Here is a 51,395-nt window from a genome sequence, read left to right as displayed (position 1 = left end):
GTCCGGCTGCTCCTTGTTCCGCGGGGCGTATCACGCCCCCTGCCCGCCCACATAATGCCTTGGCCCCAAAGGGTTCAACCGCAGGCCGCTGTTGTTTTGTGTCTTGAGCGGCCAGAACCAGGAAAACCCGTTGAAATGCTATCGCTTCTGTTTTGCCTGTTGCGTTATCCGCCTTTGTTCGCATCCACCTCGCCGAACGTGCTCCCGCTTGTCGAGAATTCGCTTCAAGTCAGCCCACGCTTGGCGCCATACCTTTGTATTTCTGAAAGCGATCAGGCCGGCTTCAACTACAGCCTGATGCTCTTCCTCTGTCCAATCGCTCATCGCGTAGCTGTCCGGCAAAGACCGCAGGTCATCTAGCCGAACCAGCAGAGAACCTGTGTGCCTCTTCTCAAGTTCTTCTATGGTTAAAGGCTCTACAGTGTTGAGGTGTCCGATATTCAAAAGCATTCAATTCCTCACGCCTCCACAACAATCGCGGAGACGCCGCCGTCCACATCGCGGCAGGCGGCCAGCAGCCGCGGCATCAGATGCGACATCACGTAATTCGCATGGAACCGGCTCGGCGCCTTCAGCACCAGCCTGCCCCCTGCCCGGCCCGCGCGCTCCAGCCCCTGCACCCAGGAGGCATAGTTCGCCGGGTCCTCCGCATGCAGCACCGCCTTCGCCAGGCTCCACTCATGGCCGTCCGACACATCCGGGGGTGGCGGCACCGCGCCCGGGCGCAGCGGCACCACATTGGGCGCAAGCTCATCCGCCCCCTGCATCCGGTGCGCAAAGTCCGGCCCCACCGCGTCCCAGCGCTCCTGCGTGTCGGCCAGCAGCCGCTCCAGATCGATGCCGTATTCGGTGACCCGCCCGCGCGCGCCCTGGCGTTTGACCACCAGCCAGCCCCAGCCGCGCAGCTTGGCCATCTCGCGCTTAACCGTGCGCTCATCCACGTCCCACAGCCTGGCAATCTCGCGCTGCCCCACCGCCAGCTCGTCGCGCTGCCAGTTGTAGCGGGCGGTCATCAGTGTCATGAAACGCAGAACCAGCTTCTGCGCCCCCTTGCCCTGGCCAAGCGCATAAGCCCCCATCGCCGTGAGGATGTCGTATTTCAGCGCAGAGGCGTTGCGCCCCGCAGGCCGTTTGGCAAGCATTGCTGCCCCCGTTTCTCCCTCCCTGCCCTCCTGGGCCGGGATATGCTGCCTCAAGTGCTCCCGGGCCGTTTGCCGGGAAATGCGCTGGCCGGTTCTGCTCCGAACTCAACGCTATTCGTTTGTTGTACCTGATTTGCGTCCGGAATTCCGATTCTGTCAAGCGCCGGCGGGAATTGAATTCAGCCCCAATCCCTTTTTCGAAAGAAAAATTGGTATCAATGGTATAGGGGGACATCCTGTGTGACCCCTATTTGCGCCGAAATGTCCCCCAATCTGCTGTGTCCCTCGCCAGGGTGTCCCCCTAAATCTGGGAGGCAAACACCAGAAAAACCCAATGAAACGAATCGTTTGGCGTTAGCCGCCCGAATCGCCCCTGCCCTTGTTTCACTGGGCCTTTTGCAGATGTGTCCCCGCGGGGACAGGACGCTCTTTCCAACCATATTTGCTTTTGCGTTTTTTGCAAATTCGGCGTAAATGGATATTGAGGCTGAATTAGCGTCCTGCAGAAATGGACGCTTTCAAAAAACAACACCGTGTGAGGCTAAGGAGCAGCGATGTTTACGCACGAAGACCTGTCCAGGATGCAGGCCCAATCCCTCAAGATGCAAAGCTGGATCCGCCAGCAGACCTTCTCCCCCGAAATGGAAAAGACCCTGCGCCGGTTCTCCTCCTGGGAAGTGGCGGAGCTGATCTTCCGCGTCAACCAGTCGACCCTGCGGGGACGGCTCGCTACTGACCCCTCCCTGCCCCAGGGCCATGTCGAGGAGGACGGCCGCCAGCGCTGGTATTCGCTGGAGGAGATCAACGAGCTGCGCCGCCGCATCAAGATCAACCGCAAATCGCTGCTGCCCAAGCGCCCCGCGGGGAAACGGGCGCTGCGGGTGGCGATCTCCAACTTCAAGGGGGGCGCCGGCAAATCCACCGTGGCCCTGCATTTCGCCCATGCCGCGGCGCTGGACGGCTACCGGGTGCTCTGTGTGGACTTCGACCCGCAGGCCACCCTGTCGCATTCCATGGGCCTCAGCGACGTCACCGAGGATTACACCGTCTGGGGCATCATGGCCCGCGACCTGGTGCGCGAGACCACGCGGATGAACGCCTCGCTGCAGGGCGCCGAGTCCGGCACCGCCCTGCCCCAGCGCCAGCTGCCCGAGGCGATCACCGGCATGGGGCTGCAGGACCTGCGGGTCAGCGATTTTGTGAAACCCACCAGCTGGCCCACCATCGACATCATCCCCTCCTGCGCCAATGCGGCCTTTGTGGAATTCGCCTCCGCCCAGTACCGGCACCTGAATCCGGAATGGTCGTTCTTCGCCGCGGTCTCCCGCTACCTCGACCAGCTCCCGGCCGAGGATTACGACCTGATGATCTTCGACTGCCCGCCCGCCATCGGCTATCAGTCGATGAACGCGGTCTTTGCTGCCGACATGCTCTATATCCCCTCCGGCCCCGGATACTGGGAATATGACTCCACCACTTCCTTTGTCGGCCAGCTGTCCGAGGCGCTGGAGGATTTGTCCGCATTTAACGGTGTTGTCCCCGCGGGGACATTTGCGTTGCCCAAGGTTTTCCAGGACGTCCGCTTCCTGCTGACCCGTTACGAAAGCGGTAACGATTTGCACCGTGCGATGCGTTCGGCATTTATGAAGGTTTTTGAGGGTAGAATGACCGAGCACCCGATCGAGATGACCCGCGCAGTCGAACAATCGGGCCGCTTCCTGAGTTCCATCTACGAAATCGATTACCGGGATATGACACGCGAAACCTGGCGGCGTGCGCGGGCGTCGTTTGATCAGGCCTATGACGAGTTCAAGGCCTACGCGCTGGAAGCCTGGGAAAAACTGGAGGATGAGGCATGAGCAAACGCAGAGTCTTCGACATCGACTTCCCGACTGAACCAAACACCCCCTCTGAACCAAAATCCGTCCCCGTGGAGACCGCCGTCCAGAAGCCGGACCAGCGGATGCGCAAACCGTCTGAACCGCGCCGCGGGCCGATGGCCACCGCGATCTCCGAGAACGCCGATGCGTTGCGCAGCCGGGCGGAGGCAGAGCAGAAGATCCGTGCTGAAAACGACCGGCTGGCGCATGAGTTTGTGCGGCTGAAGAAACTGGGCCTGGTGGTCGACCGGATCCCGATTGGCATGATCAGCATGAAAAAGCTGATCCGCGACCGCAAGGAGGACCGCGATCCGGACCTGGAGGAGCTGAAGGCGTCGATCAAGGCGGTGGGGCTCTCGAACCCGATCCGGGTCGAGCCCAGGGAGAACGGCCAGTATGAGCTGATCCAGGGCTACCGCCGGATGAAGGCCTACTGGGAGCTGCTGAACGAAACCGGCGACAACAGCTATGCGCATATCCCCGCGGGGCTGGTTGCCAATGGCGACTCGCTGAAGACCCTGTACCGCCGGATGGTGGACGAGAACCTGGTGCGCCGTGACATCTCCTTTGCCGAAATGGCGCTGCTGGCGTTGCGCTATGCCGAGGATACGCAGACCGGTGCGGAGACCATCGAGGATGCGGTCAACGATCTTTACGCCTCTGCCGGCCGCCAGAAGCGGATCTATATCCGCCATTTCGCCCAGGTTCTGAAGGCGGTCGGGGATGATCTGAAGTTCGCCGAATCGATTCCCCGGGCGCTGGGGCTGGAGCTGAAGAAGCGGCTGGAGGCGGATGCGATGAACGCCCAGGTGTTGCGCGATATGCTGGCGCGGCTGCAGCCCGCAACCGAGGAGGCGGAGCTGGACGTGTTGCGGAGCTTTGCCGAAGGCAAGCGCAAGAACGCGCCCCGCAGCCCTGCCGCGCCGCGCCCCGGTGTTGCCAAGACCACCCTGCGCTGCACTGTCCCCGCGGGGACAGTCCGCTGCCAGGCCCGCGACGGCAAGATCGAAATGGCGATGGAGCGCGACTTCTCGGAGATCGACCGGCACAAGCTGGAAGGCGCCATCGCGGCGTTTTTTGCGGCCCTCGAAGAGGACAGCTGAGGCAACTGTCCCCGCGGGGACAGCAGTGCAAAACCAGGAAGGCCCGGCAGTGATGCCGGGCTTTTTTTGGTGTCTGGCGGCCACGCGGACAGGGTTTTCCGCAAGTGTCCCCGCGGGGACAGGCCGGGCTGACCGCGGGAAACGGGACAGGAACCGGTGTCTAATAAACGTGTTTGAGCCTGTTTTCCCCCGCTGTCCCCGCGGGGACAAAGCCCCGGATACGGCAGGGCGCGGACGGTGACGCCTGCTCTGCTGTACAGCCGAACCCGTTTGGCGGGTGGTATGCTCCCTGCAGCAACCCCCCGGTTCTCAGCCATTCCGCAGGCCGTGGCGCGTCATGCAGCGTGCCTGTCCCCGCGGGGACAGACAGTTGAAACCGGGCTGATCCGCAGAGAAATGCGGTTTGTCCCCGCGGGGACACCCAGGCAAAAAGCGGATGGTTCTGCCCGCCGCCAGCGGCTGGAAAGGCGAACTGTCCCCGCGGGGACAAGGCGGGAAACCGTCTTGTGGACCCCAGTGGCGAAACAAAAAAGACCCGGCTTGGGGCCGGGCCTTTGGTTGTTTACTGCGGCTGTCCCCGCGGGGACAGCTCTGGATTTTCTGGCGTGGCCGGGTGTTCAGTTCAAAACCTTGAATTCGATCCGCCGGTTCTTGGCCCGGTTCTGCGCCGTGTCGTTGGAGACCAGCGGCGCGGTCTCGCCATAACCGACCGCGACCAGCCGCTCTGCCGGGATGCCTTTCTGCTGCAGATACTGGTTCACTGCGGCGGCGCGTTTCTCGCTCAGCGTCATGTTCCAGGCGGCCTTGCCCTGGCTGTCGGTGTGGCCGCCAACCTCAACCACCATGCCGGGGCAGCGGCGGATGATGTCGGACAGGCTGTTGAGGAAGTCGCGGGAATTGGCATCAAGCCGCGCGGTGGAGGGGGCGAAGTTCACGCTGCGGCCCTGCGACAGGATTTCGAACCGCCCGGTGCAGGCCTCGCGGCTGAAATCGCCGCTCGCTTCCAGCGCGGCAGAGGCGCCTGCGGTGACTGTCCCCGCGGGGACAGAGGCGCTGCCCGCGCCGCCGCGCTCAAACATCAGGTCCATGCTGACCAGGCCGACGGGGGTGATGGTGACACCGGCGGCTTCCTCCAGCTTCTCGCGGCCGGGGTTCAGATTGAAATCCTCCAGCTTGAGGATCACCGGCTGCACGGTGGCCACGGCGACACGGGTGTCGTCCAGCAGGGTGACCGCAACAGGGATGGTCAGCCCGGCAGTGACCCCATGCAGGGACAGGGTCACAGGCAGGTCGATCTGCTTGCGCTGCACGGCAGCCAGACCGGCGATCAGGTCCGGGCTGATCTGCGCGGTGATCACCGCCTCGGGGTAGGTGAAGGTTTCAAAGAACAGGAACCGCATCCGCACATTGCGCAGGTCGATGGAGGTGTCGACGGAGTCGAGCGCGATGTGGATCTTGGCCTCGCCCGTCTCCGAGATGCTGCCGGAGAAGGCGGCAAAGCGGCTGGATTCCGCAATGCTGCCCTTTTTGATTGATATGAACCTGATGGCAGAGGATTCGGGGGTCAGCTGCCAGCCGCCCTCGAACGGGCCAGCGGCCATGGCGGGGCGAAGTGATAGGAGAAAAAGTGTTATTATTGAGAGGGTTATGCGAAACATGCGGCAGCCATCCGGGTTGCTGAAAGGGGACATTCCGGCACCAGGGCCGGGCAGGAAGCGATGCGCCCAGACTAACAGCAGTCTTGCTGCCGCGTGCAAGGGACGCGATAGTTTGGTAACCAAATACCGTTAAGAATGATACAGATGCCCGGCAGTGCAGGTGCTGCGGCGAGAAGTGGAGCAGACACGTGCAAGTTTTGATGATCCGGGTCCGGATGGTCCTGCTGGCGGCTGCGGCGTCCCTCTGGGGAAGCTGGGCCCTGGCCGGGGAACGGCTGGCGCTGGTGATCGGCAACTCGAACTATGGTGCCGTCTCAGCGCTGGACAACCCCGTGCGCGATGCCCGGCTGATCGCCGCGACGCTGGAGGGGCTGGGGTTTGATGTGACCCTGGCGGCGGACGCCAAGCAGATTGAAATGAAACGGGCGATTGCCCAGTTCGGCCGCAAGCTGCGCAACGCCGGAGAGGACGCCACGGGGCTGTTTTACTACGCCGGCCACGGGGTGCAGAGCTTTGGCAGCAATTACCTTTTGCCGGTGGATGTGGCGCTGTCGGATGCCGCCGATCTGGACCTGATGGCGATTGAGGCGCAGTCGGTCCTGCGGCAGATGGCGTCGGCCCGCAACCGCACCAACATCGTGATCCTGGACGCCTGCCGCAACAATCCGTTCGAGACCGTGGCCGACCTGAACGAGAGCGGCCTGGCGGAGATGAAGGCGCCGACCGGCACCTTCCTGGCCTATGCCACGGCACCGGGCGATGTGGCGCTGGACGGCGAGGGGGAGAACAGCCCCTTCACCGAGGCGCTGGCGCGCGAAATCACGGTGCCGGGGGCGCCGGTCGAACAGGTTTTCAAACAGGTGCGCCGGGCGGTTCTGGAACAGAGCGGCGGCAAGCAGACGCCCTGGGACACGTCCTCGCTGGTGAGCGATTTCATGTTTGCCGCGGCGGCCCCGGAGGCGGCGATGACCGCTGCAGAGCTTGAGGAAGCGCAGATCTGGGCCTCGATCCAGGCGTCGCGCGACGCGATGCAGATCATGCTGTACCTGCGCGGCTATGGCGATGGCACATACGCCGGTGAGGCGCGAGCGCTGCTGGCGGAGCTGATGCAGGAGGAGCTGCAGGCCGGCCGGCCCGCGGCAGAGGCCGCGCAGGCGCCCGCCCCGGTTCCGGACGCGGAGACAGCGATGTTCCAGGCGGCCCGGGGGGATGGCAGCAAGGCAGCTTATGAGGCCTATCTGATGGCCTACCCGGAGGGGCAGTTTGCGGAAATGGCCGCGGCGGAGGTTGCAGCGCTGGCGGCAGGTTCCGGACAGGATCCGGCGGCGGGCGGCGAGGCGCCTGCTGCGGCGCCTGAGGTGGCCGCGGAACAGGCGCCGGCGCCGGCGGCCGGCGAAGCCGGGCCGGTGACCTATGCCAGCCCCTTGCATGTCGGCGTCCCGGAGATTTCCGGACTGACGCTGGCTGAGGCGGTGGCGCGGGCGCCGCTGTTCCCGCCCATCGAAGGATTGCCGGACAGCTATTGGAAAGAGCAGACCTGCAGCAGCTGCCACCAATGGACCCGGGAGCGGCTGTGCACGCAGGGCAACACCTACCTGAGCCTCAACATGCAGCGGTCGCTGGGCAAGCAGCACCCCTTTGGCGGGGCGCTGAAACAGGTGCTGAAGAGCTGGGCCGCCGGCGGCTGCCAGTAATTTCCGGGGTCTGAACCGGCAGGGCAGGGGGCTCCCGCCCGTTCCGGCGCATTTGAAAATGCACCGTTCCGGTTGGGCGTGGCGCTGTGCTGCGCACAGCGCCGGGGCCGGACGGGCAAGCGGGGGGCGGGCGGAACCGGATTTTCATTTACTGAGAAGCGCTTAAGGGCAAGTTTACCCTTAAGGCGCCATTTCAATGATTACCCGCCGTCGGCCGCCTCAGGGGTGCACCGCGCGTGCCGCGCGGCTGCGGGCGCAGCCCTTGACCCGGACAACGGCGGGTGGCGCGCTGCGCGCCAGCGCAGCGCCGGGCCCAAGGCCGCCAAGGCCTGGCGGCGTCAGCCGCGGGCCTGCGGGCGCGGGAGTGCTGCCGGTGCGGGAAAACTCAGGGGGCGTGGGTGGTGATCAGGAAATAGACCCATTCCCCCTTGAAATCAGCATGTTCGGCGCGGGCTGCGGCCACTTGGGCGCGCAGGAAATCGAGGTAGGGTTCCGCGGGTTCGCTGAGCGGGCGGAGGCCGTCATAGAGCGGATGGGAAGCGGCGAAGGCGACGGCGATTTCCTGGCCATAGGGCGGTGCGACAGTGATTTGCAGGCCGGGGTCTCCGGCCGCCTTGGCGCCGACCCGCAGGGCGGTCTTGGGCGCGGCCTCCGCCAGCGGCACCAGCTCGTTTGGCGACAGGTGCAGCACCGCGCCGCCGGCGTCGAAGTAATCCACGTAGACAAAGGCCGGGTAGTCCGGGGCGGTGAGGTCGAAGAACAGCCGCTCACCGCCGGAATAGTCGAGCACCCGGGCGTGGGCGTCGCTGCCGACCAGCAGCGGATTGGTGATCTGGTCGGTGCTTTGCGGCAGGCCGACGTTCGAAATACCCGCCAGCGCGCCGCATTGCGGGCGGGGCAGCAGGCGCATCTGGTCCGATACTGTGATGTCAGTCCCCATCTGCGCCTGCAGGGCGGCCAGAACCGGGCTGCGCAGCCCGTCTTCGGGCAGGTGGCCGCGGACCTCCAGCGTGGCGGTTCCGGGGACAAAGGCAACCTGCAGGCGGGCGCAGGGGACGGCGGCGAGGATGCCGGAAACGCCATCGCGCAGGGGGTCGCCCTCAGCCGCTGCATCACCGGGCTGCATGAAGCTTTGGAAAGCGGCGAGGGAGACCGGGTCGATGTCGCCGGAGCCGCCCTGGAAGGCCAGCGCGGCCTTGATGCGGGGGGCGTCTGGAACGGCAGCCGGGGTCTGCTGAGGCGCGGGCGCCGCGCCCGGCAGGGGGACGGCCTGGGGCTGTGCCTGGGGGCCGGGCTGGCTGGCAGGGGCGGTTTGCGGCAGGGCGGCTGTGTCCGGTTGCGCCGCTGGTGCGGGTGTCAGCGGGGCTGCGGCGCTGGCGAGCCTGCCGGCCGGTGCCCGGGCCGGGGCGGCGGCGGAGGTCTTGGCCGCTGCGGGTTTAAGGCTGTCCGCGGCGGGGGCCGTGGGCTGCGCCCTGGACTGGGGGATGCTGCCTGCGGCGAGACCCTGGGTTTGGCCCTTGCTTTCAGAGGCTTGTTCGCTTTCTGCCGTTTGCGGTACGGCTTCGGACCTTGGGATGCGGTGGGCCTGCAGGTTGAGGCTGCTTTCGGGCGTTGGCTGCTGCGGCAGCGGGTCCGGGGTGAGCGAAATCAGTAGCGCGCCGGCGCCTGCGGCGTGGACCAGGGCAGAGGCGGACAGCCCCAGTGCCCATATGGCCGGCGCGCGCGTCATCCGTCTGTTTCCGGGGTGACCACGAGCACCACATCTGTAAATCCCAGCGCCTCGCCCCGGGCCACCAGCGGCAAAACGTTGCGCAGTTCGGCTGTGCGGTGGGCGTTGATGCGCAGGCGTAAGGCAGGGTCGTCTGCCAGGAGAGCGGCGAGGGCAGGGGAGAGGGCCTCGCGGGTGATGGCCTCGCCATCAAGCGCCAGGTCTCCGCTGGCGGACACTGCGAGGGTGATGCCGCCTGCAGGCATGTCGCGGCCGGTGACGGCGGTGGCGGGGCGCACGTCGAAGGGGGCGGTGGCATCCATGCGGCCGATCAGCATGAAGAACACCAGCAGGAAGAACACCACGTCGATCAGGGCGATGATGGTCTCGGAATGGGACCCGCGGGCGGGGCGGTTGAGTTTCACGGCGCCGCCTCCAGCCGCAGGACGCGCAGGCGGGTGACGCCGGCCAGCGCGGCGGCGTCCATCACGGTGATCAGCGCCTGGGTCCGGGCGGCGCCAGAGGGCAGGATCACCACCTGGGTGAGGGGTTCCTCTGCGACGGCGGCGGACAGGGCGGACTGAAGGGTTTCGCTGTCCAATGCCGTGCCGCGCAGCACCGGCACGCCGTCAGCACCAAGGCGGATCATCAGGGTGCCTGCCGGGGTTTGGGGACTGCCCGCTGCAGCGCCTTCTGAGGGGTTCACCGCCGGGATCATGTCGAGGTTCAGGTAGGTGGAAGTCACCATGAAGAACACCAAGAGGATCAGCATGACGTCGATCATCGGCACCAGCGAGATCAGGGCGCGGGGGCGGGCTGGGCGGTTGAGGGTCATAGCAGGAGCCGTTCGGCCCCGAAGTCAGGTTCACGCCCGGCCCCGAGGGGGGGCGTTTTCACGCCCGCCCTGGGGGGCGGGGCCGGGCGTGAACCGGGCCGCAGGCGGCCCGGGGTGTTTATGATGCGAAGGAAGCGCATATCTCAGCGCGACCCGTCGATCAGCAGCAGGCGGCCGGCGGCGCTTTCGATGGCTTGCGCGGCGGCGTCGATGCGGGCGGCGAACAGCCCTGCGGCGACGGCGGCGGGGATGGCGACCAGCAGGCCCGCGGCGGTGGTCAGCAGCGCCTGCCAGATGCCGCCCGCGAGCACCGAGGCATTGGCGGCGCCCTGTGCCAGCTCCAGTTCCTGAAACGACTGGATCATGCCGAGAACGGTGCCAAGGAGGCCGAGGAGCGGTGAGACCATGGCGATGAGCTCCAGCAGGCGGATAAGCGAGTTCATCCGGCTTACCTCCTCATTGCCGCGGCGTTGCAACTCGTCCTGCAGCAGCGGGCCGCGCAGGCCTTCCTGCAGCGCCTGCATGGCATAGGCCATGACCCGGTCGGCGGGGGAATTGGCGCCTGCGATGCTGTCCTGCGCCTGCTTGCGGTCGCCGTCCTTCCATTGGGTCAGCGCCTGTTCGCGGGCTTGCCCGCCGGAGCGAACCGGCCAGAGCTGGATCAGTTTGACGGCAATCACCGTCAGCGACAGAAGCGACATCAGCGCCAGGATCACGATCACTGGCCCGCCGGTGCCGAGCATATCCCAGGTGCCGGCCATGGCTTATTTCACCAGCGGCGCGGCAGCGCGGGAGCCAAGCTCGAGGATCGGGAAACAGTCCATCTGATCCTCGTTCTGGGGCTGGCAGGAGGTGATGTCATGCAGCAGGATTTCGGAGATATTGCTGCAGGCGGTTTCCGGGATTTCGAACAGTTTGAGGGTGGTGCGCTGGACGGGCAGGGGGGCGGCGTCGATCGACAGCAGGCGGTCGATCACACCCTGGCCGTCGAGAATGGCGAGCGACATCTCGAAGCCCTCAAAGCTTTTGCCGGTCTGGTTGCGGAACAGGAAGAAGGCGCGGCAGCCGCCGCCCTCGATCTCCTCGGTCTTGTTCAGCTCAACCCGCAGCGGGCCGGTGTCTGCGGCGGCGGCGAACGGCAGGCAGGTCAGGGCGAGGGCAGTCAGCAGGCGGGTCATGGGCATCGCGGTCTCCGGGGTCCGGTGGGGTGCCAGGCCCGCAACCGCTGCGGGCCGGGCTGCGTTCGGGGTCAGACCAGGGCGGTCAGAGCCTTTTCGATCTTGTCCATCGCGTCGCGGGCCGAATCGAGGTCGCGGCGCTTGAGGTGGCGGGCAGCCACATGCAGGGCGCGGCCCAGCCGGTCGCGGACCTTGCCCGGGGCGCGGGCGACATTGGCCTGCAGCGACTGGGCGCGTTTGACCTGGGCGCCAAGCGAGCGCTGGTCCATTTCGCGCTGGCCGCGTTTCATCGACCTGGCCTCATCCTCGCGGTCGGCGCCGATGCGGGCGACGGCGCGTTCGATCACAACGATCATCGTCTCGGCCTCCTGCAGGCGGCCGTCGTTGATGAGGCGGACCGATTTGGCCAGCGCGCGTTTCAGCTTCAGCTCCAGCGGCCCGGGGGCGAGGCCGATGCGCGGCTGGATGCGTTTCAGCCGCCGTTTGAGCGGCGCGATCGCCTTGGCGTCGATGCCGGAGGCGGAAATGTCGGAGGCGTCTTTCTCTGTCACCTGGCCCTCGGGGGCCTCGGGCTTGAGGCTGTCCAGGAGGTTGCCGCCGTCATCGTAGAACAGCACGTTGACCTTGGCCGGGTTGCGTTTGAGGAATTTCTTGAGTTCGGTGACCATGCGCTGCGGCGCGTTTTCGCAGATCATCTCCATATTGCCGGAGCGCACCACATAGGTGCCCCAGGCCATGGGCGGACCGCCCCCCTCTTTCTTCATCGGGGCCTTCAGGGTTTCCGGTTTCTTGCCCGGCTGGATCATCAGGAGCGGGTCCTTGCTGGCGTCGAGGCAGAAGGCGAAACTCATCCGCTTCTTGGCCCCTTCACGAACCATCTCTTTGACTTCCTTGCCAGAAATACGATCAATACTCATCATTCAGCCGCTATTGAATGCTTGGAAAAGGTTTGACATTAGGATGGCGATAAGGCTCTGTTGGGGTCAAGTTATTGTTTGAGGTTTCCGCGGGTTTAACCACCAGGCTCGAAAAGAGTGGCACCTGCTTTCCGTTACGTTAACACACGGGAACGTGACCAAAAAAGACTGCACCCAGGGGGGCGAAAAACGATGGATCCTGCAGTATTGCTGCAATCCAAAGGGGATGATGCCCCTAGCGGCGAGAATCTCGAATACGATCCGGCTTTCACAGAGATGGAGCTGGCGGCCCAGCCGGGCGAGGAATCGGTGGTGGGCAACGAGACGATCGAGGCCACAGATCCCGATTACCGCGAAGTGCAGAAGAAGGCGCTGGAAGTGCTGGAGCGCAGCCACGATCTGCGCGCGGCGGTGTTTCTGGGCGATGCGCTGCTGCATTCCGAAGGCCTGTCCGGTTTTGCCGATGTCACCACCTATATCCGCGGCTGCCTGGAGGACTTCTGGGAGACCTGCCATCCGGAGCTGGATGAGGACGACGGCGATCCGACGATGCGGATCAATGCCATCCAGGATCTGTGCGGCCAGCCGGACGGGATGGCGGGGGCGTCGCCGCTCTACCGCTCGCTGCGCCGGGCGCCGCTGAGCGAGAGCCGCGGCTTTGGCCGGTTCTGCCTGCGTGACATTGAAATCGCCGAAGGGGTGATGACGGCGCCGGCGGGCATGGAGCATGTCCCGGACAGCGCCACCATCGGCGCGGCGTTCCAGGACAGCGACGAGGAGGTTGTCGCGGCGCGGCTGGCGGCGGTGAAAACGGCCGAGGAAAACGTGCGCGCGATCTCTGCGGTGTTTGACGAGCAGACACCGGGGCAGGGGCCCGACCTGAGTGCGCTGATCAAGCTGCTGCAGCAGATCGGCAAGCGGATCAGCAGCTATGCCAATCTGAGCGCGGACGACAGCGCCGGCGAGGATGACGCGGAAGAGGACGGCGCGGAGGCGGCCGGTGCCGCGGCGCCGGCCGCGGGCGGCCGGGCGATGCCATCCGCACCCGGGGCGATCAACTCTCCCGCGGATGTGTCCAACACGCTGGACCGTATCATCAGCTATTACCGGAGGGCGGAGCCTTCCAGCCCGCTGCCGATCCTGCTGGAGCGGTGCAAGCGGCTGGTGGGGGCCGACTTCCTCACCATCATGAATGACATGGCGCCGCAGGGGGTGGAGAACGTCCATCTGATCGGCGGCATTGACGAAGACGACGACGACTGACGGACACGGGGAATTTCTGCGGCGGAACCCGCTGCGGATCCCGTGAAAGCAAGACGAGTAAGGAGACCTAGATGGCCGGAAGTTCACAGAAATTCATTGCCCGCAACCGGGCACCAAGGGTCCAGATCGAATATGACGTGGAGCTGTACGGCGCCGAGAAGAAGGTGCAGCTGCCCTTCGTGATGGGCGTGATGAGCGACCTGGTGGGCAAATCCGAAGTGGAGCAGCCTGCAGTTGCGGACCGCAAGTTCCTGGAAATCGACGTGGACAACTTCGACGACCGGATGAAGTCGATGGCGCCGCGCGCTGCCTTCACCGTGCCCAACACGCTGACCGGCGAGGGCAACATGGCGGTCGACATCACGTTCGAGAGCATGGACGATTTCAAGCCCGCCGCGATTGCCGCCAAGGTGGAGCCGCTGCGCGAGCTGCTGGATGCGCGTAACCAGCTGTCGAACCTGATGACGTATATGGACGGCAAGACCGGCGCCGAGGATCTGATCTCCAAGATCATTCAGGATCCGAGCCTGCTGAAAACCCTGGCCGCGCAGCCGAAACCCGGCAGCGACGCCGACAGCGAAGAATAAGAGCGGAGGACGAAGATGGCTGAAGAAGAACTCCAGGCGGAAGCCGCTGCCGGTGAAGCCGCCTTTGGCTCTGCCGAATTCGCAAGCCTGCTGCAGAAGGAATTCCGCCCCAAGTCGGACCAGGCCAAGACGGCGGTGGAAAGCGCGGTCAAGACCCTGGCCGAACAGGCGCTGGCAAACACGGCGCTGATTTCCGATGACGCGCTGCGCTCGATCGAGAGCATCGTCGCGGCGATTGACGCGAAGCTGACCGAGCAGGTCAACCTGATCCTGCACAACGAGGAATTCCAGCAGCTGGAAAGCGCCTGGCGCGGTCTGCACTATCTGGTCAACAACACCGAGACCGATGAGCAGCTGAAAATCCGGGTGATGCCGATCACCAAGAAGGAAATGTCGAAGACCCTGAAGAAGTTCAAGGGCACGGCATGGGATCAGTCGCCGATCTTCAAGAAGATCTACACCGAGGAATTCAGCCAGCTGGGCGGCGAGCCCTACGGCTCCCTGGTGGCAGACTACCACTTCGACCATTCGCCGCCGGATATCGAGCTGCTGGGCGAGATGTCCAAGATCGCAGCTGCCGCGCATGCGCCGCTGATCACCGGCGCCAAGCCGACGCTGTTCCAGATGGACAGCTGGGCGGAACTGTCGAACCCGCGCGATCTGACCAAGATCTTCCAGACCCCGGAATATGCCGCCTGGCGGTCCCTGCGCGACAGCGAGGATGCGAAATACGTGGGTCTGGCAATGCCGCGCTTCCTGGGCCGTCTGCCCTATGGCTCCAAGACCGACCCGGTTGAAGAGTTCGCCTTCGAGGAAGACACCGCAGGTGCGGGCAGCGAGAAATATGGCTGGGTCAACGCGGCCTATGGCATGGCGGTGAACATCACCCGTTCGTTCAAGATGTACGGCTGGTGCTCGCGCATCCGCGGCGTCGAAAGCGGCGGCACGCTGGAGAACCTGCCCAGCCACACCTTCCCGACCACCGATGGCGGCGTCGATCAGAAATGCCCGACCGAGATTGCCATTGATGACCGGCGCGAGGCGGAGCTGGCGAAGAACGGCATGATGCCGCTCATTCACCGCAAGAACACCGACGTTGCGACCTTTATGGGCGCGCAGTCGCTGCACAAGCCGGCCGAATATGACGATCCGGACGCCACCGCCAACGCCAACCTGGGCGCACGGCTGCCGTATCTGTTCGCCACATGCCGGTTCGCGCACTATCTGAAGTGCATGGTGCGGGATAAAGTCGGCTCGTTCAAAAGCCGTCAGGACATGGAGTCCTGGCTGCAGGAATGGATCAACAACTATGTTGATTTCAACGCGGACATCTCTTCGGAGAACCAGAAGGCGCGCAAACCTCTGGCCGCAGCCGAAGTGGTTGTGGAAGAGGTCGAGGGCAACCCGGGGTATTACACCTCAAAATTCTTCCTGCGCCCGCATTACCAGCTGGAGGGGCTTTCGGTCTCGCTTCGCCTGGTGTCCAAACTGCCCTCGGAAAAGGGAGGCTAATTTCCACTCCAACGCCTCCTCCTAACCGAAACGACACTCAAATCAATTATGAAAGGATACAGCTATGGCTGCTAATATGTTCGTCGAAATTAAGGACATTAAAGGCGACTCGACCGTTACCGGTTTTGAAAAGATGATCGTCATCCAGTCGGCAAGCTGGAATGTCGAACGCGCCGTGGAAATGACTGACCTTGGGTCTACCCAGCGTATGCATGCGAACTCGAACTTCGGGAAAATTGAAGTCACGTCGCAGATGGGCAAGGCTTCGAACGATCTGGCGCTTGCTGTGGCAAACGGCACCGTGCGCCCGGAAATCAAGATGTACTGGTGCCGTTCCGGCGAAAGCGCGTCCGAAGGTCTTCAGGCTTATTCGACCTGGACACTGAAGGATGTTGTGATCGACACCTATTCGATCTCTTCCAGTGAAGATGGTATTCCGGAAGAAACCTGGTCGCTGGCCTATGCCTCTATCATTCATGAGTACAAGGCAACCGACCAGAAATCCGGTAAGCTCACTGCGCAGAAACCGAACTTTACCTGGAACGTGCAGACCGGCAAGGTCGAGTAAACCATTTGGCGGACCCCGGGCGTATTGCATGCCCGGGGTCCGTTTTTCTGACATGTATTCAGCAGTCGTCCCTGTTGCGGAGTAGAGCCCCATGACCCCCGAAGAGCATCTGAAAGCTGGTGATCCCAAGGCGGCGCTGGAGGCGCTGCAAGCCAAGATCCGCGCGGATGCGAGCAATCCCAAGCTGCGGGTGTTTCTGTTTCAGCTGCTGTGCGTTCTGGGCGACTGGAACCGGGCGATTGCCCAGCTGAAGGCGGCGGCGGGGCTGGACGAAGGCGCCACGGTGATGGCGCAGGCGTACCGCGAGGCGATCATCTGCGAGGTCTACCGCGAGAAGGTGTTCGCGGGAGAAAAGTCGCCGCTGATCCTGGGCGAGCCGGAGGAATGGCTGGCGCATCTGATCGAGGCGCAGAAACTGCTGGCAACCGGCAACCCCAAGGAAGCGGCGGAGCTGCGCGCCAAGGCGTTTGATGCCGCACCGGCCAGCCCAGGCGAGGTGAACGGCAAGCGGTTCGAGTGGATTGCGGACGCTGACATGCGGCTGGGTCCGGTGCTGGAAGCGGTGATCAACGGCAAGTACTACTGGCTGCCGTTTTCCAAGATCGTCTCGTTCGAGGCAGAGGAGCCGTGCGACCTGCGCGATGCTGTCTGGACCGCGGGCACGCTGACCCTCGAGGGCGGCGGCGAAGTGGCCGCGATGATCCCGACCCGTTATCCCGGCAGCGAGAAGGCCGACGGGCTGTCGATGCTGGCGCGCGCCACCGTGTGGGAGGATGCCGGCGCGGAAACCTATACCGGTCTGGGCCAGCGGCTGCTGGCGATCGGCGATGAGGATATTGCCATCATGGACGTGCGCACACTCCGGATGGATGGGCACGGCGAAGAGAATGGCTGACAAGACACTGGCCGAGCGCCTGCAGCCCTCGCTGCTGGACCGGCTGACCGACAATGCGCCTGGCAATCAGAAGGAAACCCGCGAGAGCCGGGTGATTGATCTGGTGCGGCTGCGGGAAATCATCCAGCGCGATCTGTCGTGGCTGCTGAACACCCAGAATGTCGAAAGCCATTTCGATGCGGAGAAGTACCCGGCGGTGTCTGCCTCGGTGCTGAACTACGGGCTGATCGAAGTGGCGGGGGAGGCCTCGACCACCGAGAAGGCAGAGGCGATCCGCCGGTCGATCAAGCAGGCGATTGCCACTTATGAGCCGCGGATCATCGAAGGCTCGGTCGATGTGCGGCTGCAGGATGGCACCGACGCGACCGAGATGACCGTGGGGCTGGAAATCCGCGCCGACATGTGGGCGCAGCCGATGCCGCTGGAGCTGTACCTGCGCAGCAAGGTCGATCTGACCACCGGCGAGGTGCAGATGGAAAGGGCCATGTGATGGATACACGGCTGCTGACCCATTACGAGAATGAGCTGAATTATCTGCGCGACATGGGCGCGGAGTTTGCTGCCGCCTATCCCAAGATCGCGGCCCGGCTGGGCATGGAAGGGGTCGAGGTTCTTGACCCTTATGTGGAGCGCCTGCTGGAGGGCGCCGCGTTCCTGACCGCGCGGGTGCAGCTGGAGCTGGAGCTGCAGTATCCGAATTTCACTTCCAACCTCCTGGAGATCATCTATCCGCATTACCTGGCGCCGACACCGTCGATGATGATCGCGGCGTTTGAGCCGGATGTGGCGAACTCAGCCGTGAAAAGCGGCTATGTGCTGAAGCGCGGATCGACGCTGCGGTCGCGGCTGACCGAGGGCGAGCAGACGCCCTGCGAATTCCGCACCGCCGCTGATCTGACCATGTGGCCGGTCCAGATCACCGAGGCGCAGTATATTGACGGCCGCGGCGAGCTGGTGGCGGCAGGGGTTGCCACCGGGTATGACGCCCGCGCCGGCATCCGGCTGCGGATCAAGCGCATTGACGGCGACCCGATCAGCAAGCTGGAAATGGACAAGCTGTCGCTGTACCTGACCGGCGAGGCGGGCAACAGCTGGCCGCTGCTGGAACTGCTGTGCACCCAGGTGCAGGGGATCGTGGCACGCTCCACCGACCGCCGCGCCGACTGGCAGCTGCCGCTGCGCCAGGCCCGGGTGGTGCAGAAGGGCTTTGGCCCCGATGAGGCGCTCCTGCCGGTGCCGCGCCGGGTCTACGACGGCTACCGGCTGCTGCAGGAATATTTCGCGATGCCGGAGCGGTTCCGCTTTGTCGAACTGCAGGGGCTGCGCGAAGGGTTGCGGAAATCCGAAGGCAATGAGGTTGATCTCTATATCCTGCTGCGCGAAGGCATGCCGGAGATTGCGCCGATCGTGGTGCCGGAGGTGTTCAAGCTGAACGCGGTCCCCGCCGTGAACCTGTTCGAGAAGCGCTGCGACCGGGTGCGGATCGCACCGATTGATACTGAGCACCATGTGATCCCGAACCGCACTGCGGGCCTTGATTTCGAGATCTACGGATTGCAGAGCGTGGTGGGCATCAGCGGCGAGGGCGAGGACGACGTGGTGTTCCGCCCGTTCTATTCCGCCAATGATTTCACCGCCGCGGGCGAAAGCCACCCGGCTTATTACACTATCAAGCGGCGGATGCGGCAGCGGTCGGAGAAGGAGCGCCTGCGCGGGGTGCGCAGCTCTTATCTGGGATCGGAAGTGTTCCTGACGCTGGTGGACCGGGCGCAGGCGCCCTATTCCGCCGGGCTGGAGCAGCTGGCGGTCAAGGCGCTGTGCACCAACCGCGATCTGCCGATGCTGCTGGCCACCGGCAATGACGATGTGTTCCAGCTGCCAGAGGGCGGCCCGATCAAGAAGGTGACGCTGCCGGTGTCGCCAACTCGGCCGCATCCGACCCTGGCGCAGGGCGATACCGCCTGGCGGCTGATTTCGCATCTGAGCCTGAACTATGTCTCGATTGCCGAAACCGGCAAGGGCCAGTCGGCGGAAGCGCTGCGGGAGCTGGTCGGGCTTTATGCGCCCTTGGGCGACCGGGTGACGGAAAAGCAGCTGGAGGGCATCCTGTCGGTCAGCGCCCGGCCCATCGTGCGGCGGATGAGCGATGAGGTGCTGTCGACCGCGGTGCGGGGGCTGGAGATCACCCTGGGCTTTGACGAGAGCTTTTTCGAGGGCAGCAACATCTATGCGCTGGGGGCCGTGCTGGAGCGGTTCTTCCGCGGTTATGCCAGCATCAACTCGTTCACGGAGACCGTCCTGAAAACCGAAAAACGCGGGGAAATTGCCAGATGGCGACCGGAAAAGGGCCTCGGCCGGATGATCTGAGCCTGTATGGCCGGCTGGCCATGGACCCTGAGAAACATCATGTTTTTCAGGCCCTGCGGGTATTGGAGGCGCATTTCGATGACGCCCCGCGCCTGGGCGAAAGCCGCCGTCCGCGGCAGGACCGGCTGCGGCTGGGGCAGGAGGCGGAACTGGCGTTCCCGCCCTCGACCATTGCTGCGTTCAAACCGGCGGAGGGGGACAAGCCGGCGGTGCTGACCAACCGGTTCTTCGGGCTGTTCGGCCCGCAAGGCCCGCTGCCGCTGCATCTGACCGAATACGCCCGCGACCGCAAAAGGAATCACCGCGACCCGACGATGGTGGCCTTTGCCGATATGCTGACGCACCGGCTGATGAGCCTCTTGTACCGGGCCTGGACGCAGGGCTCGCCCGCGGTGAGCTTTGACCGGGCGGATGACCCGATGGCGCGCAAGGTGGCATCGCTGATCGGTTACAACGGTTTCAAGTTCACCAGCCGCGACGACATGCCGGATCTGGCCAAGCTGCATTTTGCGGGCCACCTGGCGAAGGGCGCCAAGAACGCCGAGGGGCTGGTGTCGATCCTGTCGGCGTTTTTCGAGGTGCCCGTCTCTCTGGAGGAGTATGTCGGCAGCTGGCTGGAGCTGGAGCCGGACGACCGCTGGCAGCTGGGTTACGGCGGGCTGGGACAGACCACCAGCATCGGCGACAAGGTCTGGAGCCGCAGTGCCAAGTTCCGCATCCGCATCGGGCCGCTGAAACTGGAAGATTATGAGCGGCTGCTGCCCGGCGGCGCGGCGCTGGACCGGCTGCGGGCGATTGTGCGCTCTTATGCCGGCGATATTCTGGACTGGGACGTGAACCTGGTTCTGGCGGGCGACGAGGTGCCGCGGGCATCCTTGGGCGGCACCACGCGGCTGGGGCACACCAGCTGGGTGCGCTCGCGCCCGGATCCGGATGCGGACCAGCCGGATGTGAATGATTTGTACCTGTACCCGGGATTAGGCGCCGGGGCTGAGAAGCCTGTAGAGGGAGGGATTTGAGATGACCGAGATCAGCCGCGTGGCGCTGTTTGGCAAATTGAACAAGCTGGGATACCAGGCTGTCGAGAGCGCAACCGTGTTCTGCAAGATGCGCGGAAACCCCTATGTGGAACTGGTGCACTGGATGCATCAGCTGCTGGCGCAGCAGGACAGCGATATGCACCGGATCATCCAGCATTACGACCTGGATACGGGCAAGATTGCCAGTGAGCTGACCCGGGCGCTGGACATGCTGCCGCGCGGCGCCTCGACGATCTCGGACCTGTCGGATCACCTGATGGATGCGATGGAACGCGGCTGGGTCTGGGGTTCGCTGCTCTACTCCGCGGGCCAGGTGCGCAGCGGCCATCTGCTTTTGGGGATGCTGAAGACACCGGCGCTGCGCAACATCCTGTCGAACATGTCGCCGGAGCTGGCGAAGATCGGTGCCGATGATCTGGCCGATAACTTCCATAAGGCCACCGATGGCTCGCCCGAGGAACGGCTGGGGGCGCAGGATGGCTCTAACGTGACCGGCGGCGGGGCGGAGCCGGGTGAGGCCTCCGGCTCGATGGCGCCGGGCGCCATGGGCAAGGGCGAGGCGCTGCAGCAGTTCTGCACTGACCTGACCGAACAGGCCCGCAACGGCGAAATCGACCCGATCGTGGGCCGCGATGAGGAAATCCGCCAGATCGTTGATATTCTGATGCGGCGGCGCCAGAACAACCCGATCCTGACCGGCGAGGCGGGCGTGGGTAAGACGGCTGTGGTCGAGGGTTTTGCGCTGCGGATCGCGCGCGGCGACGTGCCGCCGGCGCTGAAGGATGTGCGGCTGATGGTGCTGGACGTGGGCCTGCTGCAGGCCGGTGCCAGCATGAAGGGCGAGTTTGAAAACCGCCTGCGCCAGGTGATCGACGAGGTGCAGGCAAGCCCGGTGCCGATTGTGATGTTTGTCGATGAAACCCACACGCTGGTGGGTGCGGGCGGTGCGGCTGGCACCGGCGATGCGGCGAACCTCTTGAAACCGGCGCTGGCGCGCGGGACGCTGCGCACCATCGGCGCGACCACCTGGGCAGAGTACAAGAAATACATTGAGAAAGACCCGGCACTGACCCGCCGCTTCCAGGTGGTCAAGGTCGAGGAACCGGGCATCCAGAAGGCAATCCTGATGATGCGCGGCATTGCCTCGATGCTGGAAAACCACCACCGGGTGCAGGTGCTGGACGAGGGGATCGAGGCGGCCGTCAGCCTGTCGGCGCGCTACATCCCGGCGCGGCAGCTGCCGGACAAGTCCGTCAGCCTTCTGGATACGGCCTGTGCGCGGGTGGCGGTCAGCCAGCACGCGGTTCCGGCCGAGGTTGACGACAGCCAGCGCAGGATTGAGGCGCTGACCACCGAGCTGGAGATTATCGGCCGCGACGAGACTGCCGGCTATGAGGTCGCCGACCGGCGCGAGGCGGTGGAAGCCGCCAAGGCTGCCGAAGAGGAACGGCTGGCAGGCCTGACCGAGCGCTGGGACAAGGAAAAGGCGGTGGTCGAGGGCATTCTGGAGCTGCGCGCCAAGCTCCGGGAGGGAGCCGCCCCCGTGGATGCTGCGCCGGATGCCGGGGACGACGCTGCGGAGGGCGCCGCCGATAGCCCGCTGCCGGACGAAGAGCGCGCCAAGCTGATGCAGGAGCTGAAGGACAAGAACGCCGAGCTGGAAGCGCTGCAGGGCGACTCTGCACTGATCCTGCCGATTGTCGACCATCAGGCGGTGGCCTCGGTGGTGGGCGACTGGACCGGTATCCCGGTGGGCCGCATGGTCAAGGATGAGATTGAAACCATCCTGAACCTGAAAGAGCGGCTGGCGCAGCGGGTGATCGGCCAGGACCATGCGATGAAGATGATTGCCAAGCGCATCCAGACCAGCCGCGCAGGGCTGGACAATCCGAACAAGCCGATCGGGGTGTTCATGCTGGCCGGTACTTCGGGCGTCGGTAAGACCGAGACCGCGCTGGCGTTGGCTGAGGTGCTGTATGGCGGTGAGCAGAACGTCATCACCATCAACATGTCGGAATATCAGGAGGCCCATACCGTCAGCTCGCTGAAAGGCGCGCCTCCCGGCTATGTCGGTTACGGCGAGGGCGGGGTGCTGACCGAGGCGGTGCGGCGCAAGCCCTATTCCGTGGTGCTGCTGGATGAGGTCGAAAAGGCGCACCCCGATGTGCATGAGATCTTTTTCCAGGTGTTTGACAAGGGCGTGATGGAAGACGGCGAAGGCCGCATCATCGACTTCAAGAACACCCTGATCCTGCTGACCTCCAACGTCGGCACCGAGACGATCATGGACCTGTGTTCGGACCCCGAGCTGATGCCGGACCCGGAAGGCATGGCAAAGGCGATCCGCGATCCGCTCTTGAAGGTGTTCCCGCCGGCGCTGCTGGGGCGTCTGGTGGCGATCCCGTACTATCCGCTCAGCCCGGAGATGATCGGCGAGATCACCAAGCTGCAGCTGGGCCGCATCCAGAAACGGGTGCAGGAGGCGCATGGGGTGCCGTTCGAGTATTCGGATGCCGTGGTAGAAGAGATCGTCAACCGCTGCCAGGAGCTGGACAGCGGCGGGCGGATGATCGACGCGATTGTCACCAACACCATGCTGCCGGAGATTTCCAACGAGTTCCTGCGCCGCCTGATGGAGGGTGCGGACGTCGAGAAGGTCGCCATCGGCGTCAAGGACGGAGAATTCACTTACGCGTTTGACTGATTGAATGCAGAAGCAGCCAGGAGGAAACTGACATGGCCACACAGTACAAGACGATTTTCCTGGGCTCTGGCGGCGGCGAGAACGTTGCCAGTGCCGACATTGCCAAAATGGCGATGGCAATCGGAAAGTATCTGAAGGACAAGGGCATGCAGGCCCAGGGCATCAAGCTGCCGGGGCTGAAAAAGGCGCAGGCTCTGGTTGCCAAATGCGCCAAGGTTCAGCAGGTCGCGCAAAATTCCTCTCAGGTGAAGGATCTGGGCTTTACCCCGGAGCTGAGTGTGGTTGGCGGCATTGACACGTCTGGCCACCTGTCGATCTGCATTACCGGGATGCTGCCGCCGCCGAAGGAAGGCAAACCGCCTGTCAATTTCGACAAGACTGAGGTGATCCGCAAGGACTGGAACAAGCTTGAGGCGGAACTGGCGGATGAAACCAATGTTGTGGTGAACCTGACAAAGAAGAACATCTCGATCATCGAAGAGGCGCTGGACAAGCTGGTGGCCAAACATGACGGCGATCTGAAGAAGGTCACCAAGGACAAGGTCTACGGGGTGCTGCTGGAGAAGTTCAAGGGCGGCGACAAGGTGATCAACCGGGCTGCCGAGAAGCAGGCTGCGAAGTACAAGACCAAGACCGTGAACACGGACGAGGCGGACTTTGGCGAGCTGACGACCGGCACGGTGGCGCTGTGCGCCCATGGCTCACGCGAGAAGATCAATGGCATCTGGCTGGGCACCAAGCTGGGCAAGAAGTCGCCCGACCAGATCGTCGATCTGCTGACCGGCAACAAGGACAAGAAGAAGAACCTGTCGAAGGATTTCAAGGGAACGGTTCTGCTGTCCGGCTGCTTCACCGCGGCAGGCGGCATTGCTCCGCCGGGTGACAAGTACGACTACGACACCTATGCCGGCAAAGTCTGGCGGCTGCTGAAGGCCAAGGGCATCAACTGCAAGGTTGTCGGCCAGCCGGGGACGGCCTCGACCAATGAAGACGGCTCCAAGAACTCTGTGATGCCGACCAAACAGGACGAGAAGGACGCCTACAAGGCGGAGATCAAGGCCCTGGAAAAAGAACTTCAAAAACTTGAGAAAAAGCTGAAGTCCGGCGACAAGGCGACCAAGAAATCGGCGACCAAAAAGGCGCAGACGCTGTACAGCAAGATCAAGGACGCCAGGAACAAGTCTGCCCTGACCTGGATGAAAGACTTGCAAGTCAACTACGGGCTGGACCCGCTGCGCTAGGGCCTGCGGCCCCGGCGGCCGGAGCAGGGCCGGGCGCTTGTGCGGCGCCCGGCTGAATTGAAAGACCAGGTGGAGAAAAACATTGGACAGCAGCGCGCAAACTGCCGTGACGCTTCGGGACAAGGCCCGCGAATTTGTTGAACGCAGATCGGTGACCAATGCCATTCTGGGCATCATCATCTTCAATGCGATCACGCTGGGCCTTGGCACCTCGGCGGCGGTGCGGGCGCATGCGGGCGGGCTGCTGGATGTGATCGACACCGCCGTTCTTGCGGTCTTCGTGCTGGAGCTGGCGCTGAAGCTGTTTGCCTACGGCTGGCGGTTCTTCTCTTCGGCCTGGAACATCTTTGACCTGGTCGTGGTCTCGTTCGGCCTGTTCCCGGACAGCCAGGGCCTGTCGGCGCTGCGCGGCCTGCGGGTGGTGCGGGCGCTGCGCCTGCTGTCGGTCATTCCGCAGATGCGTGCCGTGGTTCAGGCCCTGCTGGATGCGCTGCCCGGCATGGGCGCGGTGATCGTGATGATCTCCATCGTGTTCTACGTCTTTGGCGTGATGGCGACGATGATGTACGGCGCCGCCTTTGACGAATGGTTCGGCACGCTGGGGCGGTCGCTGTATTCGCTGTTCCAGATCATGACACTGGAAAGCTGGTCGATGGGGATCGTGCGCCCGGTGATGGAGGAATTCCCCTTTGCCTGGTCGTTCTTTGTGCCGTTCATCGTGATCACAGCGTTTTCGGTGCTGAACCTGTTCATCGGCCTTCTGGTCAACACGATGCAGTCCGCGGTGGAAGCCGACGCGGAGGCGGAGTTCGAGAAGCTGCGCGATCTGGTGAAGTCGGAAACCGACGTGGTCGACGCGCATGTGATGGAGCTGCATGCGGAGATCAAAAACCTGCGGGCGGAGATTGCTGAGCTGAAAGGGCAGGGCAATGGCTGACAGCTCGCAGAAGTTCATCGCTCGCAACCGGGCGCCCCGGGTTCAGATCGAATATGACGTGGAGCTTTACGGCGCCGAGAAGAAGGTGCAGCTGCCCTTTGTCATGGGGGTGATGAGCGATCTGGCAGGCAAGTCCACGGTGGAGCAGCCCACAGTGGCGGACCGCAAGTTCCTGGAGATCGATGTCGACAACTTCGACGAGCGCATGAAAGGGCTGGCGCCGCGCGCCGCCTTCACGGTGCCCAACACGCTGACCGGCGAGGGCAGCCTGGCGGTGGATCTGACGTTTGAGAGCATGGCGGATTTCGCGCCCGGTGCGATTGCCGCCAAGGTGGACGCGCTGCGCCCGCTCTTGGAGGCGCGCACCCAGTTGCAGAACCTGATGGCCTATATGGACGGCAAGACCGGGGCCGAGGCGCTGATCGAGACGATCCTGAACGATCCGTCGCTGCTGGCCGCAGTTTCGGCGCCCGCGGCGGATGCGGAGAGTGCCGCGGCGTTGGACAGCCTGCGCAATCTGGAACTTCCGGAGGAGGAGGCGGACACCACGGGCAGCGTGCTGGCGGGCCTCGCCGTGCAGGCGCCGGAGAAGGAAGAGCCTCAAGACACTTCGGGCAGTGTTCTGGATGCCTTGCGCGAAGCGGCGCCTGAGGAGCAGGCGGCGGAGGATGTTTCGGCAGATGTGCTGGCGGGACTGAGTGCGGCGGCCCCGGCTGATGCGGAACAACCGGATGAAGCCGCAGATGCCTTGGCGTCGCTGGCTGCGGCTGAGGTTCCGGAGACTGTTGAGGAAGACACCTCTGCGGCGGTGCTGGAGGGGCTGGCCCAGGCTGACCTTCCGGAGGAAGAGAAAGACACCTCCGGTGACGTGCTGGCCGGGCTTTCCGCGCAAGCCCCAGAGGACGCTGATACCGGTGACGCTGCTGCCAGTGTTCTGGACGATCTGCGGGCGGCCGAGCCTGAGGAAGCGGAGCCGGATGATGGTGCCGCCGATGTTCTGGCGGGTCTGAGCGCTGCTGCTCCGGAAAAGGAGGAGCAGGGCGATGCAGCCGGAGAGGCGCTGGCCTCGCTGGCGGGTGCTGAGGTTCCGGATGCCGAAGAGGAGGATCAGACAGGGTCCGTTCTGGCAGGGCTGGCGCAGGCGGAAATTCCTGAAGAGGCCGAGGATACTGCGGGTGATGTGCTTGCCGGGCTGGCGGCACAGGAACCGGAAGAGACGGCAGACGAGGATGCCGCCGGCGCGGCACTGGAGAGCCTTGCCGCGGTTGAGGTGAGTGAGGCGGAAAAAGAGGATCACTTTGGCGTTCTGGATGCCTTGGCGGATCTGGAAATGCCGGCGGCGGAGGATTCCGCCGCAGACGATGCGCTAGAAAGTCTGGCGTCGGTCGAGATCGAGGAGGCCGTGGAAGAGGATCATTCCGGCGTACTGGATGCGTTGGCTGATGCCGCGGTGGATGAGGTCGAGGACACCGCAGCGGATGACGCGCTGGTTAGCCTGGCCGCTTTGGACATTGACGGCACGGCAGAAGAGGACACGGCTGCTGCCGCCTTGGAAAGCCTTGCGGCTGCGGATGTGCTGGAAACAGCTGAAGAAGAAGACCATTCTGCGGTTCTGGAGGAGCTGGCCTCGATTGAAGCGGAGGATGAGGCAGATGATGCCGCGGACGCCGTGCTCGAAAGCCTGGCCGCCGCTGAAGTTGAAGAGCCGGATGCGGAAGATCACTCGGATATTCTGGAGGGATTGGCCGGACTGGAGCCGGCTGATGCCGACGAAGAAGATCTGTCGGGCGCCGCACTGGAGAGCCTGGCTGCGGTCGAGGTTTCCGAAAGTGAAGAAGAGGACGTCTCCGGCGTTCTGAGCGGCCTGGCGGATCTGGAACCGGATGAGGAGGACGGCGGCGAAGAGGCCGCGGCGGCTTTGGACAGCCTGGCGGAAGCTGCGGTGCCGGAGGCCGATGACGGCGATGACCTGGAGGATGTGCTGGGCGGACTGCTGGAGGAGGCTCCCGAAGAGGAAGACGCCGGCAGCGGAACAGAGGATGCGCTGGAGAGCCTGGCCGCTGTTGAGGTGGAAGATACCGAAGACGGTGGCGCTGAGGACATTCTTGAGGGCTTGCTGGACGCCGCGCCTGAAGACGAGCCCGAAGAGGATCTGAGCGCAATTCTGGACAGTCTGGAGGCACCGGACGAGTCCGAAGAGGCGGATGGGGCTGGCGATGTGCTGGCCGGTTTGGCTGATGATCTGCCGGAAGATGACCCGGAGGATGAGACGGATCTGGATGATATCCTGGGCGGTCTGGATGTGCCGGACGAGGAGGCCGCTGAAGACGATCTGAGTGCCGCGCTTGATACGCTGGAGGCGCCGGACGAAGAAGAGGAAGACAGCGGGCTGGATGACCTATTGGCGGATCTTGGCAGCGATGCGCCGGAGGACGACGCCGGGGAGGATACCGCTGATGTGCTGGCGGGCCTTGCCGGGGCCGGCAGTGCAGAGGATGCCGATAGCGGTGACGAGGATCTGGATGCGCTTCTGGGCGGATTGGATGAGGATGACGGTCTGGACAGCCTGCTGGGTGATCTGGATACAGAAGAGGAGTCCGCGGAGGAGGCAGATGCGCTGCTGAGTGCCGGGGCGGACGATACCGTTGCGGAAGCCGGGTCAGACGACAGCAGCCTCGAGGATCTTCTGGGCGGATTGGACGCCGGCGAAGATGACGGGAGCGCTGATCTGGATGCGCTTTTGGCAGATGATGAGGCCGCCGACGAAGATGGTGGCGGTGACGATCTTGACGCGCTGCTTGGAGGCTTGGACGAGGCTTCTGGCGCGGAGGCCGGCGGCCTTGATGATCTGCTTGGCGGATTGGATGACGATGACAGCGGCGGGACGGCGGACGCTGGCGAGGATGATCTGGACGCGCTGCTGGGCGGGCTGGACGATGACGAGGCCGCAGAGGACGCCAGCCTGGATGATCTGCTGGGGGACCTTGGCAGCGAAGAGGAAGAGGACGGCGATCTGGAGGGATTGCTGGCGGGGCTTGGCGAAGAAGCGGAAGCTGAGGACGCGGACAGTGCCGAAGATGACCTTGATGCGCTGCTGGGCGGGCTGGGGGACGCGGACGCGGATCTTGACAGCCTGATGGGCGGTGACGATGGGGATTTGGATCTGGATGACCTGCTGGGCGGTCTGGATGACGATGACACCGCCGGGGACGGCGGCGATGACTTGGATGCGCTTCTGGGGGATCTGGATGCGGATGGCGATGAACCCGCCGCGGCGGCGGCCTCTGACGATCCGGAGTTTGCCTATGGCACCATGAGCGCGGCGCGGCCCGAACCCGCACGACTGGAGCGCAAGCGGTTCCGGATGGCTGTCCTGGGCGATTTTTCCGGCCGCGCGGCCAAGGGGCAGATCGAGACCGGCGATGCGCTGGCGGCGCGCAAGGCGGTCCTGCTGGACCCGGATACGGTCGAGGATGTGATCGGGAGCTTTGCAACCGAGCTGGTGCTGCCGATCGGCAAGGACGGGGCGGGCATCGCGGTCAAGCTGGAGGACCTGGACGGTCTGCACCCGGATGAGCTGTATGAAAACGTCGGGCTGTTCTCGGAACTGGTCGGTCTGCGCAAGCAGCTGCAGAGCGGCGCGACGGCGGATCATGCGGCGAAGACGCTGAAGGCCTGGGCAGAGAAACATGGCACCAAGGCGCGGGCGCCGAAGCGGACTTCAGCCGGGAACGCGATGCCGGCGGACAAGCGTCTGAGCGCGTTTCAGCAGCTGATCGGGGACACCGGCAACACGCTGCGCGAGGCCTCGCCGGTGGAGGAGCTGCTGGCCCGCGTCGTGGGGCCGCACATCCGGGCGCTGCCGGACCCGCAGGTGGCCGAGATGCAGAAGGCAGTGGATGAGGCGCTGTCCGATGCGATGCGGCTGGTGCTGCATCACCCGGAATTCCAGTCGGTGGAGGCGCAGTGGCGCTCGCTGGATCTGATGGCGCGCTCGATCGAGGCGGACGATACGCTGGATGTGATGCTCTATGACATCTCGGCTGAGGAGCTGGCAGCGGATCTGGCGGCCGAGGACGACCTGTCAAAGACCGGTCTGGTGCGGCTGCTGACAGAAGAGCCGCTGGACGAGGAGAACGGGCGCGGCGGCTATTCGGCGCTGATCGGGATGTATCAGTTCGAGGAAACCCCGCCTCATGCGGAACTGCTGGGCCGGATCGCGCGGGTGGCGGCGCATGTGGATGCGCCGTTCTTTGCGTCGGTTTCGCCGGAATTCCTGAAAACGCCCAAGGCGGAGCGCCCCAAGCTGGTGGCCGATGCCTGGACCACGCTGCAGGGCATGGCGGAGGCGGGTCATCTGGGGCTGGCCAGCCCGCGGTTCCTGCTGCGCCATCCCTATGGCGAGAAAACCGATCCCTGCTATGAGTTTGATTTTGAGGAGTTTACCGAAACGGAAGGCCTGCGCGGCATGCTCTGGGCCAATCCTGTTGTGCTGGTGGCGATCCTTCTGGGGCGGTCCTTCAAGGAAAACGGGCCATCGCTGCAGCTGGGAAAGATTATGTCTCTGGGCGGGATGCCCTATCATTATGTGAACGACAAATTCGGCGACCAGGTGGCGCTGCCCTGCACCGAGCGCAATATCGATCTGGACAAGATCGCAATGGCGCAGGAACGCGGGTTCATGGCGGTGAGCGCGGTCAAGGGGCGGGATGAGGTGCGGCTGACCTCTTTCAACTCGCTCAAAGGCAGCGAAATCCTGGGGCCCTGGACCGGTTTGCCAGCGCCGGAGCCCTCGCCGCCGGACCCGCGCGGGCTGCCGAAGCCCAAGCCGCCTGCAGGGGGCGGCGATGACGACGAAGACCTGGATCTTGATTTGGATTTGGGCGGAGACGATGAGGACGATCTCGGCCTGGATGATCTTGATTTCGGAGGCGATGACGGGGATGACGATGGCCTCGGGGATCTGGATGACTTGCTGTCGTCGTTCGGGGATGACGATGACAGTGACGGTGGGGATGATGATGATATGGATGCGGACCTCGCCGCGCTTTTGGATGATTTGTGATGCGAATGTTTGAGAACACTGCCGGCGATTACCGGCCCCGTTCCCGTCGCGGAAAGGAGGAGACATGGTTGTAAGCAAGGGCCATGAGAACGACCTCGCCTGGATGTCGGGGACATATTCCACCGACGGCCTGATGATGAGCCGGGCCATTGTGCGCGAGGGGTTGAGCAAGCTTACCGAGACAACGATCGAATTTGCGGCGACCAAGAAGCAACCAAATCTTCAGGATCTGGTCGGCAAGCAAATGAACGTGCATGTGATGCGCCAGCAGACGGAGCATCAATTCAACGGCATGTGCGTCTCGGTCGAGTATCTGGGGTTCCGCAACGGCTATGAGATGTATGTGGCCGAAGTGCGGCCCTGGTTCTGGATGCTGACCCGGACCGCGGATCTGCGGGTGTTTCAGGAGAAGACCACGGTTGAGATCATCAAGGAGGTGTTCAATGACCATGGGTTCAGCGACTTCTCGGACAAGCTGAGCGAGACCTATGAGAAGCGTGAGTATTGCCTGCAATACCGCGAGAGCGATCACGATTTTCTGTGCCGGCTGATGGAGGAAGAAGGGATTTACTTCTACTTCGACAGCGTCGCTGGCGATACCGCAGTTGAAAAGCTGGTGCTGTGCGATGGTGTCAGCGCCCACAGCCCGATCAAGGGCGGCTCTGATATTGAGTTCCATGCCCGCGACGACAGCGACCGGCGGCGCGAGGAGCATATCTCGGAGTGGGCCAAGGATGAGCGGATCACCCGCGGCAAGGTCACGCTGAATGACTTTGATTTCCTGACGCCTTCGGCGGACCTGAAGGCAGCATCGTCAATCCCGAAAGGCAAGCATTCTTTCAAGGATTTTGAAGTCTACGACTATCAGGGCCACTACCGGAAGAACTCGGGCCTGGGCAACAAGCTGGCGCGGGTGCGGATGGAAGCGGAAGCAATCAAGCATATCACCTGGCGCGGCGCCTCCAGCGTGGCAACGCTGGGCACCGGCAGCACCTTCAAACTGAAGAAACACCCGGTGGCGGAGAACAATAAGGAATACCTCGTCATCAATGCTGAGCATCACGTCAAGGTGGCCTGGGATTACGGCGAGCGCGAAAGCCAGAAAACCGAGCAGATCGCAACCAAAGGCGCCATGCGGCGCGACCTGAAGGCGCGCAACATGGATGTTCCGGAGGAGATGGAGCATGACGTCTATGCATCAACCTTCAGCGCAATCCTGAAGGCAGACCAGTTCCGCGCACCGCTGGTGACGCCCTGGCCGGAAGTGCAGGGGTTGCAGACCGCCACGGTTGTGGGGCCCAGCGGCGAGGAAATCCACACCGATGTGCACGGGCGCATTAAAGTCCAGTTCCATTGGGACAGGGAAGGCAAAAAAAACGAGACGTCCTCCTGCTTTGTGCGGGTGGTGACGCCCTGGTCCGGCAAGAACTGGGGCATGGTTGCGGTGCCGCGCATTGGCCAGGAAGTGGTGGTCCAGTTCGAGGATGGTAACCCGGACCGGCCGATCTGTACCGGCATGCTTTATAATGCTGAAACCATGCCCCCCTATACCTACCCCGACGATCAGACCCAGCTGGGGATCAAGACCAATTCGTCAAAGGGCGGCGGCGGCTATAACGAGCTGATGTTCGACGACAAGAAAGACAGCGAGCTGATGCGGGTGCAGGCGGAGAAGGATCACCAGATGCTGGTCAAGGACCGCTCTACGGTGACGGTTGGTCTGGATGCGCCGTCGCCGGAAGTGACCTCGGCTGACGAGAAAAGCTATGTTCTGACGGTTGAGCAGCACGTCACTGAAACGGTGAACAAGGGCGACCGTACCGAGACCGTGAAGACCGGCAACATGACGGTGGATGTGGAAAAGGGCAACCTGGCCGAAACCATCGACAAGGGCAATGTGACGCTGGACATCAACACCGGCAACCTGACCGAAACCATTGCCAAGGGGAACCATTCGGAAACCGTGTCGCTGGGCAATCTGACCGTCGATGTGACCGCGGGCAAGATCGCGATGAGCGCAGGTCAGGAGATCAAGCTGACCGTGGGCGCCTCCTCGGTCAAAATCGACAACTCGGGCGTCACTATCAAGGGGCCGATGATCAAGATCGAGGGCACCGGGATGGTTGAGGCAAAAGCGCCGATGACCACCGTCAAAGGCGAGGCCATGCTGACCCTGAAGGGCGGCCTCACGATGATCAACTAGGCGGGTGCAGATGTCGGCAAGATTTGAAAAGCTGGTGAAAATGCCTGCTGACCCGGTGGCGAAGCTGCTGTCGCGGGCAAATGTCATCCTGAAAACCCCGCTGGAGGCGCCGCCAACGGCGCAGGCGGGGATTGTGCTGGAGGAGCTGGACCGCAAGGGCGCGCTGGTTGATCTGCTGCGCACCCTGGCGGTACTGCTGCCCCCGCGTGAGCGGGTGTGGTGGGCCTGCCTGGCGGCGCGCGATTATATCGGGCCGCGCTCGGACAAGGACCCGGCCTCGCTGACCGCGTCGGAGGCCTGGGTGTTTGAGCCCAGCGAGGAAAACCGCGACAAGGCGCGGATCACCCTGGATCATGCCTATGTGGATGATGATACGGTGAATTGCGCGCTGGCGGTGCTGTATGCGGCCGGAACCCTGGGACCCGGAGAATTGAATCAATATCCTGCCCCGGCAGGGGCCTCTGAGGCGGCTGCCTTTGCCATGAATATGGTGGCCTTGGGTCAATTGTCTGATAAGTTTGAAGAACACGGCGCCGTTCTGATCGAGCGGGCGCTGGATATTGCGCGCGGCGGCAAGGGGCAGGTGATCGAAGTCCCGCTGCAGGCCGCGCAGGACTGAATGGGAGGATGAACAGATGGGAATGCCACAGGCCCGGGTGACGGATCTGCATGCCTGCATGCTGCCCTCCACCCCGCCGCCGCCGGTGCTGCCGGTGCCGACGCCGATTCTGCCGCCCTGTGCGGTCACCGTGCTGGTGGCCAAGCTGCCGGCTGCACGGCTGAGCGACATGTGCACCGCGGCGCCGTCGCCGCACCCGATCATCAAGGGGTCGGCAACGGTGCTGATCAACAACCTGCCGGCCGCGCGCATCCTCGACAGCACGGCCTGCGGCGGCATGGTTGCCAAGGGTGAAGTCACCGTTCTGGTGGGAGGATAAGCCCAGGCATGGGAGTGACACTGAAATTCCAGAGCTCGGGCGCGATGCCCGGCGATGCGGCCCCTGTTCCGATGCGGGGGCCGAGCCTGACTGTGGGGCGCGGTGCCAGCTGTGATCTGGTGCTGCCGGATCCGGACCAGATGCTGTCGCGCAACCATTGTGTGATCGAGGATCACAACGGCAATGTGGTGGTGGTGGATCTCAGCTCCAACGGCACCTTTCTGAACTATTCGAAGATCCCGCTGGGCCGCACTCCGACGCCGTTGAACAACGGCGACGTTCTGTGTGTCGGCAATTATGAGCTGGTGGTGGAAATCCGCGATGACTTGGCGGATGTGGGCGACATGATTGCGGGGCCGGCGGCACAGGGCCCCGCCTCGCACGGCAATGCGGCCAATGCGCCGGATCCGCTGCAGCTGCTGGAGGATGCCGGACCGGGCGGGGACTTTCTGGATGACCTGCTGGGCGAGGGGCCGAAGGGGCCTGCGCAGTTCAGTCCGGTAGACCCGATTGACGAGCTGCTGCCGCCCTTGGGCGAGGAGGAGGATCCGTTCTTTCAGAAGGCCAGCGACGGGCGCGAAGGGGAGGGGGCAAGCCTGCCCAATCACAACCCGACCGCCTCGGACGGGTTTGCAGCGCCTGCGGCGCAGTCCAGCCTGATCCCGGATGACTGGGACGATGATTTCCTGTCCGGCATCGGCGAGCCGGAGGTTCCTGCGCCCCAGCCGGATCCGCAGCCTGTGCCACCGCCGCGTGAAGTGCCGCAGCCGCCAGCGGAGGTGCCGCCTTCGGCTCCGCCGCAAGAGGCCCCGCCTGCGCCGCCGCAGGAAATCCCGCCGCCGCAGGACAGCGGTGAAAAGACCGTTGCGCCTGCCGCGGCGGCACCCTCGGAAGCCTCGCAGGAGGCGGTTGAGGCCTTTCTCAAGGGCGTTGGTGCGGACGTCAGTCTTGATCCTGCGGAGCACGCCAGCACCATGGCGCGGATGGGCCGGGTGATGAAAACGCTGGTCACCGGCCTGCGTGAAATCCTGATGACGCGTACCTCGATCAAGTCCGAGTTCCGCATCGAGCAAACGATGATTTCTGCGGGCGGCAACAACCCGCTGAAATTCTCGATCACCCCGGAACAGGCAGTGGAGGCGATGGTGCGCCCCGCGACCAGGGGCTACCTGTCGCCCGAGACCGCCGCCGAGGAGGCGCTGCGGGATATCAAGGCGCATGAGGTGGCGATGGTCACCGGCATGGAGGCGGCGCTGAAAGGCGTGCTGAAGCGCCTCGACCCCAAGGCGCTGGAAGCGCAGATCGAGGACAAGGGCGGTTTCACCGGCCTCTTGCGCGGCAAGAAGGCGCGGTACTGGGACGTATACGAGCAGCTTTATGCGGAGATTTCCGACCAGGCTGAGAATGATTTTCACGACCTGTTCAGCCGCGAATTTGCGCGGGCCTACAAGGATCAGCTGGACAGGCTGAAGGAATGACCGGCACCGCGCTCTGCGCGCGTGCCCGCAAGTGAGAGGAGATCCCGGTGTCCTGGGACAGCAAGGTACTTTGGACGGAGGGGCTGTTTCTGCAGCCGCACCATTTCCAGCAGTCCGACCGTTACAACGAGGCGCTGGTGTCCGGGCTGGCGCGGCGGCTGAGCCCCTATGCCTGGGGCGTGAACGGACTGGAGATCGACCATGAGGCGCTGAAGATCGGCCAGTTTGCGGTGAAGTCCTGCGAGGGTCTGACCCATGACGGCACCGTGTTCCGGGTGCCGATGGCGGATCCGCATCCGCCGGCAATGGAAGTCCCGACCACCGTCAAGGACTGCATCGTCTACCTGACCGTGCCGCAGCGCCGGCAGGGCGCGACCGAGGTCGATCTGAGCGGTGCCGAACGTTCGGCCAGCCGACTGCGCCCGGACGCGGTGGAAGTGACCGATGTGACCTCCACCGAGCGCAAGCCGGTGCAGCTGGACGTCGGCAAGATGCGCCTGCAATTCGCGCTGGAGGTGGATGATCTGGCCGACCTGCTGGCGATCCCCGTGGCGCGCATCATCGAAGTGCGCCCGGACAAGGAGATCGTGCTGGACCAGGCCTTTATCCCGTCCTGCCTGGATGTGCGGGCCGCGCCTGCACTCAGCGGGTTCCTGCGCGAGCTGGAAGGGCTGCTGGCGCATCGGATGGAGGCGCTGGCGGGCCGCCTGTCCGAGGCGGGCGGCGCCCGCGGTGTCGCGGATGTGTCGGATTTCATGCTGCTGGCCGTGGTCAACCGGATGCTGCCGCAGGTGCGCCACCTGCGCAACATCGAGAACCTGCACCCGGAACGGCTGTTCACCGCCTGCGCAGGTCTGGCGGGGGAGCTGTCGGTGTTCATGTCCACCGAAAAACAGGCGCCGGAGTTTCCGCCCTATACCCATGACAATCTGGTGGAATGCTTCGCACCGGTCATTCGGGTGCTGCGCCAGTATCTGAGCTCTGTGCTTGAGCAGACCGCAATTCCGATCAAGCTGGAAGCGCGTAAATACGGCATCTCGGTGGGTGTCATCGCCGACCGCAAGCTGCTGGGCAACGCGGGCTTTGTGCTGGCGGTCAGTGCCGACATCGCGGCCGAGGACGTGCGCAAGCATTTCTCGGGCCAGGCCAAGATCGGCCCCGTGGAAGAAATCCGCCAGCTGGTGAACTCAGCCCTGCCGGGGATCACGCTGCGCCCGCTGCCGGTGGCGCCGCGGCAGATCCCCTACCATTCCGGTGTGGTCTATTTCGAGATGGATGCGGACAGCCCCTATTGGCGCAAGATGACCACCTCGGGCGGCATCGCGGTGCATGTGTCGGGACAGTATCCGGGGCTCAAGATGGAGCTTTGGGCGATCCGTAATGCATAAGGGAAGGCGCTGAAATGGCTGATTATGACGATCCCTTTGCTGAACCGGGGGATACCGACAAGACGGTGATCAAGCCGAACCCCGGCGGGCGGCGCCCGGCCACGCCGATGCAGCAGCCGGAGGTTCCGCAGCAGACCCAGCCGGTGCAGGACCAGCCCGCGGATCCGGATCTGGATGCCTATGGGGTGCCGCAGGCTGCCGCGCCCAGGCCGCAGGCTGCTCCGGGCGGGGCCAAGGCGCCGAAGATGGCGCTGACGGGGATGAACCAGCTGACCGCCTGCGCCTCGACCCTGTTTGCGCTGATTTCGCGCATCCGCAACCGGGCCCAGCACATGGACCCGGACGGGTTGCGCAAGAATGTGGTGGCAGAGGTGCGCGCGTTTGAGAACCGCGCCCTGCAGGCAGGTATTGCCGCGCAGACGGTCAAGGTTGCGCGTTACGCGCTGTGCGCGACGCTGGATGACGTGGTGCTGAACACGCCCTGGGGCGGGCAGTCTGCCTGGGGGCTGCAGTCGATGGTGGCGACCTTCCACCGCGAGGTGGTGGGCGGCGACCGGTTTTATGACCTGCTGGCGCGGCTTGAGAAAGAGCCGGGCAACAATATCGACATGCTCGAGTTCCTCTATATGTGCCTGTCGCTGGGGTTCGAGGGCCGTCTGCGGGTGGAGCAGGGCGGATCGGAAAAGCACCTGCAGATCCGAGGCGCACTGGCCCGGATCATCCGCAACCAGCGCGGCCCCGTCGAGCGCGATCTGTCGCCGCATTGGGAAGGCATCGTCAAACCGTTCAAGGCGCTGTCGGTCTGGCGGCTGGTGTGGATCACCATGGCGGCGACCTGTGCCATTCTGGCGCTGCAGTTTCTGGGTCTCAGCTGGATGCTGTCGAACCAGACCGAAAACGTGGTCGGGCAGCTGACAATCGTGGACAGCGGCCCCAAGGCAGAGCTGGAGCGGCGCGCACCGCCGCCGCCGCCGCCGCCGTTGGCGCCGACCACCGAGGAACAGGTGGCCAAGGTTGCGGGCTTCCTGGAACCTGAGATCAAGGAAGGCATCGTGCAGGTCTTCCAGAAGGGCAACACGCTCATCATCCGGCTGACAGGCTCCGGCATGTTCGGCTCCGGCTCGGACCAGCTGAGCAAGGCGTTCCGCAACCCGGTGAACCGGGTAGCCGAGGCGCTGAATGACGAAAAGGGCAAGATCATCGTGGCAGGGCATTCCGACAACGTGCCGATCCGCTCCTCCCGCTTCCCGTCCAACATGGCGCTGTCGCTGGCGCGGGCGAAATCGGTGATGGCGGGCATGGCCGCCGTGATGAAGGATCCGGACCGGCTGTCGGCGGAAGGCCGCGCCGACAAGGAACCGATTGCAGACAACAGCACCCGCGCCGGGCGGGCCAAGAACCGCAGGATCGAAATCCTGCTGGTTCAGGAGGTTGAAGGATGATCCGCCGCTATATCATTCCCCTGTTCCGGTCGATCTACACCGTCCTGCTGATCCTGGCAGCGGTGCTGTCGGCCTGCGTGTGGTATTTTGCACCGTTCATCGGCACTGACAGCTGGCGCCCGTTTGACGGCGTGATGGCGCGGCTGATCGCCATCGGGGTGATCTTCCTGCTGTATTTCATCACCGTCGGCATCATCTTCTGGCGCCGCCGCCGCAAGGACAAGGAGATGACCGAGGAGATGGCGGAGGCCGTTGATACCTCGGAAGATGATGTCTTGTCCGAGGAAATCGGCGAGCTGCGCGGCAAGTTCAAGGACGCGATGAAGGAGCTGCGCAAGTCCAAGGGCGGGCGGCGCCACCTGAACGATCTGCCGTGGTACATCATGATCGGCCCGCCGGGTGCGGGCAAGACAACGGCCATTGTGAACTCCGGCCTGCAGTTCCCGCTGGCCGAGAAGATGGGCAAGGCCGCCATTGGCGGTGTTGGCGGCACCCGCAACTGCGACTGGTGGTTCACCAATGAGGCGGTGCTGATCGATACCGCCGGGCGCTATACCACGCAGGAGAGCGATGCCGAGGCCGACAATGCGGCCTGGCTGGGTTTCCTGGGGCTGCTCAAGAAATACCGCAAGCGGCAGCCGATCAACGGGGCGATCATTGCGATCTCTCTGTCGGATCTGTCCTTGCAGGATGAGATCACCCAGAAAAGCCACGCCGCCGCCGTGCGCCGCCGCCTGGCGGAGCTGCGCGAGAAACTAGGCGTGCGCTTCCCGGTTTATGTGCTGTTCACCAAGGCCGACCTGATTGCCGGCTTCCAGGAGTTTCATGACTCTTTGGGCAAGGAGGACCGCGAGCAGGTCTGGGGCTTCACGCTGCCCTTGCCCAAGGGCAAGAAGGAACAGCCGCCTATTGCCGGGTTCGACGAGGAATTCGGCCTGCTGCTGGGGCAGATCAACGCGCAGCTGCTGGAGAAGATGCAGACCGAGACCGACCATCAGCGCCGGGCGCTGATTGCCGGCTTCCCGGCGCAGGTCGCCTCGATGCGCAGGGTGGCGCGCGAGTTCCTGATGGAGGTGTTCCAGGACAACCGCTATGAGCAGCGCCAGATGCTGCGCGGGGTTTATTTCACCTCCGGCACCCAGGAAGGCACGCCGATCGACCGCCTGATGCTGGGCATGGCGCAGACCTTTGGCATCGGCCGCCAGGCGATTGGAACCGGGCAGGGGACCGGGCGCAGCTTCTTCCTGACCCGGCTGTTCGAAAGCGTGATGTTCCCGGAGGCCGGGCTGGTGTCGGCGGACGACAAGGTCGAACGCCGCTATCGCTGGACGCGGCGGATTGCGATAGCGGCCACTGTGCTGGTTGCGATTGCGATGGGGGGGCTTTGGGTGCGCTCCTACCTCAAGAACACTGATCTGATTGCCCAGGCTGAAGGCCAGGTCGCGGCTTATCAGGCCGCCGCGGCTGAGCTGCCGCCGAGCCCGGTTGGCGATACCGACCTGGTGCCGGTGTCGGCGGCGCTGAACAGTTTGCGCGACATGCCGGGCAATCCGGTTCTGGCTGACCCGGAGCCTGAGGGTGCCATGACCTATGGCCTGTATCAGGGCGAGGTGATCGGCACCCAGGCGGCGCAGACCTACCGGGGGGCGCTGAACCGGCGCTTGCTGCCGCGGCTGCTGGTGCGGCTGGAGCAGCAGATCGAAGGGAATATGAACAACCCCGACACCCTGTATGAAGCGCTGAAGATCTACCTGATGCTGGGCCTGCAGGGGCCGATGAACCCCGATCTGGTCAAAGAGTGGATGCGCCTTGACTGGGAAAACATTGCCTATCCCGGCATCGCCCGCAATCAGCTGCGCGCCGACCTGATGGACCATTTGACGGCGTTGCTGTCACAGCCGATGGAGGAGATCGCCCTGAACGGCCCGCTGATCGCCCAGGCACAGAACATCCTGTCGGAGATGCCGCTGGCCCAGCGGGTCTATAACGGCATCCTGAACTCGCAGCAGGCGACTGCACTGCCGAAATGGCGGATCACCGATGTGGGCGGGCCGTCGGTCAAGCGGGTGCTGGTCAGGAGTTCCGGCAAGCCGTTGAACGACGGGATCGAGGGCATCTTTACCTATGACGGCTTCCACAACGTGTTCCTGCCGGAAGCAGTCAGCGTTGCGGAGCGGGTTCACCGGGAGGCCTGGGTGCTGGGTGAGCAGAGCGAGGCGGCGCAGAACGAGGCAGTGCTGCTGAAGCTCAGCCGCGATGTGCTGGATCTCTACTACAACGACTACATCAGCCGCTATGACCAGATCCTGGGCGATATCGACATTGTGCCGCTGGAATCGCTGTCCCATGCAGTGGAAGTTACCAATGTTCTGTCCGGGCCGACCTCACCGATCGTCAATATTCTGACCGACGTCAGCAACGAAACCCGGCTGAATGAGGACAAGTCGCTTCTGGATGCGGGCACGCTTGCTGCGGGTGCCCAGAACGTGGCTGCGATCGAGGCGCGTACGAACCTGTCGATCCAGGGCCAGATCCTGCTGGAGGCGCTGGTCGGCTCTGCCGAAAATGCGCCCGGCCAGGCGGCCAAGCCGCCGGGCGCCTATGTGCAGGAACGGTTCCAGTGGCTGTATGACCTGGTCAACCGCCCCGAAGGCCAGCCGTCGCAGCTGGATGACCTGATGGGGCAGCTGCAGCTGGTCTATCAGGAGCTGAACAAGATGTCCTTCTCTGGCGTTGCGAACGGCGGCGAGAGCGGCCAGGCTCTGTTGCAGTTCCAGCAAACCGCCAGCCGCATGGGCGGGCCGCTGCCCCGCTGGGCAACTCAGGTGTCGGCGGGCTCGTCCGGGATCACCTCGGAGGGCACCCGAGCCTCGATCAACGCGCGCTGGCAATCGGCGGTGCTGCCGTTCTGCGAGCAGGCGCTGGCCAACCGTTATCCGTTCAACCGCTCGGCGCGCGCCGATGTGGCGATGGCAGATTTCGCCAAGCTGTTCTCGCCGAACGGGATGATCGACAGTTTCTTCAATGAAAACCTGCTGAAATACGTCGACACCCGCAGCCGCCCCTGGACCTGGAAGCGCGTCAATGACGTGGATCTGGGCATCAGCCCCGCAGTGCTGCAGCAGATGCAGTATGCGTCGGAGATCAAGGAAGCGTTTTTTGCCGGCGGCGCGCAGCCGGCGGTGAATTTTCAGATCACCGTCAACGCGCTGGACCCCAAGGCCAAGGAGGTGCTGCTGGAGATCGACGGCACCAAGGTGGCCTATAACCACCGCTCCGGCGCGCCGACGCCGGTGGCTGTGACCTGGCCGGGGTCTGTCGGGCTGGCGCGGCTGACGCTGCTGCCGCAGAAACGCGACGCTGAAAATGTGCTGTCGCGGGACGGGCCCTGGGCCTGGTTCCGGCTGCTGGACGCGGCGGAGGTGCGGCGCACCAATGTCTCCGACCGGCGGCGGGTGAACTTCCGCGTCGGCGGGCGGCTGGCGCTGTTCGAGCTGCAGTCCGGGTCCGTGATCAACCCCTTCGCCCTGCCGGCCATGGCGAAGTTCAGCTGCCCGAAGTCGATGTGATGGCGGGGTTCGGCGCCTTTGGAAAGATGCCGTCGGCCGGGGATTTTTTCCGGCTGAACACACCCGGCGGTTTTGTGCGGGTCTGGGATGCCTGGCTGCAGCAGGTTATGCTGGATGGCAAGGGTGCCTATGGCGCGGGTTTTGACGCGCATTACATGAGTGCGCCGATCTGGCGGTTTTCCCTGCCAGCCGGTCTGGCCGGGGCAGCGCCGGTCTGGGGGGTGATGATGCCGTCCGTTGACCGGGTCGGGCGGCGGTTTCCGCTGACCTTGGTTGCCGCGAGACCCGCTGCCAGTCAAGCGGGGCTGGATCATCGGGGCGCAGAGCCGCTGTTTGAGGGGCTGGAGGATTTGGCGCTGGATGCATTGGAGGACACCATGACCAGAGACCGCTTGGCTGAACGGCTTGCATCGATGCCAGTGCCCGAGGGCGTTCAGCCGGCGGCAATGGATGTGGTGATGGCCGGGCCGCTGGGTCCGGAGCGGCTGAAGGCATTGGACCCGCGCCTGGCTGGCTGCAGCCTGTGGACTGCGGTGCTTGACGGCGTGCCCCGGACGCTGGCGTGCAAGGGGCTGCCGCATGGTGCCGTGGCTTTGGGATTGTTCGATCTTGGCGCGCCGGTGTGGGCCGGGGTTGAGACGGCATGATGAACCAGCTGCGCAAATACCGTTATTCCGCGCAGACCCATGTGGGGCTCAAGCGCAAGGTCAATGAAGATTCCGTACTGGCGCTGCCGGAGCATGATATCTGGCTGGTGGCCGATGGCATGGGCGGTCATGATGCGGGCGATTTTGCCAGCCGGCTGATCGCCGATGCGGTGGCGATGATCCCGCTGGGCCTGGACCCGGCGGCGCGGATGCATGCGCTGCGCGAGGCGATTCAGAATGCCCATAAGGCGATCCGGGCCGAGGCCGCCGCCCGCGGCGGCGGCACCATCGGGTCGACCGTTGCTGCGCTGATCATGGCGAACCAGCATTTTGTCGGTCTCTGGGCCGGGGACAGCCGGATCTACCGGCTGCGCGATGGCCATATCGAGATGCTGACAGAGGATCATTCCGCCGTGGCGGAATATGTGCTGGCGGGCAAGATGACCTGGGACGAAGCCGAACAGCACCCGCATTCCAACGCCATCACCCGAGCCGTGGGGGTCGGGGACGAGCTGGAGATCGACAAGATCCGCGGCGGCACGGAGCCCGGCGACCGGTTCCTGGTTTGCTCGGACGGGCTGACCAAATACGCCACATTCCAGATCCTGGAGGATGTGCTGGGCAGCGCGCCCCTGGAAACGGTGGGGGATCAGCTGATCCAGATTGCTCTGACCGGCGGCGGGGCGGACAACATAACCGCCGTAGTGATCGACGTTCTGTAAGGCCGCCGTTTTCCGGTGCGGAAAACGGCCCGGAAAACTTGTGCTTTCCGAGCCGGAATTTTCTAAAATTCCGGCCCCTTCTCAGGGCTTGGCAGTGACCAGGACGCGGCTGTCGAGAGACCGGATGCGGCTCGAATCCGCCTCGTAGCTGGCCTTCAGCGCCTCCGCAAACCCCACCGCGCTTTCCGAGGTCGGGCGCATGCCGTCAAACAAAGGCTCTGCGGAATGCAGCACCAGAACCTTGCTTTTGCCCAGAGTGCTGTCGTCGACCTTAAAGGCGATGCCGCCGTTGGCGGCGGACTCTTCCAGGCTGTATGCGACCCGCACAGGGACATCCCCGGTTTCACCGCCGCGGAGGCTGGAAACAGCGTTGTCCTCGCGCGAGATATTGGGCAGAAGGTGGAACACATTGCCCGATACATCAAGGATCGAGACGGTCAGATACCCGTCGGTCACGTCATCCGGCAGCACCACGTCGATCACCGGGTTTTCGCCAACAAAGAAGCGGCCGGACGGGTTGGGTTCCACAGTGTCGCCACCGACGGCGAATTCCACTGCGGCGCCGCCGGGCGGGGCTTTGGGCAGGTGCTGTTCAACCACGCAGAGCGAGTCATTCAGCACTTCGACATCCAGGACCACCTGACGTTCATGGGCCAGCGCACGCAGCGCATCGAACAGTTCCAGCCGGGTAGCGGTGCTGGCAACCCGGCCGCTGATCAGGATCGGGTCAGCGGGGCCGTAGCCGTCGAAATGGCCATTGCCCTGGCGCGCCAGCGGCCCGCAATCCGCAAAGCTGTCCATGATTGCCTTGACCTCTGCAACCGGCAGCACCGGCAGCTCAAAGCGGATTTCGGCATTGCCCTCCAAGGCCCCGGGCAATCCGTTGCGGAACAGCTCGTTCAGCATCTCCGCCACGTTGGTGTCATCCGTGGTGCCGGTCAGCCGGGCCTTGTTGTTGCTGATGACCAGACGCCATTCGCGCAGGCCTTCCAGCGGCCTTACGGTATCCAGAACGTCGGCGCCCCAGGTGTCGGCAATCGCGCCGGATGCCAAAGTGAGGTCGGCATCCTGAGACACCGCCAGCAGCGCATCCCGCACCGTCTCAGACGGCACATTCCCGACAATTTCGACCGGGCCATCGGCGGGTTTCTCGGCAATGAAGGAATAGGGGCGCACTTCCGGGTAGCCGGGGTCCAGAACACTGTCGAGGAAACCGCCGAAATAGGCACCCGCACCGCCGCCGCCCAGCAGCAGAAGAATGGCCAGCGCTGCCCAGAGCCCGCCGCCGCCGTTCTTCCTTGCTTTGTCCGGCGCGGGCTTGGAGGCCGGCGGAGAAGCTGGGGCCGGCTTGCTGGCCTTCGGCACAATGATGGTGGCGTCTTCGTTCGGGGCATCCAGCAAATCGTCCAGACCGCCGCCGTCGGGATTGTCGAGGAAAGCCAGAACTTCGCCTGCGTTCTGGAACCGGTCCGCAGGATCCGGTGCGCACATCCGTTCAATCAAGGTCTTGAGCGGCTCAGGCAAACCATCGGTGTCCAGCGGCTTCTGCTTGTTTTCCACAACTTCCATCGGGTTGGCGCCCAGCTTGGGCGCGGCGCCGCGGAAGTTGGCAAGCAAGAGCGCGCCCAGCGAATAAATGTCTGAGCGGGCGTCTGTATTACCGCTCATCTGCTCCGGCGCGGCATAGGAGTACTTGCCGGCAAATTCATTCCCGACAATGGTCTGGGCGCCGGGGTTGGTGTCCTTGGCGATGCCGAAGTCGATGATCACGGCTTCGGCCGGGTCGCCGCCGCGCAGGATGATGTTGTCCGGGCTGAGGTCGCGGTGGACGATATTGCGGGCGTGGGCCGCCTGCAGGCCCTGGGCCACCCGGCGGCAGATCACCATCAGGTCTTCGGCGGCCATCGGCCCCTGCTTCAGGCGCTTGTCGAGGCCAGGGCCGTCAACATAATCCATCAGCAGGTAGATGTGGCCGTCCGGCGTGCGGTGGTTTTCAGAATACCGCACCACCGCCGCATGGCGGATTTCACGGATGTTCTCCTCGCGCGCCATCAGGACGGTAAAATCCTCATTGGCGGCGAGTTCCTGCTTCAGCACCTTCAGGGCAACCAGGTTGCCAGAAATTTCCGAACGCGCCTTGTACACGTCGGACGTGCCGCCGCGGCCCAGCAGGCATTCGATCCTGTAGGTGTTGTTGAGCAGATCACCCGGCTGGAACAAGTCGCCAGGGCGCGATTCAAGCATGGAAGTCTCCCTGGCCTCTTATCCGGCGCGGGTCCGGGCTGTTGTCAGCCCAGAGCCTGAAATTCTACGCGGCGGTTTTCATCGGCGCGCGTGTTGTCCTGATTGTACGGTGCAGTTTCACCCATCCCGATCGCTTTCAGCATATCCTCGCGCACGCCGCAGGAACTGATCAGGTGACGGCGCACTTCCTGTGCGCGCAAGAGCGACAGCCGCTCGTTATAGGCTGCCGAGCCGGAGCTGTCGGTGTGGCCGATGATCTGGAAGACAGTGCCATCCAAAGCTTTCATCGACGCGCACATGTTGGCCAGCTTCGGTTCCTGATCGGCGCGCAGGGCCGCGCTGTCGAAATCAAAGGAGATCTGAATGTTGATCTGCGCCTGCTGGTCCACGGGGGAATATTCCTCCGCCGCGGCGGCCACGGTTGTGGCTTCCTGAGTGCTGTCCTGGCTTGCGTCCGTGCTGCTGGGCACGATCACCAGACCGCGGGTCTTCTGTTTCTTGAAGGCTTCGGTGATCTCCTCGACCGACAGTTCGCCGCCGTTCGACTGCGCCTGCGCCATCGGTGCCAAAATCAGGCCGGCGCCGAGAATACTTGTGAAAATACCTTTCAGGCGGATCATGCTCTGCGCCCTCCCCTACCGTTTGAACATTGCAGGCAGTCTATACCAGCACTATCAGGCTGCCAATGGCGGGCAGGGCTGCGCACGGGAAAAAAACACGGTGTTTCCGGCAAGTTGTAAACAGGGGGTTTACTGCCCGGCGGCTAGTGATTGAAATGGGCGCAAACGGACCAGGAGGAAAAATGCGGGTTTTACCAGCAGTGATAATCGCGACCGGCCTGGTGCTGGCGCCGGCGGTCTGGTTCGGGCTTAGCTGGCTGCTGAGCGAAGAGGATTATCAAAGCGCCGGAGGCGTTGATTCCACCGCGCGGATCGAGATCGAGATGCTGCGCCAGCAGGTCGAAGATCTCCAGGCCCGGATGTCAGATCTGCAGAATGAAGTCGCCAGCCTGCCGGCAGGAGGGGCAGGCGCCGGCAGCCCTTTCACTGATGACGCGGCCGGAGAGGCCGCAATCTGGAACCAGACCGGCGGAGCTGATCTGGACTATGCCCAGGTGGTGCTGATCGCCGACCGGCTGAACGTGAACCGCGGCCTGCGGGTCACCGGCGGCTCATACCTGACCGAGAGGCTGGGCCGTCCGCGGGAAGATCTGAACGACACCTGCCAGCCGATGACCAACCCGGCTCTCAAGGAGAAGCTGGTGACCGAACAGGTCGGGCCGATCCGGGTCAGCATGCTGCGCCCGGCTATCGAAAGCCTGAAGGTGGTGTTTGAAAACATCCGTCAGGCGGATCCCGATCTCTATGCCCGCATCAACACCGCCGGAGCGCTGTGCGTGCGGCGGATCCGCGGCACGACCAATTCGCTGTCCACCCACAGCTATGGCCTTGCGGTGGATCTGAATATTGACGGCAAGCTTGACAACTTCACCGATGGCAAGACCCAGCTGGGGCTCACCATCATGGCGGACTTCTTTTACGATCAGGGCTGGGTCTGGGGGGCCGGTTTCCGGCGCGAGGACAGCATGCATTTCGAAATCAGCCGCCGCCAGCTGGATGAATGGATCGCCGGCGGGCTGCTATAGGCAGGCAGCCGGCCATTTGCCAGGACCCAGAGCGGCAGACTACAGATAAGATTGAGCAACCGCGCAGGGATCAAAGCCCGGAGCAGGCCGGACTTTGGGGAGCGTAACTACCCCTCCAGCCCGTAGGCCCGGCGGATGCCCCGCTGCGTGCCGGGCCCGAAATCTCCGTCAATTGCCCCGGCATAGAAGTTGTTCTCCTTCAATTTCTGCTGCAGGGCGCGGCGGGTTTCGGCGGTGAACATATTCGGGCGTTCGCTCAGCAGGTCAAGCACGTCAGAACTTCCGCTGCGCAGCGCAGCATAGAGGTAATGGGCGGAATCCCCTGGACCCTTCGACGGGATCAGCCCGTCATCAATCAGCGCCGCAAAATTGAACTGGGCCTGCGGATGGCGCAGGTCGGCAGCCCGTTCAAAGAACGTCAGCGCCTTTTTCGGATCGGCTGGCAGGCCCAGGCCGCCCTGGTAATGCAGGAAGCCGAGATCGTTGATCGCGTCGGCAAAATTCTGGGCGGCCGCAGCCTGGTAAAGCTCCAGCGCTTTAGCGGGATCCGCATCAACGCCGGTTCCGCGCTCATAGAGCTTGGCGAGCTCGAATTGAGCCTCCGGCGAGCCGGCATCCGACGCACGCTGCAGGAAATCCACTGCAGCCTTGGGGTCGAAACGGCCCTGGTTCGGGTTCAGGCGGATATAGGCGAGGCCCAGCATCGAGCGGGTGTCGCCGAGTTCGGCCAATGCCAGCAGCTGTTCTTCCTGGTCGGGCTTCAAGGCAGCCCAGGCAGCGGACGCATCCGCCACCGAAACTGGCGCGTCATTCGCACCGGGGCCAGCCAGATAGAAGGGCACACCGGTCAGCGAGCCATAGGTGTGCGGTTCCTGCAGGTTCGAGGTGCTTTGCAGCACCTGGTCGCGCACCTGGCGGAACATCAGGCTGATCTCCAGCCCCGGCTGCACCATCTTTTCCATCAGCGCGGTGGCATAAGGCGAGTTGCTGCCGCTGCCGTCCAGCGCCACCTGGCCGTCCTTGGCGGCAAAAGCCACCAGGGTGCCGCGGTCCGGGTCGGCAGGCGCCATGCCGCCGCCGCCGCGGGTGGTTTCCGTGGTCTCGGTTGTCTGGCTGCTGCTTGCCTCCAGCGCGATGGAATCCCCAAGCGGGTTGTCGCGGCAGCTGTCCAGGATCACGATCCGCATCTTGCGTGCCCGGTCGACCGCATTCAGCAGCTGTTTCAGCGACAGTGACTGCCGCTGCACATCAAGGTTGCTGGCCACCTTAGCGTCGGCGGGGATCAGAAAGTTCTCCCCCTGAACCTCAATCCCGTGGCCGGCAAAATAAACCAGCGCCAGATCGGCAACTTCCGAGCGGAAGGCAAAATCATCGAGCATCTGCGCCATTTCGGAGGTGCCGGGATCCAGTGCCAGGCTCACATCAAACCCGATGCCCTCCAGCGTGTCGGCCATGGCGACGGCATCGTTGCGGGTGTTTTCAAGCGGCGGTAGATACTGGTAGTCCGCCACGCCGATGACCAGAGCGATGCGGTCGCTTGCAGCCTGTGCGCCAGCAGCGGTGAGCAGGCACAGTGCGAAAATCAACGGTTTGAAAAGAAAGGACATGCGGGTACCCGGGCTCGCGAATTTTGCTTTTTCCCAATGTACCCGCTTGCGGGGGCAAAGAGAAAGCAAATTTGCCGCAGGTGTGTGCCCCGCCGGTTTCCGGGCGGGGCAGAAAAACTTCAGGTGCTGGCCATGCTGCCGGCGGAGCGGAGCCGGTCACGCAGCTTTTCAAGTGTGACCCCAGCGGCGGCAGCCGGGAGATCTGCCGGTCCTGCTTCATCGACCTGGGCCTGCACGCGCCTGTAGAACCCGGAGAGGCCCGACAGGGTCTGGATCACCAGGTCAAAGTCCTGCAGCGAGCGCAGCTCCTGGCTGGTCGGGGCCGTGCCCCGTTCCAGCACGTCGAGGACGACGTCCTCCAGCGCTTGCATCTGGCTGCGCAGCTGCTCCATTTCCCAGGCCGAAGCGGCACAGAGTTCGCCTAGGGCTTTGTCGGGATGCTCCATGATCAGAGCCGCCCGACGACCTGTTCGATAGCCTGCTTCATGGTCGCCACCGTGAAGGGTTTGCGGACGATGTTGTTCAGGCCGATCTGCTTGCCAACCTGGATGATCTCCGGTGTCGGCTTGCCGGTCACCAGGATGAAACCCACGCGCTGGGTTACCTGATGGCTGCGCAGCGCTTTCAGCAGACCCAGGCCGTCCATGCCAGGCATGTTGTAATCGGACAGCACCAGGTGAACCGGGGTCTGGGTCAGCTTCTGATAGGCGCCCTGGCCGGAATTTTCGACCATGTAGTTCTTGATGCCGATTTCATCCAGGCTTTGTGTGATGATCCCCCGGCTCGTCGACATATCGTCAACAACCATGACGCGGAGAGAGTCTTTCAAGCTCATTGTTCTTTCCTTCTGCTCTGCTTGCAGCCGCGGCCAGGGTTACCTGCCAGCGGGTGAGTTGACGTAAGTGGTGATCCCGGCCGTCTTCAGGTGCTGCGCAGCCGGGCCTGACATGCGCTCGGAGTGACCGATGAAGAGGGTACCGCCCGGGTTCAGGGCGTTCTGGAAGGCGCTCCAGACTTTCTGCTGGGTCGGGTTGTCGAAATAGATCGCAACGTTCCGGCAGAAAATCGCATCGAACTTTCCCTTGAAGGGAAACGGTTCAATCAGGTTCAGCACCCCGAAAGTGATCAGCTTGCGCAGGCTGTCCGGCAGCCGCCCGTCCGGATCGCGTTTCGGCACCAGCTTGCTGTATTTGGCATCGATCTGGGCCAGTTCGTCCTCAGGGTATTTGGCGGCCTGCGCATGGCGCACAACCACCGGGTCGATGTCGGTGCCCAGGATCTTGATGTCGAGCTTTGCGGCCTCCGGGCACACATCCAGCAGCGTCATCGCAATCGAGTAAGGCTCCTGCCCGTTGGAACAGCCGGCCGACCACAGCCGCACCCGGCCGCCGCGCCGCGCCTGTTCCACCAGCGGCGGCAGCACGTCATTGCGCAGGGTTTCGAAGTGATGCGGCTCCCGGAAGAAATGGGTCACATTTGTGGTCAGCAGCGACAGCAGCCCGCTGCGCTCCTCGTCGGCATTGGGGCCGTCCAGGCTGGCAAGGTAGTCCTTGAAGTTGGTGATATTGCGCTGGCGCAGCTTGCGGGCCAGGCGCGACGACACCAGGGGCTTTTTGCTGGCCGCCATGGCCAGGCCGAAGTGTTTATGCGCGAACTGCGCAATGGCTTCGAATTCCTGGTCCGACAGCGAAAAGCTGTCCGCATTGGGAGTGATGGTACCTTCAGCGCTCACGGCATCACCTGCTCCGGAGCCGAGATCACCGCATCAAGATTGATGATGCGCACCATGGTGTCATCATGGGAGATGATACCCTGGATGTACTCCATCGTGTTGCGGCTATCCACCGGCGGGGTGTCCTGGATGTCGTCCGGGTTGATCGAGATGATCTCGGAGACCGATTCCGCCAGCAGGCCGACCGGTTTTCCGTGAACGGAGACAACAATGACCACATTGCGCTCGCTGGCTTCGGTCTGCTGCAGGCCGAAACGGGCGGAGAGATCATAGATCGGGATCACCGCGCCGCGCAGGTTCATAACCCCCAGCACGTCGGCCGGGGCATGCGGCAGGATGGTCACCGGAGACCAGCGCCGGATTTCCCGGATCTGGGTGATCTTCAGGCAGAACGCCTGTCCGGCCACGGTGAAGCTGACAAACTCGCTGTGTTCAGCGTGTCTCACTTCCTGATCGGTTTGCTTCGCTTCAGCTTGCATTGCTCATTCTCCGCTCGGTGTCAAAGGCGGCCGCAGTAGGCGAGGCCGCAATGATGCTTTCAGGGTCCAGGATCATGGCGATTTTACCATCGCCAAGAATGGTTGCCGCGGCGACGCCGGGGATTTCCCCGCAAACGCCGTCCAGGCTTTTGATCACCACCTGGCGCTGATCGTGGATGTCATCCACTGCCAAGGCGCAGCGCTGGCCGGTTTCGGTTTCCACCAAGAGGTAGACACCGGCCTGCTGATCGCTTTCACGGTACAGGCCCAGGGCGCCGGCGACATCGCAGATCGGCACGAAGTTGCCGCGGATCGACAGCAGGGTGCCGTCGGCCCCCAGGCTGTTGATCATATCGTCGCTGCCGCGCATGGTTTCGACGATCGAGGTGATCGGCACCACCATGGTCTGATCAGCCACGGACACCACCATGCCGTCCATCACTGCAAGCGTCAGCGGCAGGATGATGGTGAAGGTGGAGCCTTTGCCGGGCGAGGATGAGATGTTGATGCGCCCGCCGAGGCCGGTCACCGCATTTTTCACCACGTCCATGCCAACGCCGCGGCCGGAGAGATTGGAGATCTCCTTGGCTGTCGAGAAACCCGGTGCAAACAGCAGGTTGTCGATCTCGCCATCGGTCAGTTCGGCGTTTTCCGGGATCAGCCCCTTCTCGATCGCAATCTGTTTCACACGCGGGCGGTTCACACCGGCGCCGTCGTCCTTGATTTCGATGCAGACGCTGCCGGACCGGTGGGAGGCAGACAGCCGGATTTCACCGACCTTGGACTTCCCGGCCGCTTCCCGGTCGTCGGGCTTCTCCACACCGTGGTCGACCGCATTGCGCAGGATATGCGTCAGCGGGTCGGACAGCCTTTCGATGACTGTCTTGTCGACCTCGGTGTTTTCGCCTTCGGTGACCAGCTTGCAGGTCTTGCCGGTGGCGGCCGAAGCCTCGCGGACGATCCGGGCCATGCGCTGGAACAGCGGCTTCACAGGCTGCGCGCGGATG

Annotated in this window: 41 protein-coding genes and 1 pseudogene (1 of these 42 running past the window's edge); 26 read left to right on the top strand and 16 right to left on the bottom strand. The window is 63.8% G+C overall.

Features of this window, described 5'->3' with window-relative positions:
• Positions 1–458: 458 nt before the first annotated feature.
• A complete protein-coding gene (locus K3725_RS19920; protein WP_260018687.1) occupies positions 459–1,142 on the bottom strand; it encodes a DnaA N-terminal domain-containing protein in 684 nt (227 codons plus the stop codon).
• Between the two features lie 554 nt (positions 1,143–1,696).
• On the opposite strand from K3725_RS19920, the gene K3725_RS19915 reads away from it, so the two are divergent.
• Positions 1,697–3,001, top strand: a complete 1,305-nt coding sequence (locus K3725_RS19915) for an AAA family ATPase (protein WP_260018686.1) — start codon at positions 1,697–1,699, stop codon at positions 2,999–3,001.
• Complete coding sequence (locus tag K3725_RS19910; RefSeq protein ID WP_260018685.1) at positions 2,998–4,125, top strand: ParB N-terminal domain-containing protein; 1,128 nt, start codon at positions 2,998–3,000, stop codon at positions 4,123–4,125. Before K3725_RS19915 ends, K3725_RS19910 begins: the two co-directional genes overlap by 4 nt.
• A 617-nt stretch (positions 4,126–4,742) precedes the next feature.
• On the opposite strand, the gene K3725_RS19905 is transcribed toward K3725_RS19910, so the two are convergent.
• Complete coding sequence (locus tag K3725_RS19905; protein WP_260018684.1) at positions 4,743–5,726, bottom strand: OmpA family protein; 984 nt, start codon at positions 5,724–5,726, stop codon at positions 4,743–4,745.
• A 245-nt stretch (positions 5,727–5,971) separates the two neighbouring features.
• Between K3725_RS19905 and K3725_RS19900 the strand changes: the two genes are divergently transcribed.
• On the top strand, positions 5,972–7,477 hold the full coding sequence (locus tag K3725_RS19900) for a caspase family protein (RefSeq protein ID WP_311202232.1): 1,506 nt from the start codon (positions 5,972–5,974) through the stop codon (positions 7,475–7,477).
• 385 nt (positions 7,478–7,862) lie between these two features.
• Here K3725_RS19900 and K3725_RS19895 read toward each other — a convergent pair whose 3' ends face one another.
• The 6 genes from K3725_RS19895 to K3725_RS19870 all read right to left on the bottom strand — a co-directional run bounded on the left by K3725_RS19895 (position 7,863) and on the right by K3725_RS19870 (position 12,118).
• Positions 7,863–9,206, bottom strand: coding sequence for a DUF4384 domain-containing protein (locus K3725_RS19895; protein ID WP_260018683.1), 1,344 nt, complete (start codon positions 9,204–9,206; stop codon positions 7,863–7,865).
• Complete coding sequence (locus K3725_RS19890; protein ID WP_260018682.1) at positions 9,203–9,610, bottom strand: biopolymer transporter ExbD; 408 nt, start codon at positions 9,608–9,610, stop codon at positions 9,203–9,205. The genes K3725_RS19895 and K3725_RS19890 overlap by 4 nt, the downstream gene beginning before the upstream one ends.
• Positions 9,607–10,020, bottom strand: a complete 414-nt coding sequence (locus K3725_RS19885) for a biopolymer transporter ExbD (RefSeq protein WP_260018681.1) — start codon at positions 10,018–10,020, stop codon at positions 9,607–9,609. The genes K3725_RS19890 and K3725_RS19885 overlap by 4 nt, the downstream gene beginning before the upstream one ends.
• 143 nt (positions 10,021–10,163) lie before the next feature.
• Complete coding sequence (locus K3725_RS19880) at positions 10,164–10,781, bottom strand: MotA/TolQ/ExbB proton channel family protein (protein WP_260018680.1); 618 nt, start codon at positions 10,779–10,781, stop codon at positions 10,164–10,166.
• Between the two features lie 3 nt (positions 10,782–10,784).
• Entirely contained in the window at positions 10,785–11,204 is a 420-nt protein-coding gene (locus tag K3725_RS19875) for a hypothetical protein (protein ID WP_260018679.1), read from the bottom strand.
• 65 nt (positions 11,205–11,269) lie between these two features.
• Entirely contained in the window at positions 11,270–12,118 is an 849-nt protein-coding gene (locus tag K3725_RS19870) for a hypothetical protein (protein ID WP_260018678.1), read from the bottom strand.
• A gap of 189 nt (positions 12,119–12,307) precedes the next feature.
• Between K3725_RS19870 and tssA the strand changes: the two genes are divergently transcribed.
• From tssA to K3725_RS19760, 22 genes and pseudogenes are all read left to right on the top strand, one after another.
• Complete coding sequence (gene tssA / locus K3725_RS19865) at positions 12,308–13,378, top strand: type VI secretion system protein TssA (RefSeq protein WP_260018677.1); 1,071 nt, start codon at positions 12,308–12,310, stop codon at positions 13,376–13,378.
• Between the two features lie 71 nt (positions 13,379–13,449).
• Positions 13,450–13,965 (top strand): type VI secretion system contractile sheath small subunit, encoded by a 516-nt coding sequence (gene tssB, locus K3725_RS19860; protein ID WP_260018676.1) that lies wholly within the window; start codon positions 13,450–13,452, stop codon positions 13,963–13,965.
• Between the two features lie 15 nt (positions 13,966–13,980).
• A complete protein-coding gene (gene tssC / locus K3725_RS19855; protein WP_260018675.1) occupies positions 13,981–15,477 on the top strand; it encodes a type VI secretion system contractile sheath large subunit in 1,497 nt (498 codons plus the stop codon).
• A 76-nt stretch (positions 15,478–15,553) separates the two neighbouring features.
• On the top strand, positions 15,554–16,045 hold the full coding sequence (locus K3725_RS19850; protein ID WP_260018674.1) for a type VI secretion system tube protein Hcp: 492 nt from the start codon (positions 15,554–15,556) through the stop codon (positions 16,043–16,045).
• A gap of 91 nt (positions 16,046–16,136) precedes the next feature.
• Positions 16,137–16,940 carry a type VI secretion system accessory protein TagJ gene (locus K3725_RS19845; RefSeq protein ID WP_260018673.1) on the top strand — a complete coding sequence of 268 codons (804 nt, stop codon included), beginning with the start codon at positions 16,137–16,139 and terminating at the stop codon, positions 16,938–16,940.
• The gene (gene tssE / locus K3725_RS19840) at positions 16,933–17,430 is read left to right on the top strand and encodes a type VI secretion system baseplate subunit TssE (RefSeq protein ID WP_260018672.1); all 498 of its coding nucleotides are present in this window, start codon (positions 16,933–16,935) and stop codon (positions 17,428–17,430) included. The genes K3725_RS19845 and tssE overlap by 8 nt, the downstream gene beginning before the upstream one ends.
• On the top strand, positions 17,430–19,307 hold the full coding sequence (tssF, locus tag K3725_RS19835) for a type VI secretion system baseplate subunit TssF (RefSeq protein WP_260018671.1): 1,878 nt from the start codon (positions 17,430–17,432) through the stop codon (positions 19,305–19,307). Before tssE ends, tssF begins: the two co-directional genes overlap by 1 nt.
• Positions 19,271–20,326 carry a type VI secretion system baseplate subunit TssG gene (gene tssG, locus K3725_RS19830; protein WP_260018670.1) on the top strand — a complete coding sequence of 352 codons (1,056 nt, stop codon included), beginning with the start codon at positions 19,271–19,273 and terminating at the stop codon, positions 20,324–20,326. The genes tssF and tssG overlap by 37 nt, the downstream gene beginning before the upstream one ends.
• Before the next feature lies 1 nt (position 20,327).
• The gene (gene tssH, locus K3725_RS19825; protein WP_260018669.1) at positions 20,328–23,051 is read left to right on the top strand and encodes a type VI secretion system ATPase TssH; all 2,724 of its coding nucleotides are present in this window, start codon (positions 20,328–20,330) and stop codon (positions 23,049–23,051) included.
• A gap of 32 nt (positions 23,052–23,083) precedes the next feature.
• Positions 23,084–24,292, top strand: a complete 1,209-nt coding sequence (locus tag K3725_RS19820; protein ID WP_260018668.1) for a hypothetical protein — start codon at positions 23,084–23,086, stop codon at positions 24,290–24,292.
• Between the two features lie 82 nt (positions 24,293–24,374).
• Positions 24,375–25,229: an ion transporter gene (locus tag K3725_RS19815; RefSeq protein ID WP_260018667.1), complete on the top strand. Its 855-nt coding sequence runs from the start codon at positions 24,375–24,377 to the stop codon at positions 25,227–25,229.
• Positions 25,222–25,719: pseudogene (tssB, locus tag K3725_RS19810) on the top strand (type VI secretion system contractile sheath small subunit); the annotation flags it as partial. The gene K3725_RS19815 and the pseudogene tssB (K3725_RS19810), both read left to right, overlap by 8 nt.
• An 840-nt stretch (positions 25,720–26,559) precedes the next feature.
• On the top strand, positions 26,560–30,294 hold the full coding sequence (locus K3725_RS22605) for a type VI secretion system contractile sheath domain-containing protein (protein ID WP_311202233.1): 3,735 nt from the start codon (positions 26,560–26,562) through the stop codon (positions 30,292–30,294).
• A 64-nt stretch (positions 30,295–30,358) separates the two neighbouring features.
• A complete protein-coding gene (locus K3725_RS19800) occupies positions 30,359–32,497 on the top strand; it encodes a type VI secretion system Vgr family protein (protein ID WP_260018666.1) in 2,139 nt (712 codons plus the stop codon).
• 40 nt (positions 32,498–32,537) lie between these two features.
• On the top strand, positions 32,538–33,116 hold the full coding sequence (locus K3725_RS19795) for a DUF6931 family protein (protein WP_260018665.1): 579 nt from the start codon (positions 32,538–32,540) through the stop codon (positions 33,114–33,116).
• 16 nt (positions 33,117–33,132) lie between these two features.
• Positions 33,133–33,435, top strand: coding sequence for a PAAR domain-containing protein (locus K3725_RS19790; RefSeq protein WP_039186474.1), 303 nt, complete (start codon positions 33,133–33,135; stop codon positions 33,433–33,435).
• Between the two features lie 8 nt (positions 33,436–33,443).
• Positions 33,444–34,913: a type VI secretion system-associated FHA domain protein TagH gene (gene tagH / locus K3725_RS19785; protein WP_311202231.1), complete on the top strand. Its 1,470-nt coding sequence runs from the start codon at positions 33,444–33,446 to the stop codon at positions 34,911–34,913.
• A gap of 47 nt (positions 34,914–34,960) precedes the next feature.
• Positions 34,961–36,301 (top strand): type VI secretion system baseplate subunit TssK, encoded by a 1,341-nt coding sequence (gene tssK / locus K3725_RS19780; protein WP_260018664.1) that lies wholly within the window; start codon positions 34,961–34,963, stop codon positions 36,299–36,301.
• Between the two features lie 14 nt (positions 36,302–36,315).
• On the top strand, positions 36,316–37,743 hold the full coding sequence (gene icmH, locus K3725_RS19775) for a type IVB secretion system protein IcmH/DotU (protein ID WP_260018663.1): 1,428 nt from the start codon (positions 36,316–36,318) through the stop codon (positions 37,741–37,743).
• A complete protein-coding gene (gene tssM / locus K3725_RS19770; protein WP_260018662.1) occupies positions 37,740–41,312 on the top strand; it encodes a type VI secretion system membrane subunit TssM in 3,573 nt (1,190 codons plus the stop codon). The genes icmH and tssM overlap by 4 nt, the downstream gene beginning before the upstream one ends.
• Positions 41,312–41,959 (top strand): type VI secretion system-associated protein TagF, encoded by a 648-nt coding sequence (gene tagF, locus K3725_RS19765; protein WP_260018661.1) that lies wholly within the window; start codon positions 41,312–41,314, stop codon positions 41,957–41,959. Before tssM ends, tagF begins: the two co-directional genes overlap by 1 nt.
• Positions 41,959–42,681: a PP2C family serine/threonine-protein phosphatase gene (locus K3725_RS19760; protein WP_260018735.1), complete on the top strand. Its 723-nt coding sequence runs from the start codon at positions 41,959–41,961 to the stop codon at positions 42,679–42,681. Before tagF ends, K3725_RS19760 begins: the two co-directional genes overlap by 1 nt.
• Before the next feature lie 81 nt (positions 42,682–42,762).
• Here K3725_RS19760 and K3725_RS19755 read toward each other — a convergent pair whose 3' ends face one another.
• Both K3725_RS19755 and K3725_RS19750 read right to left on the bottom strand, forming a co-directional pair.
• A complete protein-coding gene (locus K3725_RS19755; RefSeq protein ID WP_260018660.1) occupies positions 42,763–44,925 on the bottom strand; it encodes a serine/threonine protein kinase in 2,163 nt (720 codons plus the stop codon).
• Positions 44,926–44,969: 44 nt separating this feature from the next.
• On the bottom strand, positions 44,970–45,545 hold the full coding sequence (locus K3725_RS19750) for an OmpA family protein (protein ID WP_260018659.1): 576 nt from the start codon (positions 45,543–45,545) through the stop codon (positions 44,970–44,972).
• Between the two features lie 182 nt (positions 45,546–45,727).
• On the opposite strand from K3725_RS19750, the gene K3725_RS19745 reads away from it, so the two are divergent.
• Entirely contained in the window at positions 45,728–46,570 is an 843-nt protein-coding gene (locus K3725_RS19745) for a M15 family metallopeptidase (protein ID WP_260018658.1), read from the top strand.
• 107 nt (positions 46,571–46,677) lie between these two features.
• Here K3725_RS19745 and K3725_RS19740 read toward each other — a convergent pair whose 3' ends face one another.
• The 6 genes from K3725_RS19740 to K3725_RS19715 all read right to left on the bottom strand — a co-directional run.
• Positions 46,678–48,177, bottom strand: coding sequence for a caspase family protein (locus K3725_RS19740; RefSeq protein WP_260018657.1), 1,500 nt, complete (start codon positions 48,175–48,177; stop codon positions 46,678–46,680).
• A 119-nt stretch (positions 48,178–48,296) separates the two neighbouring features.
• On the bottom strand, positions 48,297–48,623 hold the full coding sequence (locus K3725_RS19735; RefSeq protein ID WP_260018656.1) for a hypothetical protein: 327 nt from the start codon (positions 48,621–48,623) through the stop codon (positions 48,297–48,299).
• Positions 48,624–48,625: 2 nt separating this feature from the next.
• Positions 48,626–49,012, bottom strand: coding sequence for a response regulator (locus K3725_RS19730; protein WP_039152568.1), 387 nt, complete (start codon positions 49,010–49,012; stop codon positions 48,626–48,628).
• A 39-nt stretch (positions 49,013–49,051) separates the two neighbouring features.
• Positions 49,052–49,909, bottom strand: coding sequence for a protein-glutamate O-methyltransferase CheR (locus K3725_RS19725; protein WP_260018655.1), 858 nt, complete (start codon positions 49,907–49,909; stop codon positions 49,052–49,054).
• Positions 49,906–50,388 carry a chemotaxis protein CheW gene (locus tag K3725_RS19720; RefSeq protein WP_039186445.1) on the bottom strand — a complete coding sequence of 161 codons (483 nt, stop codon included), beginning with the start codon at positions 50,386–50,388 and terminating at the stop codon, positions 49,906–49,908. The genes K3725_RS19725 and K3725_RS19720 overlap by 4 nt, the downstream gene beginning before the upstream one ends.
• Positions 50,378–51,395, bottom strand: the 3' end of a protein-coding gene (locus K3725_RS19715; protein ID WP_260018654.1) for a chemotaxis protein CheA. 1,151 nt of this gene lie beyond the right edge of the window; only the last 1,018 of its 2,169 coding nucleotides appear in the window; its start codon lies beyond the right edge, outside the window — the gene reads right to left on this strand; its stop codon occupies positions 50,378–50,380. Before K3725_RS19715 ends, K3725_RS19720 begins: the two co-directional genes overlap by 11 nt.

This window comes from Leisingera sp. S132, assembly GCF_025144465.1.
In the GTDB taxonomy this organism is placed as follows: Bacteria; Pseudomonadota; Alphaproteobacteria; order Rhodobacterales; family Rhodobacteraceae; genus Leisingera.
Note: the sequence above shows the minus strand (reverse complement) of the source record. Positions and strands in the feature narration are given on the sequence as shown.

Coding starts and splice junctions, on each gene's coding strand:
- K3725_RS19920 (WP_260018687.1), bottom strand. CDS start 1,142: ATGCTTGCCAAACGGCCTGCGGGGCGCAACGCCTCTGCGCTGAAATAC.
- K3725_RS19915 (WP_260018686.1), top strand. CDS start 1,697: ATGTTTACGCACGAAGACCTGTCCAGGATGCAGGCCCAATCCCTCAAG.
- K3725_RS19910 (WP_260018685.1), top strand. CDS start 2,998: ATGAGCAAACGCAGAGTCTTCGACATCGACTTCCCGACTGAACCAAAC.
- K3725_RS19905 (WP_260018684.1), bottom strand. CDS start 5,726: ATGGCCGCTGGCCCGTTCGAGGGCGGCTGGCAGCTGACCCCCGAATCC.
- K3725_RS19895 (WP_260018683.1), bottom strand. CDS start 9,206: ATGACGCGCGCGCCGGCCATATGGGCACTGGGGCTGTCCGCCTCTGCC.
- K3725_RS19885 (WP_260018681.1), bottom strand. CDS start 10,020: ATGACCCTCAACCGCCCAGCCCGCCCCCGCGCCCTGATCTCGCTGGTG.
- K3725_RS19880 (WP_260018680.1), bottom strand. CDS start 10,781: ATGGCCGGCACCTGGGATATGCTCGGCACCGGCGGGCCAGTGATCGTG.
- K3725_RS19875 (WP_260018679.1), bottom strand. CDS start 11,204: ATGCCCATGACCCGCCTGCTGACTGCCCTCGCCCTGACCTGCCTGCCG.
- K3725_RS19870 (WP_260018678.1), bottom strand. CDS start 12,118: ATGATGAGTATTGATCGTATTTCTGGCAAGGAAGTCAAAGAGATGGTT.
- tssA (WP_260018677.1), top strand. CDS start 12,308: ATGGATCCTGCAGTATTGCTGCAATCCAAAGGGGATGATGCCCCTAGC.
- tssB (WP_260018676.1), top strand. CDS start 13,450: ATGGCCGGAAGTTCACAGAAATTCATTGCCCGCAACCGGGCACCAAGG.
- tssC (WP_260018675.1), top strand. CDS start 13,981: ATGGCTGAAGAAGAACTCCAGGCGGAAGCCGCTGCCGGTGAAGCCGCC.
- K3725_RS19850 (WP_260018674.1), top strand. CDS start 15,554: ATGTTCGTCGAAATTAAGGACATTAAAGGCGACTCGACCGTTACCGGT.
- K3725_RS19845 (WP_260018673.1), top strand. CDS start 16,137: ATGACCCCCGAAGAGCATCTGAAAGCTGGTGATCCCAAGGCGGCGCTG.
- tssE (WP_260018672.1), top strand. CDS start 16,933: ATGGCTGACAAGACACTGGCCGAGCGCCTGCAGCCCTCGCTGCTGGAC.
- tssF (WP_260018671.1), top strand. CDS start 17,430: ATGGATACACGGCTGCTGACCCATTACGAGAATGAGCTGAATTATCTG.
- tssG (WP_260018670.1), top strand. CDS start 19,271: ATGGCGACCGGAAAAGGGCCTCGGCCGGATGATCTGAGCCTGTATGGC.
- tssH (WP_260018669.1), top strand. CDS start 20,328: ATGACCGAGATCAGCCGCGTGGCGCTGTTTGGCAAATTGAACAAGCTG.
- K3725_RS19820 (WP_260018668.1), top strand. CDS start 23,084: ATGGCCACACAGTACAAGACGATTTTCCTGGGCTCTGGCGGCGGCGAG.
- K3725_RS22605 (WP_311202233.1), top strand. CDS start 26,560: ATGCCGGCGGCGGAGGATTCCGCCGCAGACGATGCGCTAGAAAGTCTG.
- K3725_RS19800 (WP_260018666.1), top strand. CDS start 30,359: ATGGTTGTAAGCAAGGGCCATGAGAACGACCTCGCCTGGATGTCGGGG.
- K3725_RS19795 (WP_260018665.1), top strand. CDS start 32,538: ATGCCTGCTGACCCGGTGGCGAAGCTGCTGTCGCGGGCAAATGTCATC.
- K3725_RS19790 (WP_039186474.1), top strand. CDS start 33,133: ATGGGAATGCCACAGGCCCGGGTGACGGATCTGCATGCCTGCATGCTG.
- tagH (WP_311202231.1), top strand. CDS start 33,444: ATGGGAGTGACACTGAAATTCCAGAGCTCGGGCGCGATGCCCGGCGAT.
- icmH (WP_260018663.1), top strand. CDS start 36,316: ATGGCTGATTATGACGATCCCTTTGCTGAACCGGGGGATACCGACAAG.
- tssM (WP_260018662.1), top strand. CDS start 37,740: ATGATCCGCCGCTATATCATTCCCCTGTTCCGGTCGATCTACACCGTC.
- tagF (WP_260018661.1), top strand. CDS start 41,312: ATGGCGGGGTTCGGCGCCTTTGGAAAGATGCCGTCGGCCGGGGATTTT.
- K3725_RS19760 (WP_260018735.1), top strand. CDS start 41,959: ATGAACCAGCTGCGCAAATACCGTTATTCCGCGCAGACCCATGTGGGG.
- K3725_RS19755 (WP_260018660.1), bottom strand. CDS start 44,925: ATGCTTGAATCGCGCCCTGGCGACTTGTTCCAGCCGGGTGATCTGCTC.
- K3725_RS19750 (WP_260018659.1), bottom strand. CDS start 45,545: ATGATCCGCCTGAAAGGTATTTTCACAAGTATTCTCGGCGCCGGCCTG.
- K3725_RS19745 (WP_260018658.1), top strand. CDS start 45,728: ATGCGGGTTTTACCAGCAGTGATAATCGCGACCGGCCTGGTGCTGGCG.
- K3725_RS19740 (WP_260018657.1), bottom strand. CDS start 48,177: ATGTCCTTTCTTTTCAAACCGTTGATTTTCGCACTGTGCCTGCTCACC.
- K3725_RS19735 (WP_260018656.1), bottom strand. CDS start 48,623: ATGGAGCATCCCGACAAAGCCCTAGGCGAACTCTGTGCCGCTTCGGCC.
- K3725_RS19730 (WP_039152568.1), bottom strand. CDS start 49,012: ATGAGCTTGAAAGACTCTCTCCGCGTCATGGTTGTTGACGATATGTCG.
- K3725_RS19720 (WP_039186445.1), bottom strand. CDS start 50,388: ATGCAAGCTGAAGCGAAGCAAACCGATCAGGAAGTGAGACACGCTGAA.